The organism is Vibrio porteresiae DSM 19223, assembly GCF_024347055.1.
Lineage (GTDB): Bacteria > Pseudomonadota > Gammaproteobacteria > Enterobacterales > Vibrionaceae > Vibrio > Vibrio porteresiae.
The window spans coordinates 288,358-346,028 of record NZ_AP024896.1 but is presented as its reverse complement, the minus strand read 5'-3'; the positions used below and the strand labels follow the sequence as shown (position 1 = coordinate 346,028).

The 57,671-nt window shown below is 45.5% G+C and carries 53 protein-coding genes (2 of these 53 only partly in view); 37 read left to right on the top strand and 16 right to left on the bottom strand.

The genetic code is table 11. The features are described 5' to 3' along the window. The 4 genes from OCV11_RS18160 to OCV11_RS18145 form a co-directional block, all read left to right on the top strand. Positions 1-365: the 3' portion of an expansin EXLX1 family cellulose-binding protein gene (locus OCV11_RS18160; RefSeq protein WP_261897435.1), read on the top strand. Its footprint begins 319 nt before the window's first position; 365 of the gene's 684 nt are visible here — the last part of the coding sequence; the start codon falls outside the window, past its left edge; the stop codon is at positions 363-365. Between the two features lie 333 nt (positions 366-698). Beyond that, positions 699-1,256, top strand: a complete 558-nt coding sequence (locus OCV11_RS18155) for a histidine phosphatase family protein (RefSeq protein WP_261897434.1) — start codon at positions 699-701, stop codon at positions 1,254-1,256. A 16-nt stretch (positions 1,257-1,272) separates the two neighbouring features. After that, positions 1,273-1,896, top strand: a complete 624-nt coding sequence (locus OCV11_RS18150; RefSeq protein ID WP_261897433.1) for an FMN-binding negative transcriptional regulator — start codon at positions 1,273-1,275, stop codon at positions 1,894-1,896. Next, entirely contained in the window at positions 1,893-2,342 is a 450-nt protein-coding gene (locus OCV11_RS18145) for an NUDIX hydrolase (RefSeq protein WP_261897432.1), read from the top strand. Before OCV11_RS18150 ends, OCV11_RS18145 begins: the two co-directional genes overlap by 4 nt. A gap of 63 nt (positions 2,343-2,405) precedes the next feature. On the opposite strand, the gene tdh is transcribed toward OCV11_RS18145, so the two are convergent. From tdh to OCV11_RS18130, 3 genes are all read right to left on the bottom strand, one after another. Further along, positions 2,406-3,437, bottom strand: coding sequence for an L-threonine 3-dehydrogenase (gene tdh / locus OCV11_RS18140; RefSeq protein ID WP_261897431.1), 1,032 nt, complete (start codon positions 3,435-3,437; stop codon positions 2,406-2,408). Between the two features lie 11 nt (positions 3,438-3,448). Next, positions 3,449-4,642: a glycine C-acetyltransferase gene (locus tag OCV11_RS18135; protein ID WP_261897430.1), complete on the bottom strand. Its 1,194-nt coding sequence runs from the start codon at positions 4,640-4,642 to the stop codon at positions 3,449-3,451. Positions 4,643-4,889: 247 nt separating this feature from the next. Continuing rightward, positions 4,890-6,596: a tannase/feruloyl esterase family alpha/beta hydrolase gene (locus tag OCV11_RS18130; RefSeq protein WP_261897429.1), complete on the bottom strand. Its 1,707-nt coding sequence runs from the start codon at positions 6,594-6,596 to the stop codon at positions 4,890-4,892. 73 nt (positions 6,597-6,669) lie between these two features. Here OCV11_RS18130 and OCV11_RS18125 point away from each other — a divergent pair, with 73 nt between their 5' ends. Continuing rightward, on the top strand, positions 6,670-7,527 hold the full coding sequence (locus OCV11_RS18125; RefSeq protein WP_261897428.1) for a LysR family transcriptional regulator: 858 nt from the start codon (positions 6,670-6,672) through the stop codon (positions 7,525-7,527). A gap of 57 nt (positions 7,528-7,584) precedes the next feature. Here OCV11_RS18125 and exaC read toward each other — a convergent pair whose 3' ends face one another. Next, positions 7,585-9,105 carry an acetaldehyde dehydrogenase ExaC gene (gene exaC / locus OCV11_RS18120; RefSeq protein WP_261897427.1) on the bottom strand — a complete coding sequence of 507 codons (1,521 nt, stop codon included), beginning with the start codon at positions 9,103-9,105 and terminating at the stop codon, positions 7,585-7,587. A 247-nt stretch (positions 9,106-9,352) separates the two neighbouring features. Between exaC and OCV11_RS18115 the strand changes: the two genes are divergently transcribed. From OCV11_RS18115 to gloA2, 3 genes are all read left to right on the top strand, one after another. Beyond that, a complete protein-coding gene (locus OCV11_RS18115) occupies positions 9,353-11,107 on the top strand; it encodes a sigma-54-dependent Fis family transcriptional regulator (protein WP_261897426.1) in 1,755 nt (584 codons plus the stop codon). Between the two features lie 104 nt (positions 11,108-11,211). Then, positions 11,212-12,153 (top strand): LysR family transcriptional regulator, encoded by a 942-nt coding sequence (locus tag OCV11_RS18110; protein ID WP_261897425.1) that lies wholly within the window; start codon positions 11,212-11,214, stop codon positions 12,151-12,153. After that, complete coding sequence (gloA2, locus tag OCV11_RS18105) at positions 12,146-12,535, top strand: SMU1112c/YaeR family gloxylase I-like metalloprotein (RefSeq protein WP_261897424.1); 390 nt, start codon at positions 12,146-12,148, stop codon at positions 12,533-12,535. Before OCV11_RS18110 ends, gloA2 begins: the two co-directional genes overlap by 8 nt. Positions 12,536-12,665: 130 nt before the next feature. Here gloA2 and OCV11_RS18100 read toward each other — a convergent pair whose 3' ends face one another. Together OCV11_RS18100 and OCV11_RS18095 are read right to left on the bottom strand one after the other, a co-directional pair. Then, positions 12,666-13,022, bottom strand: coding sequence for a cytochrome b562 (locus OCV11_RS18100; RefSeq protein WP_261897423.1), 357 nt, complete (start codon positions 13,020-13,022; stop codon positions 12,666-12,668). 72 nt (positions 13,023-13,094) lie between these two features. Then, positions 13,095-13,841, bottom strand: a complete 747-nt coding sequence (locus OCV11_RS18095; RefSeq protein WP_261897422.1) for a phosphatase — start codon at positions 13,839-13,841, stop codon at positions 13,095-13,097. Positions 13,842-14,166: 325 nt separating this feature from the next. Here OCV11_RS18095 and OCV11_RS18090 point away from each other — a divergent pair, with 325 nt between their 5' ends. From OCV11_RS18090 to OCV11_RS18070, 5 genes are all read left to right on the top strand, one after another. Continuing rightward, a complete protein-coding gene (locus OCV11_RS18090; RefSeq protein ID WP_261897421.1) occupies positions 14,167-17,040 on the top strand; it encodes an HD domain-containing phosphohydrolase in 2,874 nt (957 codons plus the stop codon). Between the two features lie 335 nt (positions 17,041-17,375). Continuing rightward, positions 17,376-18,878, top strand: a complete 1,503-nt coding sequence (gene zwf / locus OCV11_RS18085; RefSeq protein ID WP_261897953.1) for a glucose-6-phosphate dehydrogenase — start codon at positions 17,376-17,378, stop codon at positions 18,876-18,878. After that, complete coding sequence (gene pgl, locus OCV11_RS18080; protein ID WP_261897420.1) at positions 18,875-19,591, top strand: 6-phosphogluconolactonase; 717 nt, start codon at positions 18,875-18,877, stop codon at positions 19,589-19,591. Before zwf ends, pgl begins: the two co-directional genes overlap by 4 nt. A 10-nt stretch (positions 19,592-19,601) precedes the next feature. Continuing rightward, positions 19,602-21,050, top strand: a complete 1,449-nt coding sequence (gnd, locus tag OCV11_RS18075; RefSeq protein ID WP_261897419.1) for a decarboxylating NADP(+)-dependent phosphogluconate dehydrogenase — start codon at positions 19,602-19,604, stop codon at positions 21,048-21,050. Between the two features lie 119 nt (positions 21,051-21,169). After that, entirely contained in the window at positions 21,170-21,322 is a 153-nt protein-coding gene (locus tag OCV11_RS18070) for a hypothetical protein (protein ID WP_261897418.1), read from the top strand. A gap of 133 nt (positions 21,323-21,455) precedes the next feature. On the opposite strand, the gene OCV11_RS18065 is transcribed toward OCV11_RS18070, so the two are convergent. Then, on the bottom strand, positions 21,456-23,195 hold the full coding sequence (locus tag OCV11_RS18065; protein ID WP_261897417.1) for a methyl-accepting chemotaxis protein: 1,740 nt from the start codon (positions 23,193-23,195) through the stop codon (positions 21,456-21,458). Positions 23,196-23,915: 720 nt separating this feature from the next. Between OCV11_RS18065 and OCV11_RS18060 the strand changes: the two genes are divergently transcribed. The 3 genes from OCV11_RS18060 to OCV11_RS18050 all read left to right on the top strand — a co-directional run bounded on the left by OCV11_RS18060 (position 23,916) and on the right by OCV11_RS18050 (position 27,628). Continuing rightward, a complete protein-coding gene (locus OCV11_RS18060; protein ID WP_261897416.1) occupies positions 23,916-24,842 on the top strand; it encodes a homocysteine S-methyltransferase family protein in 927 nt (308 codons plus the stop codon). Continuing rightward, positions 24,842-26,182 (top strand): basic amino acid/polyamine antiporter, encoded by a 1,341-nt coding sequence (locus OCV11_RS18055; protein WP_261897415.1) that lies wholly within the window; start codon positions 24,842-24,844, stop codon positions 26,180-26,182. Before OCV11_RS18060 ends, OCV11_RS18055 begins: the two co-directional genes overlap by 1 nt. 342 nt (positions 26,183-26,524) lie before the next feature. Continuing rightward, positions 26,525-27,628 carry a sugar diacid recognition domain-containing protein gene (locus OCV11_RS18050; RefSeq protein WP_261897414.1) on the top strand — a complete coding sequence of 368 codons (1,104 nt, stop codon included), beginning with the start codon at positions 26,525-26,527 and terminating at the stop codon, positions 27,626-27,628. 80 nt (positions 27,629-27,708) lie between these two features. Here the strand turns inward: OCV11_RS18050 and garD are convergent, their stop codons facing one another. Further along, positions 27,709-29,259: a galactarate dehydratase gene (garD, locus tag OCV11_RS18045; RefSeq protein ID WP_261897413.1), complete on the bottom strand. Its 1,551-nt coding sequence runs from the start codon at positions 29,257-29,259 to the stop codon at positions 27,709-27,711. Between the two features lie 556 nt (positions 29,260-29,815). On the opposite strand from garD, the gene OCV11_RS18040 reads away from it, so the two are divergent. Beyond that, complete coding sequence (locus tag OCV11_RS18040; RefSeq protein WP_261897412.1) at positions 29,816-31,852, top strand: methyl-accepting chemotaxis protein; 2,037 nt, start codon at positions 29,816-29,818, stop codon at positions 31,850-31,852. Between the two features lie 85 nt (positions 31,853-31,937). On the opposite strand, the gene OCV11_RS18035 is transcribed toward OCV11_RS18040, so the two are convergent. The 4 genes from OCV11_RS18035 to hutW form a co-directional block, all read right to left on the bottom strand. After that, positions 31,938-33,563 (bottom strand): methyl-accepting chemotaxis protein, encoded by a 1,626-nt coding sequence (locus tag OCV11_RS18035; protein WP_261897411.1) that lies wholly within the window; start codon positions 33,561-33,563, stop codon positions 31,938-31,940. Positions 33,564-33,845: 282 nt separating this feature from the next. Continuing rightward, a complete protein-coding gene (gene hutZ / locus OCV11_RS18030; protein ID WP_261897410.1) occupies positions 33,846-34,379 on the bottom strand; it encodes a heme utilization protein HutZ in 534 nt (177 codons plus the stop codon). A 3-nt stretch (positions 34,380-34,382) separates the two neighbouring features. After that, on the bottom strand, positions 34,383-34,898 hold the full coding sequence (hutX, locus tag OCV11_RS18025; protein ID WP_261897409.1) for a heme utilization cystosolic carrier protein HutX: 516 nt from the start codon (positions 34,896-34,898) through the stop codon (positions 34,383-34,385). Positions 34,899-34,916: 18 nt separating this feature from the next. Further along, entirely contained in the window at positions 34,917-36,278 is a 1,362-nt protein-coding gene (hutW, locus tag OCV11_RS18020; RefSeq protein WP_261897408.1) for a heme anaerobic degradation radical SAM methyltransferase ChuW/HutW, read from the bottom strand. Positions 36,279-36,480: 202 nt separating this feature from the next. Between hutW and OCV11_RS18015 the strand changes: the two genes are divergently transcribed. From OCV11_RS18015 to OCV11_RS18005, 3 genes are read left to right on the top strand one after another with little or no spacing between them, the layout of a single operon-like run. Next, complete coding sequence (locus OCV11_RS18015; protein WP_261897407.1) at positions 36,481-37,332, top strand: heme/hemin ABC transporter substrate-binding protein; 852 nt, start codon at positions 36,481-36,483, stop codon at positions 37,330-37,332. 32 nt (positions 37,333-37,364) lie between these two features. Beyond that, positions 37,365-38,366 carry a FecCD family ABC transporter permease gene (locus OCV11_RS18010; protein ID WP_261897952.1) on the top strand — a complete coding sequence of 334 codons (1,002 nt, stop codon included), beginning with the start codon at positions 37,365-37,367 and terminating at the stop codon, positions 38,364-38,366. Continuing rightward, positions 38,363-39,139 (top strand): heme ABC transporter ATP-binding protein, encoded by a 777-nt coding sequence (locus OCV11_RS18005; RefSeq protein WP_261897406.1) that lies wholly within the window; start codon positions 38,363-38,365, stop codon positions 39,137-39,139. Before OCV11_RS18010 ends, OCV11_RS18005 begins: the two co-directional genes overlap by 4 nt. Positions 39,140-39,232: 93 nt before the next feature. Here OCV11_RS18005 and OCV11_RS18000 read toward each other — a convergent pair whose 3' ends face one another. Further along, positions 39,233-39,697: a TetR family transcriptional regulator gene (locus OCV11_RS18000; protein WP_261897405.1), complete on the bottom strand. Its 465-nt coding sequence runs from the start codon at positions 39,695-39,697 to the stop codon at positions 39,233-39,235. Positions 39,698-40,179: 482 nt separating this feature from the next. Between OCV11_RS18000 and OCV11_RS17995 the strand changes: the two genes are divergently transcribed. Beyond that, the gene (locus tag OCV11_RS17995; protein WP_261897404.1) at positions 40,180-40,482 is read left to right on the top strand and encodes a YfcZ/YiiS family protein; all 303 of its coding nucleotides are present in this window, start codon (positions 40,180-40,182) and stop codon (positions 40,480-40,482) included. Between the two features lie 226 nt (positions 40,483-40,708). After that, positions 40,709-41,308, top strand: a complete 600-nt coding sequence (locus OCV11_RS17990; protein WP_261897403.1) for a leucine-rich repeat domain-containing protein — start codon at positions 40,709-40,711, stop codon at positions 41,306-41,308. 55 nt (positions 41,309-41,363) lie between these two features. Here OCV11_RS17990 and OCV11_RS17985 read toward each other — a convergent pair whose 3' ends face one another. Continuing rightward, positions 41,364-42,485, bottom strand: a complete 1,122-nt coding sequence (locus tag OCV11_RS17985; RefSeq protein ID WP_261897402.1) for a 1-acyl-sn-glycerol-3-phosphate acyltransferase — start codon at positions 42,483-42,485, stop codon at positions 41,364-41,366. Positions 42,486-42,652: 167 nt separating this feature from the next. On the opposite strand from OCV11_RS17985, the gene OCV11_RS17980 reads away from it, so the two are divergent. From OCV11_RS17980 to OCV11_RS17965, 4 genes are all read left to right on the top strand, one after another. Further along, positions 42,653-43,261, top strand: a complete 609-nt coding sequence (locus OCV11_RS17980) for an AraC family transcriptional regulator (RefSeq protein WP_261897401.1) — start codon at positions 42,653-42,655, stop codon at positions 43,259-43,261. Between the two features lie 450 nt (positions 43,262-43,711). Next, on the top strand, positions 43,712-44,440 hold the full coding sequence (locus tag OCV11_RS17975) for a gluconate 2-dehydrogenase subunit 3 family protein (protein ID WP_261897400.1): 729 nt from the start codon (positions 43,712-43,714) through the stop codon (positions 44,438-44,440). Positions 44,441-44,467: 27 nt separating this feature from the next. Next, positions 44,468-46,237, top strand: a complete 1,770-nt coding sequence (locus tag OCV11_RS17970; RefSeq protein ID WP_261897399.1) for a GMC family oxidoreductase — start codon at positions 44,468-44,470, stop codon at positions 46,235-46,237. A gap of 4 nt (positions 46,238-46,241) precedes the next feature. After that, a complete protein-coding gene (locus tag OCV11_RS17965) occupies positions 46,242-47,519 on the top strand; it encodes a c-type cytochrome (protein ID WP_261897398.1) in 1,278 nt (425 codons plus the stop codon). A gap of 76 nt (positions 47,520-47,595) precedes the next feature. On the opposite strand, the gene pdxR is transcribed toward OCV11_RS17965, so the two are convergent. Beyond that, on the bottom strand, positions 47,596-49,014 hold the full coding sequence (gene pdxR, locus OCV11_RS17960) for a MocR-like pyridoxine biosynthesis transcription factor PdxR (RefSeq protein ID WP_261897397.1): 1,419 nt from the start codon (positions 49,012-49,014) through the stop codon (positions 47,596-47,598). An 88-nt stretch (positions 49,015-49,102) separates the two neighbouring features. Between pdxR and OCV11_RS17955 the strand changes: the two genes are divergently transcribed. The 3 genes from OCV11_RS17955 (at position 49,103) to OCV11_RS17945 (ending at position 51,509) form a co-directional block, all read left to right on the top strand. Then, complete coding sequence (locus OCV11_RS17955) at positions 49,103-49,762, top strand: pyridoxamine 5'-phosphate oxidase family protein (RefSeq protein WP_261897396.1); 660 nt, start codon at positions 49,103-49,105, stop codon at positions 49,760-49,762. 155 nt (positions 49,763-49,917) lie between these two features. Further along, positions 49,918-50,949, top strand: coding sequence for a methyl-accepting chemotaxis protein (locus tag OCV11_RS17950; RefSeq protein ID WP_261897395.1), 1,032 nt, complete (start codon positions 49,918-49,920; stop codon positions 50,947-50,949). A gap of 185 nt (positions 50,950-51,134) precedes the next feature. Beyond that, positions 51,135-51,509 carry a hypothetical protein gene (locus OCV11_RS17945; protein ID WP_261897394.1) on the top strand — a complete coding sequence of 125 codons (375 nt, stop codon included), beginning with the start codon at positions 51,135-51,137 and terminating at the stop codon, positions 51,507-51,509. 238 nt (positions 51,510-51,747) lie between these two features. Here OCV11_RS17945 and OCV11_RS17940 read toward each other — a convergent pair whose 3' ends face one another. Next, positions 51,748-52,386, bottom strand: coding sequence for an alanyl-tRNA editing protein (locus OCV11_RS17940; protein ID WP_261897393.1), 639 nt, complete (start codon positions 52,384-52,386; stop codon positions 51,748-51,750). Positions 52,387-52,812: 426 nt separating this feature from the next. Here OCV11_RS17940 and OCV11_RS17935 point away from each other — a divergent pair, with 426 nt between their 5' ends. From OCV11_RS17935 to OCV11_RS17900, 8 genes are all read left to right on the top strand, one after another. Further along, a complete protein-coding gene (locus tag OCV11_RS17935) occupies positions 52,813-54,567 on the top strand; it encodes an ATP-dependent nuclease (protein WP_261897392.1) in 1,755 nt (584 codons plus the stop codon). Between the two features lie 9 nt (positions 54,568-54,576). Beyond that, complete coding sequence (locus OCV11_RS17930) at positions 54,577-54,870, top strand: HNH endonuclease (protein WP_261897391.1); 294 nt, start codon at positions 54,577-54,579, stop codon at positions 54,868-54,870. Positions 54,871-54,931: 61 nt separating this feature from the next. After that, positions 54,932-55,147, top strand: a complete 216-nt coding sequence (locus tag OCV11_RS17925) for a DUF6434 domain-containing protein (RefSeq protein ID WP_261897390.1) — start codon at positions 54,932-54,934, stop codon at positions 55,145-55,147. 51 nt (positions 55,148-55,198) lie between these two features. Beyond that, positions 55,199-55,669 carry a GNAT family N-acetyltransferase gene (locus OCV11_RS17920; protein ID WP_261897389.1) on the top strand — a complete coding sequence of 157 codons (471 nt, stop codon included), beginning with the start codon at positions 55,199-55,201 and terminating at the stop codon, positions 55,667-55,669. Between the two features lie 45 nt (positions 55,670-55,714). Continuing rightward, positions 55,715-56,269 carry a GrpB family protein gene (locus tag OCV11_RS17915; protein ID WP_261897388.1) on the top strand — a complete coding sequence of 185 codons (555 nt, stop codon included), beginning with the start codon at positions 55,715-55,717 and terminating at the stop codon, positions 56,267-56,269. Between the two features lie 41 nt (positions 56,270-56,310). Beyond that, positions 56,311-56,730, top strand: coding sequence for an NUDIX domain-containing protein (locus OCV11_RS17910; protein ID WP_261897387.1), 420 nt, complete (start codon positions 56,311-56,313; stop codon positions 56,728-56,730). A gap of 62 nt (positions 56,731-56,792) precedes the next feature. After that, positions 56,793-57,218 carry a GFA family protein gene (locus OCV11_RS17905; protein ID WP_315972760.1) on the top strand — a complete coding sequence of 142 codons (426 nt, stop codon included), beginning with the start codon at positions 56,793-56,795 and terminating at the stop codon, positions 57,216-57,218. A 146-nt stretch (positions 57,219-57,364) separates the two neighbouring features. Further along, positions 57,365-57,671: the start of a DMT family transporter gene (locus tag OCV11_RS17900; protein WP_261897386.1), read on the top strand. 587 nt of this gene lie beyond the right edge of the window; 307 of the gene's 894 nt are visible here — the first part of the coding sequence; the start codon lies at positions 57,365-57,367; the stop codon falls past the right edge of the window.

Genomic DNA, 57,671 nt, shown 5'->3' with positions numbered 1-57,671 from the left:
AAATCGCCGCGATTGAAACGGGTATCATCCCAATCTCATGGCACTATATCGCCGATCCCAATGATGAAAATATGAAGCTCTACTTCAAAGAGGGGTCAAGTCAGTGGTGGACAGGCATTCAAGTTCGTGACCACAAATACCCGATCACCAAGTTGGAATACCGGATTAGTGGCTCAGGCAGTAGCTTTACTGAAGTTACGCGCCAACCCTATAACTACTTCGTTAAGAATGATGGATTTGGGGTTGGCCCATACGATTTTCGAATTACCGACAGCAAAAACCAAACCCTAACTGTAAAATCCGTGGCATTGGTTCTCAACTCTGAAATCGATACCGCGATGCAATTCCCTGATGCTGATGAGTAATATAGGCGATGATTAATATAAGTGATGAGCACCAGATTATGGTGCTCATCACTTAACAGTAAGAACATCATAAACTTATTTTTTGCTCCTTCGTCTTCCCCTATTTTTCCCAACTTATTTCAAATCGAATTTGACAAATAAGTTAGTAAACCATTTTTTAGATGAAGTGATGATTAACCTTGTAATTTGTGTTAGAACAATACCTTACAGGTAGAATTACTGCATTAAGCATCCAGTTAATGATGCCGATAAGCTCATATTTCTTATGGCACAACACCACTGAATATTGAGGCTTCGGTTTAGCAAAGATCTCTCATATAAAGGATAAATAAATTGGATATTATTTTCGTCAGACATGGACTTCCTGATTATTCCTTAAGTGACCAGCGCAGAATGTCCCAGCTAGAAAAAGATTATGCGCCGTTAGATAGAGAGGGAATTAAAATGATTCATGCGACGGCCAGCGAGCTGGTAGAGCAAGGGGCAGAAATCATCATTTCATCGCCTTATACCCGTGCGCTACAGACAGCAGAAATAATAAATCGTCAACTTGGGTTAGAACTGTTTGTTGAACATGATTTAAGAGAGTGGCGTGCTGATTTGGCGGGAAATTATATCGACCTAACAGAGCGTGACCGACGCTGGCATGAACACCGAGAAACGCTCAAACAGTGCAAAATACCCAGCGATGTACCCTACGAAATGTGGCCAGATCTTAAAACGAGAGCACAAGCGGTACTCAATAAATATCAAGACTACGGCAAAGTCATTATTGTTTCCCACTTTAATGTTTTTGAAAGCTTAGTTGGTTTTCAACCACAAGGAATCGGCTGCGGACAATATAAATTGTTGGATTATGTCCCTGAAAATAATCCATGTGCGCAAGAATAATAAGGACATTTCTTTTATGTATATCCCCAATTACGCGCAAGTCGATGATCGACAAACCGCCACCGATATAATTAACGAATTTGGTTTTGGCTTAATTGTTTCACCCACCCTTGAAGCGACACATGTACCTTTGGTGTATCAACCTGTAAGTGAAGGTAATGGTGTTTTGTATGGCCATTTTGCAAAGGCAAACCCTCACTGGAAAGAACTGGCGGGAACCAGAGTGCTCATCGTGTTTGGCGGACCGCACGCCTATATTTCACCAACTTGGTATGAGAATAAGCCTGCCGTACCAACATGGAACTATGTCGCCGTGCATTGCTATGGCACCGTCGAACTACTGAACGACCAAGAAACAGCAAATGCGCTAAACCATTTAATCAGACAATACGAGCCTAGCTTACTGAGTAATTCAGAAGTGATGTCGGATGAACTGAATGCCAAACTGTCTCAAGCGATTGTCGGATTTAAAATTGTGATTGATGACATTCAAGCCAAAGAAAAACTAGGGCTACACCGAAGCCCAGAAGATCAAGCGGGGGTTTATCAAGCACTCAATGAGAGTGAGCACTTGCCTGCCAAGATGCTTGCCAACTACATGAACAAACGAACGATGAAAAGTGAAGGACAAGATCAATGATCAAAGTGAATACCACCGTTGTTTCCGGCGTGGCATTATCACAAATTGATGGTGAAATGAAACTGCTGCTGATGAAGCGAGTAAAAGGTGGCTTTTGGTGCCACATTGCTGGCTCAATTGAAGCAGGAGAAACCGGGGTTGATGCGATTGTGCGTGAGTTTGCTGAAGAGACTCAGATTCAAGTAACTCATTTATATAACGCGCAGTTTCTAGAACAGTTCTACGTTGATAGTGCCAACCTTATTGAACTGATTCCCGTCTTTGCCGTGCTGTGCCCAGCCAATCAAAATGTCACGCTAAACAACGAGCATACTGAATACAAATGGTGCAGTTTACAAGAAGCCTTAGAACTTGCTCCCTTCCCTAATCAACATGCGGTATACAAACATATCTGGCACTATTTCGTCGAAAAGCCCATCAACGAGCTTTATAGGGTGAACATCTAGTTGTTTGCCAAACAAAAAGCGCCCGTTGGGCGCTTTCGTGTTTTAAATATGGCACTTAACGGCTTATTGCCAATCAAGAATCACTTTACCCGATGCGCCGCTGCGCATAGTGTCAAAGCCTTGTTGGAAATCATCGATACTAAAGTGGTGCGTAATGATTGGGGTCAGATCCAAGCCAGATTGGATCAGGCTTGCCATCTTGTACCACGTTTCGAACATTTCGCGACCGTAAATACCTTTAATGATTAGGCCCTTGAAAATCACTTGAGTCCAGTCGATCGCCATATCTGATGGTGGAATACCCAATAGCGCAATACGGCCACCATGGTTCATGGTTTTTAGCATTGAACTGAATGCACTTGGTACGCCAGACATCTCAAGGCCAACATCAAAGCCTTCGGTCATACCCAGCTCTTTCATCACATCTTCCAATTTTTCATTGGCGACGTTCACCGCGCGAGTCACACCCATTTTGCGCGCCAGATCCAGACGGTATTCGTTGACGTCGGTAATCACCACATAACGGGCACCAACGTGTTTTGCCACAGCCGCAGCCATGATCCCAATTGGGCCAGCGCCAGTAATCAAGACATCTTCACCCACGAGATCAAACGACAATGCGGTGTGCACTGCGTTACCAAACGGGTCAAAAATCGAGGCAAGATCATCAGAAATCCCCGCTGGGATTTTGAATGCGTTAAACGCAGGAATCACTAGGTATTCGGAAAACGCGCCGGTACGGTTTACACCCACACCAACAGTGTTACGACAAAGGTGAGTACGACCACCACGACAGTTACGACAGTGACCACAGGTAATATGACCTTCGCCAGAAACGCGATCACCTACCGAGAAACCGCGCACATCAGAACCCACCGCAACCACTTCGCCCACGTATTCGTGACCTACCACCATTGGGACAGGGATGGTTTTTTGTGACCATTCATCCCAGTTGTAGATATGCACGTCTGTGCCACAAATCGCAGTTTTACGAATTTTGATTAACAAATCATTGTGACCTGGTTCTGGCTTGTCCACTTCGGTCATCCAGATACCCTGTTCACGTTTTAATTTGGCTAGTGCTTTAATTTTCATGTGATTACGCCTTAAATAATGCCCATCTCTTTACCCACTTCAATAAAGGCATCAATCGCCTTATCCAACTGCTCACGGCTGTGTGCCGCTGACATTTGGGTACGGATACGAGCCTGACCTTTTGGTACCACTGGGAATGAGAACCCGACAACGTAAATGCCTTTGGCTAAAGCGCGTTCAGCAAATTCGGCCGCCACTTTTGCATCACCCAACATGATTGGAATGATCGCGTGGTCAGCGCCCGCAAGCGTAAAGCCTGCGTCTGTCATACGAGTACGAAAATGCGCTGCGTTGTCCCATAGGTGGGCACGCAAATCATCACTTTCACTTAATAGATCGAGTACACGTAGCGATGCAGACACAATCGCTGGCGCTACCGAGTTAGAGAACAAATAAGGACGAGAGCGTTGACGTAACCAGTCAATCACCTCTTTTTTACCAGCAGTGTAACCGCCAGAAGCGCCGCCCATGGCTTTACCCAGCGTACCGGTAATAATATCGATGCGGTCAATCACATCGTGATACTCATGAGTACCACGACCATTTGCGCCCATAAAACCGACAGCGTGGGAGTCATCCACCATCACTAACGCATGGTATTTATCTGCAAGGTCACAAATAGCAGGCAGGTTAGCGACTACACCGTCCATTGAGAACACACCGTCTGTCACGATGAGTTTATGACGAACACCCGCGTTATCAGCTGCGATCAACTGCTCTTCCAACTGCGCCATATCGTTGTTGGCATAGCGATAACGCTGCGCTTTACATAGACGCACACCATCAATGATTGACGCGTGGTTCAATGCATCAGAAATGATCGCATCGTTTTGATCAAGCAGTGTTTCAAACAAACCAGTGTTAGCATCAAAACATGAGGTGTAAAGAATGGTGTCTTCTTTACCAAGGAAGGCTGAGAGTTTTTTCTCTAGTGCTTTATGCGCGTCTTGCGTACCACAGATAAAACGAACCGATGCCATACCAAAACCGTGCTCATCCATCCCCTCTTTCGCCGCTTCAATCAACGCAGGGTGGTTAGCTAAACCTAAGTAGTTATTGGCACAGAAGTTAAGTACTTCTTCACCCGTTGCGATGGTCACCGCAGCTTGTTGAGATGAGGTAATGATTCGTTCTGATTTGTACAGACCTTCAGCTTTGACTTCCTCAAGCTGATTGCGGATCTGTTGGTAAAAGGCAGAAGACATTGCATGTTCCTTTTTGGTATATCGAGTTTTATCGTCAACCACTGTGACAGTAGTGACCTTAATTCTCTTAAGTGTAATCCATGCCATCACAGGCGATTATCCTGTGCTGTGGAAAAGTATTTGTGAACTCAAGGAACAAATAGCAATTGAAGTGCGCTTTGAGGCAAAAAAAAACCGCTGACCAAATCGAGTCAGCGGTTGGATTATCAGCAGGCAGCGTAGATAATCTTAAAATACCGTTACAGAGTTAACGACATTCGAATGAGGCGGCTTGGTTAATATCACCCTTACCTTTGTAGTAAGCCACTTTAGGGTAAACGCACAGTGGTTGCTGTTTTCCCGGGAAGGCTTTGCCTTGAGCAATCATCTGTTCTGGGGCTTGATGTTTTTCAACCCAATTTTGCATTGCTGTCAGAGGATCAAAATCGTCAAGTGCAGGACCATCACCACAGTGAGTCATGCCCGGCACCATAAACAATCTTGCCCATTCTCGTTGAGCGACTTTATCGCCACCAGACGTGTTTTGTTCCACTTGGTTATACCAATCTTTGATGTCATCCGTTGAGAATACAGGATCTGAAACGCCTTGATAGATCAGGATCTTACCGCCATTTTTCTCAAAGGTATTGAGATAAGTACTGGTTGCGTCGTTGATTGCAGCAGTTTCTTGGATACGAGCAGGGTCTTTATCAAAATCAAACTTTGCCAAATCAAAATCGGGCATTGGCGGGGTCATGTAGTAATTGACCATCGAATCGCGACCTAACACGATGTTGAGAGCATTAGGCTTGGTCGCGTCATTGGAATCACCCAATTTCCAATTACGCCACCCTTTGGCAGAAATACCCGCATCATAAGGCCAGCTCGCATAAAGTGCATTACCATGGCTGTCTTTCGCGCCAGAAAAGACTTTCGCTAACGCATCCACTTTGGCTTTGCTTAAGCAATTGGCACTTTCACCTTGCTTACATTGCACAACAACCGGATTAAAGTGGCATGCTGGATAGTTGTTAATCAGGCCATCTTTGAGCCCATCTTTATCATCACACTCAGCCAAGATAGCATTGCTGACCAGTTTCAGCTCAGCATCACTAAAAGCCTGTGCCAAAATGGGACGCCCCTGCTTATCTTTCGGCGCAACAGCCGTCAACGCTTGTGTATCCCAAACTTCACCAATCGCCGCATGGCTTAAGCGAAAACCGGGGTCACCGACAATCACCCCATTAAATTCCGTTGGGTAACGTTCTGCTGCCAACATAGCCTCACGTCCACCATTTGAACAGCCCATAAAGTAAGATTGGCTGATCTGTTGGTGATAGTAGTGACGAATCATCGCTTTGGCCGTGGTGGTTACTTTACCGATCGCTTGATAGGCATAATCCAGACGTGCTTGTTGATCGTAAGCAAACTGAGCATTGCGGCCCTCATGACCACCATCCATGGACACCACGGCAAAACCACGCTGCAGAGCTGGTGCTGCGGTTGCTCCGTGGACAGGAATACTGCCGACGGCATTGGCAACAAAACCATCTAAGCCGCCGCCACCTTGAAAGAGAAAGTCGCCTTGCCAGTTACTTGGCAATCTTAACTCGAATTTAATCGCGTACGGTTTTTCATCAGCGCCAATACGTTCGTTAATTGCGCCATTAACACGACAATGCGCTGGGAGTTTATTACCGGACGCGCTAGCGCCAGTCAAAGCGGCCATTTTATCTTTGCTGGCATTGCCCGCTTTAACCCACTCCACCTGACTAATGTTCACGCCAGTCAGTGTCATCTTGGTTAGCGATTGGCACTCCTCTTCGGGAGTTGCTGCGTAGGAAAGGCAAGGGAAAATCAGCAGAGCGCCAAGCCCTACTAACCCTTTTGCAGAGAGTTCCATTTTCATTTGTCCAAGTGTTATTGAATTATGGGCAGGGAATTTATCATTGGATAATGAGATTAAAAATCGCATAATTCACCCCCTTCTTATCTAAAAATCCGATAGGTTAGAGTGTGTACAAGACAACGTTAGGTTAGACCAATGGTTGGTATTTACTACTGTCATTGACGAAGGTGGGTTTAATGCAGCAGCGCAGAAACTGCACCGCAGCCAATCCTCTGTTAGCTACGGTATCAGTAAGCTGCAAGAACAACTTGGCCTTAAGTTGTTCATCCAAGATGGACGCAAGATGGAACTCACCAAAGAGGGAGAACGGCTCAGAGAAGAGATAGCACCGGTGCTACGCGACTTTCAACGAATCGAAACCATTGCACAAATGATGGCTACCGGAGTGGAATCGCGCATTCGGCTGTTGGTCGATTCGATTTTCCCTCGTCATTTGTTGTTTCGCGCTATTCACCAGTTCAACCAAATCTACCCTGAAACACGAGTGGAACTGTATGATGTGATTCGTCTCAATCCAACCCAGCATACTCAATTTGATTTGGCGATTTGTACCACCGTTGATGGCACCATCACCGGAGATAAATTGCTGGATGTCGCGCTCTATCCTGTCGCTCACCCCAATCATCCATTGGGCCTCAAAAGCGCAGTAACCCAAAACGACTTGTGTAATTACGTGAGTGTTCGTTTTCAAAACTCCCATCAACCTTACGGCGGAGAACCACCGCGCAAAGGCGAGTATTGGCTGGTCAATACACTAGAAGGGGCGGCTTCAGCGGTGCGTAACCAAATTGCGTATGGCTGGTTACCCATGAGTGCGATAGAAGAAGACGTGCGCGAAGGCACAATGCAGATTTTAGCCCTGCAAGACCGCATGATCACGGTTGTGCCCCTTTACATCAACGACAACGACAAGGGCATCAATGGCCCTGCCACCTTAAGCCTGAAAAAGATGTTATTTGAAGTCGTTTCCGCAAGTGAAACAATGGATAGGCAATAAATCGAGAGAAAGAAAAGGCGGCATCGAGCCGCCTTTAGATCAACCTCATCAGCGAAGTTAGAAGAATCCCAGTGGATTCACATCGTAACTGATGAGTAGGTTTTTGGTGTTTTGATAGTGACCCAGCATCATCTTATGGGTTTCACGACCAATACCGGATTTCTTATAACCACCAAACGCCGCATGCGCGGGGTACATATGGTAACAGTTGATCCATACACGACCAGCTTCGATACCACGTCCCATGCGATAAGCAAGGTTAGCATCGCGTGTCCACACACCAGCGCCTAAGCCATACTCGGTGTCATTGGCGATAGCGAGGGCTTCGGCTTCGTCTTTAAAGGTGGTAATCGCAATCACTGGACCGAAGATCTCTTCTTGGAAGACACGCATTTTATTGTGTCCCGCCAGCATGGTCGGTTGCACATAATAGCCGTCACAAATATCGCCGCTCTGTTTGGCTTTATCTCCACCGAAAATCACTTTAGCCCCTTCATTACGGCCGATTTCAAGGTAGCTCAAAATCTTCTCATACTGCTCTTCAGAAGCTTGAGCCCCTACCTGAGTATCGGTATCTAGTGGGTTACCTTGACGGATCAATTTGGCGCGTTCTGCGAGTTTTGCGACAAATTTTTCGTAGACCGATTCTTGCACCAATACCCGTGATGGGCAGGTACAGACTTCGCCTTGGTTGAAGAAACCAAGCAAGGTCCCTTCAAGGCATTTTTCCAAATACGCATCTTCGTGTTCAAACACGTCGGCAAAATAGATGTTCGGCGATTTACCACCCAACTCAACGGTGGATGGAATGAGGCTGTCAGCAGCGCATTTAAGAATATGGTTACCAACAGAGGTTGAACCGGTAAAGGCGAGTTTGTTAATACGGCGGCTAGTTGCTAGAGCTTGACCGGCTTCTGTACCAAAACCATTAACGATATTGACGACACCAGCAGGCAAGAGGTCTTGAATGGTTTCCATCAAAATCAAAATAGAAACTGGAGTTTGCTCTGCCGGTTTCATCACCACGCAGCAGCCAGCCGCAAGTGCGGGTGCTAACTTCCATGCCGCCATCAACATCGGGAAGTTCCACGGAATAATTTGCCCGACCACACCAATTGGCTCATGGAAGTGATAGGCGGTCGTCTTGTCGTCAATCTCACCGATTGATCCTTCTTGCGCACGGATACAACCAGCAAAATAACGGAAGTGGTCGACGACTAAAGGCAAGTCGGCAGCAAGTGTTTCGCGAATCGGCTTACCGTTTTCCCACGTTTCAACATAGGCCAAGGTTTCTAAGTGTTGCTCGATACGATCAGCGATCTTGAGCAGCAAATTGGCACGATAGGTAACGCTGGTTTTCGACCAAGTGGTGCGTGCTTCATGTGCGGCGTCGAGTGCCAATTCAATATCGGCTTTATCTGAACGTGCTACCTGACAAAACGGTTTACCATTGACGGGCGAAATATTGTCAAAATATTCACCGCTTACCGGTTTAACCCATTGTCCTCCAATAAAATTATCGTAATGAGTTTTGAAGTTGAAGATCGCTTTTGCAGTTCCAGGTTGAGCATAAATCATGGTTCTATCCTTTCCACTTTCTCGTTCATGTTATGGGTACATACCGCGCCTTATTTGCAGCGCTCACGCAAGGTACAACGCAAATCACAAGCCAAGATTATTTACCTTGTTGTTAATAAATTGTAACGGTATGATTAACAAATAATTAAATCCATGCGCGAACAGATGAAACCAATTGAATGGGCTGCCTCCCATTGTTCATCTGTTCCAAAATGGAACAGTGTCACTGTGACAAGGTGGAACATTTATGCAAATACAACCACTTAACAAAGACTGGCTCAGTTCATCATGGGAACGGAGTCAAGAAGCAGGACTGATTCAACGCCGCCTACCTGAAGCGATTCGTCTGCCCACGTACGAATTAAAGGAGCGACAATGGCGTGCCACCACCATGATTGATGCTGTCGAGCGTTTTGTTCTCCCCTTGTTTAATCAAATGTGTGCGCACACGGATAGTCGGCTGATTTTGACCGATGCCGATGGGGTCATTCTCTCTTCGTGGGGTCAACCGCATTTTCGCGAACAGTTACTGCAAATCGCCCTCGATAGTGGCTGCTGTTGGCAAGAGAAACTGAAAGGGACGAATGCGATTGGTACGGCGCTAATTGAATCTCGTCCTATCTCCGTTATTGGAGAGCAACACTACATTCGCCAACACCAATTTATCAGTTGTTCTGCCAGCCCAATTCTCGACTACCAAGGGCACATTGTCGGTATTCTCGACATTACCAGTGAGCAACAAAAACACGACATCACTTTGCAAGTGTTAGTACAAAACATGGTGCAGTTGATAGAGAATCACCTTATCTCCTCTTTACCTAATGGTGCGACGCGCATCGATTTGGCACTCGATCCATCACTGATCAACAGCGGATGGCAAGGCATTGTGATTGCTGATCCCCAAGGTAAAGTGATGGCGCACAATCACATCGCGATGCACTTACTGGAACAAACCAGTTTGCTCGGGATGGATCTGCAACAAGTGATCGAGAGCGTTCCCCATCGGCTGATTTATGAAAGCCACACCATCAATCGTGAAGAACCGAAAGCACGCCACAAGACCACCGCCACGTCGACTCATTTACATTTTGGCGATCAACAGGTGGAAAAAGCGTGGCAACAAGCAGCCAAATTGGTCAATCATGATATTCCTATCTTATTAATGGGGGAAACTGGGGTCGGGAAAGGTGAGTTTGTTAAAGCACTGCATCAATATTGCGGCGCTAAACAGCCGCTGATCAGTGTCAACTGCGCAGCACTTGCCAGTGAGTTAATTGAGTCAGAACTGTTTGGCTACGCTCCCGGTGCATTTACCGGAGCCAATACCAAAGGCTATGCAGGGAAAATTCGTGCCGCACACAATGGTATGCTGTTTCTCGACGAAATTGGCGATATGCCACTAGAGGCGCAAAGCCGTTTGCTACAAGTGCTGCAAGATAAAGTCGTGGTTCCGGTGGGCTGCACCAAAGAATACCCAGTGAATTTACAGATCATCGCGGCAACTCATCAACCGTTGGAACAAGCGGTACAGGCGGGCACCTTTAGGGAAGACCTTTACTATCGTCTCAATGGATTAGTGCTGACCTTACCGTCCCTGCGTGAGCGCAATGACCGAGCTGAGCTCGTCACCGCGCTACACCATAAATATCGCAAACATCACCAAACACTTTGCCCGTTGCTGTTAGACAAGCTCAACCGTTATGCATGGCCGGGCAACTTACGTGAGCTGGATAATGTCATCAAAGTTGCCTGTCTACTGGCCAGTGAAGAGACCGAGCTCAAACTTGAGCATCTTCCCATGCACATTATTCGTTTGCTCACCCCGACTACGGCTCAATCGGGGGAACCGGCTCCCGTCGAAACCTTGCGTCATGCTCTTGACCATCGCTTGGTCGAAACCTTCCAAGCCAATCAAGGAAACGTCAGTCAAACGGCGCGTCTTTTAGGGATCAGTCGCAATACTTTGTACCGTAAATTGAGGGCGATCGGACTTTTGACATAACTTATTGACACTTAAAACAAGACAATTGCATTGGCCGGTTATATCTGCCAAAGTCCGCCCTATTAATTAAAAATAGACAAGTGTAAACCTTTACATCACTCAATATGGTACAGCCCAAATTAATTGCGCTCCTTCCTGATCTCGCCAGTTTTATTCTGGTGGTTAACGAAGGTAGTTTTACTGCCGCAGCTCAACAGTTAGGCGTGACGCCCTCCGCCTTGAGTAAACTGATTACGCGTTTAGAAAAAGCGCTATCAGTCAAACTGTTTGAACGTTCCACTCGACAACTGCATATTACCCAAGCGGGTCAAAAAATTTATGACCAATGCTTAGTGATGGTTAATGCAGCCCAACAAGCCATCGAGTTATCACACCATGATCATAGTGAGCCTTCAGGTGCGTTGACGGTCGCCGCACCTGAAGCCTTTCTTAATTCGGTGTTACAACCTTTCGTGTTGCCGTTTCTCCAGAAATACCCGCACATCGAACTTAAGCTTCGCGCGGCCGATGGACAGATAGATCTGTTTCGCAGCAACATCGATATCGCGTTTAAACTAACCGATAAACCGGATGAAAACTTAGTGCTTAAAGAGCTGTGTAAAACCAACTTGGTTTTGTGTGCTAGCCCAGAGTATTTGCAACGCCGTGGTCATCCGGCCCACCCTATCGAACTGAATCAGCACGACTGCTTGTATCTAGCCGAAAATGCCAAAGACCATGTGTGGGACTTTCTCAAAGATGATGAATTTCATACCGTTGCAGTATCGGGACGTTATGCCGTCAACCAGTCACAAATGCGCCTTAATGGTGTCAAACATGGGTTAGGAATTGGGATTTTTCACGATTTTGTGGTGCAGGATGCATTGAGCTCAGGTGAAGTCGTGCAAGTGTTGCCATCTTGGACCATCAAGAGTAACTATCATGGTGCGGTCGCGATGCAATACCCGCAAACCAAATACATGCCCGCACGCCTGCGAGTATTTATCGACTATGTGATAGCCAATGTTCAACCCAAATTGCTCGCTAAGGATCAGCTACATGCTTAAACGTTTTCATCACGTTGCAATCATCTGCTCTGATTATCAGCGCTCCAAAGCATTCTATACCCAAATACTGGGATTGAAGGTGGTGGCGGAACACTATCGGGAAGCGCGCCAATCCTACAAATTGGATCTGGCACTGCCGGATGGAAGCCAAATTGAGTTGTTCTCTTTCCCAAACCCACCAGAGCGACCTAATCGTCCTGAAGCACAAGGGTTACGCCATCTCGCTTTTGTTGTTGAAGATGTAGCAGCAGAAAAACAGCACTTGGAAAATTTAGGCATTGAAGTCGAACCGATTCGAATTGATCCTTACACCGAGCGCTGCTTTACCTTTTTTCAAGACCCAGATGGTTTGCCGCTTGAGCTGTACCAAGAGGCTGAGTGAGCGGCATAGTTAACTAACGTTGGATGAAAGAGCTTCTACGGCGATTTACCTGAGCACCAATAAGTAAGGCCAACATTCGTTGGCCTTACTGTTATTTCGCACTATCCTGCAAAGCACTAAAAATCTCTGATTAGCGGGTCTTCTTGTGGTATTCCTTACGCAGATCATCCACTTTACGCAAATCCGCTTTGGCTTGATCAAGTTGACCTTTATCGAGGTCACCTTTCACCGTATCTAACGCCTGACTCAACTCCTGTAAACCTTCATGATAAGCCGCAAGGTTTTTACCATCATACTCATCATGCTTAGCTTGAGCGACCAAAGTGGAGAGATCCATCACGGCCGCTTTCATGGTATCCACACTTTGGGCTTGGGCTGCGTCACGAAATGCTGATTTCATCTGTTTCATGGTCTGTTCTAGGTCATCAGCCCAGACACTGGCGGCCATGGTCATACCGATGAGAAACGCTGTCATTGCTCTAATCATTAAGACTTCCTTATATTCATTATCATCCTGTCTCTCAATTGCTAAAGAAGGCAGTCACTCTTTGACACTACCTCAAAAGTGTAGTTCAAATTCTTCAATCGGTTCATGGCCGCGCAAACGTAGAAAGTTCAAAAAATCTCGAGCTGAGCGAGTGATCACTTTGTCTTCATCCACTCCCACACTTTCAAGCAGCGGAATCGCAGATTCAAAGCCGCCAATGTAAGTACAAAAGTGGGCATCACTGCCAGTAGTGATGTAAGCGCCCGCCTGCTTTGCCACTTCGGCAATCGCATAACAGCGCTCTTTACTGCCCACACGACTCTGACCTTCCAAACTGCTGTTGTTGATCTCAATCGCCACATGGTGTTTGGCGGCACTCTCAATCACTGCTTCAAAGTCAAAATCAAAGCGCGGGTTACCCAAATGACCCAAGGCATCAATTCGTCCCTGTTCAATAGCATTAATCAGCATCTGCGTGTGTTCTTGTTTGGTACTGGGCACTAGCACAGGCTCATGCAGGCTACCGATCATCCAATCGAGGCGCAGTTCCACTTGCGGTGGAATATCAATGTCTCCCGCCAGATTGAGAATATTCGCTTCAACTCCTCGGATAAGCGCTACGCCTTCCAAAAAGCGAGGCAATACTTTTTGGTTGCCGAAAAACCACGGATGGGGTGCATCGGGCATCGATTGCGCGTGGTCGGTCGTACAAAACATCTCCAATCCACGTTCTTTGGCAAAGCGAGCATTCTCAATAATGGTGCTATAAGCATGCCCACTGGCATAGGTGTGAGTATGAGTATCAACGAGTATTTTCATTTTTAGAATCCTTCCAGTGTATGCACAAAGTTTAACAGCCATACCAACGAGATACCACGACTCAAATAGGAAGATAGCGTTGACAGATTCATTAGTGTGGAATGCTTAGCACGCATGTTGAACCAGTATCAATGTGAAGAGATAAAGGAGTGAAACCGCATGTGTAATAAAGAGATTACTCAATCAAGGTGTTTGTAACAGTTGCGAAATTTGTGTTGATGTCGCTTGCAGGGAAGCGTGGCGATGTTCACCTTTTAAGCGATTCGTATTGCAACATTTTAACCATGAACAATACTTAAATCGGCATAAAAATCAGGAACGTTTCATGAAAAAACACCGCTATTCGCTGAGTATTCACATCAGCAGCTTATTTTTGGCACTCACAACGCTGATTGGCATTGTGTTGATTATGGTGAGCTATCAACATTCGCAGCAGTTGTTGCTCGGCAGTGCCAAGGCGGTGAGCCAAGAAAACAGTCGAAAATTGCAATCCGAATTCCAACGCAGTACTGCACCGATTTTTTCCGCCCTCGACTTTATGGCGAACAGTTCCTTTGTCCATAACAACCAACCAATTTACGAAGAAGCGCGCTGGCTCTCTTCGCTGCGCATGACCTTTGAACGAAACCCGCATTTGGTCGCGCTCTACTTTGGTGCCAATAATGGCGACTTCACCATGATTCGCCCCCTGTTTACAGAAAGTGCCAGAAAACGATTTAAAGCGCCGGAAAATGCCAGTCTCTTTGTCAACCAAACCAAAACCGATGGTACCAATGATGTCTACTTTCTTGATGATGAATTTCACGAAGTCGGATTTCATAAATCCCTTGATAATCAGTTCGATCCACGCGTAAGGCCTTGGTATAAATCGGCAGAAATAGATGGACAAATTCGCATCACTGAACCGTACTTTTTCTTCTTTCTCAAAACCTATGGCATCACTTTATCGCGCACATCCATCGATGGTACCCATGTCATTGGCGCCGATTTTACCCTCGATTCGTTATCGCAACATCTCTCCACGCTAAACACCACTGACAACGCCAAATTGGTGATTTTCGACAGTCAATTTCATTTATTGGCTCAACACAACACCGATTTAGCGTTAACCGATGATGCGAAAACCGTGGAAGATAAGTTGGCTAAAAGCGTTTTTGCTTCCGTTGCAGGGCGCATCAGCAGCCAAACCCTGTATGAAACACCTAATTATGCGGATGAAGACTGGTCTGTCACCTTAACCCCCATTGAATTAAGTGAGCATGTCCAGCTGCGTCTTGCTGAAGCCAATCTACAAAAGGAATTACTCAAGGATCTGATTTCTATGCGCAATAAACAGATCAGCATTGCCATTGGTTTACTGCTGATCTCCTATGTTTTGGTGTGGTTCATTTCCCAACGTCTTGCTCGACCACTGGTGCATCTCGTCGAGTTGACTGACAACATCGCGCGCTTTGATTTTAAAAAGACTCGTTATCCTAAAACCATGATTCGCGAGTTAGGTGACCTTACTCAATCCATTCAGCTCATGGAACATACCCTAACCGACTTACTGCGTTTGCTGCGTGAAACCGCCTCTAATCATGAGTTTGATGTGTTGGCCAAAACCATTGCGCGTCAAAGCTATATGATCACGAAAGCAGAAACCATCCAGCTCTACACTTATGACCCACAGCAGCAGGCTTTTTCATTAATCACCAACCACGCCATCATCCCGTTCAAAGTGGAACTTAATCAGCTAATAGCCGACACCCCTTGGTTGATGTCCGAACTGCGCAGTGGTAACACCTTGCATCTTCATCGCGACGATAATTTACTGCGCAAATACCGTCAGCAAATCTATAACTCGGATCTCTATTTTTTCCCATTGCTAAATCGAGACAGACAGCTTGTTGGCTTGCTCAATCTCGGCTACGAACGTGCTATTTCTCAAAGCCAACTGGATAAACACGCGTTCTTGCGTGAGCTGCTCAGTTTTGCGGAAATCGCAAAAGACAACATCGACAAGATGCAGCAACAAAAAGACATGCTCAATGCGTTTGTTGAATTGATTGCCTCATCGATTGATACCAAGTCCCCTTATACAGGCGGTCACTGTCAACGCGTGCCTGAACTGGCAAAAATGCTGGCCAACGCGGCGGTGGAAGATAAGCAATACTTCGTCAATTTCTCGATGAACAAAGAACAGTGGGAAGAGCTTACGCTCGCTGCTTGGCTACATGACTGTGGCAAGATCACAACGCCGGAGTATGTGATTGATAAAGCGACGAAACTAGAAACCATCTACGACCGTATCCATGAAGTACGCATGCGCTTTGAGCTGCTAAAGAGCGAAGCGGAAGTGGAGTATTGGCGTGAAATGGCCAAAGGCGGCAATCAAGAAGCTCTGAAACAGACACTCACTGAGCGTCACCAGCAGCTCGATGACGATTTTGCTTTCATTGCCCAGTGTAACTTAGGCAGTGAAGCTATGTCGGAACAAGCCGTTGTGCGTTTAAAAGCGATCGCCAATCAACAGTGGAAGCGCACCATTGATGACCGACTGGGCATTTCGTGGATTGAAGCAGCCTCTTATGGCGAAGCGCAAAGCCTTCCCGTCATGGAACCGTTACTGGCAGATAAACCCTCCCATCAAGTGCATTGGGCCAAAGGTGAGCATCGATATCAATACGGCGATGAATTTACCCTTAAACCGGGCAAGGTTCGTTTTAATCGTGGCGAACTCTATAACTTAAGCGTACGTTACGGGACGTTAACCGAAGAGGAGCGCTTCATTATCAATGATCACATCATGCAAACCATTATGATGCTGAAAAAACTCCCTTATCCAAAACACCTTGAACATGTTCCAGAAATTGCGGGCAACCACCATGAGCGTTTAGATGGTACAGGCTATCCACGCGGCTTAAATGAGCAGCAACTCAGTTTACCAGCTCGTATGATGGCGATTGCCGATGTTTTCGAGGCGTTGACTTCATCAGACCGCCCATACAAAAAGGCCAAACGACTGAGTGAAGCCATGGACATCATGACTAAGATGGCCATCAGCGGTCATCTTGACCCTAAACTTTATCTGTTGTTCTTAGAGCAAGAGATTTACCTAGAGTACGCGAGTCGATTTTTGCGTCCCGACCAGTGTGATAACGTCGAAAAATTCGACCATGTCCATCAAATAAAAAGCTATCTCAAATCCCAATTCTGACCACATCTTCATCGCAACGCCCTAAAGTAGGGCGTTGTAACTCACCTCGACTCAAAGAAATATTGATCAAATAACAAGAAATGCCGTAATAAAGCACCATAAGTGATCATCAATAGTTGATGTATGTCAAAGAGTCGTAGACAATAGGACCTTAGCTCTGTTTCAGAGATCCGCGTGAAACAAATGAAACGAGCCATACCTCTGACGTCGTAAGGGTATAACGGTTCTATCTATTAGTTTTATCGATTACAGTAATAGACGTAGCCTACTTTTTATTTGTGTATTGCGCTGCTAGGGTGTGCGCATGCGAAATACCTCGTTTTAAGGGAAAGATGATGGTAATACCTGAAAACAGTAGCATCGTGATTTTCGGTGCTTCGGGAGACTTAACTTACCGTAAGTTAATTCCCGCTTTGTATCATTTGTACGCTAGTGATCAACTGCCAAAATCATTCGCCATTCTCGGTGTAAGCCGTACCGAGTACAGCGATGAGTCCTATCGTGAGAAGTTAAAAAAATCACTTCAGGAATTGGAAAAAACCGAACCTGCTATTTTAGACAAATTCTGTGAACACCTTCATTATCAACCCGTTAATACTTCTGATGTTGATGACTACGCGAAACTGAGTTCTCGTCTAGACCAATTAGCTAATCATTATCAATTTGAGCAGCGTAATACTCTGTTCTATCTCGCTACTCCTCCAAGCCTATACGGCGTGATTCCTGGTTGTCTTGCAGCCCATAACCTCAACGATGAAAGCAATGGCTGGAAACGCCTCATCATCGAAAAGCCTTTCGGTTATGATCTTCAATCTGCGCAAGACCTAGACATTGAAATTCACCGTCATTTCAAAGAACACCAAATCTACCGTATCGACCACTACCTAGGTAAAGAAACCGTGCAGAACATGCTGGTATTCCGCTTTGCTAACGGTATGTTCGAGCCACTGTGGAACCGTAACTTCGTTGATTACGTTGAAATCACTGGGGCTGAGTTCCTAGGCGTAGAAGAACGCGGCGGCTACTACGACGGTTCAGGCGCAGTACGCGACATGTTCCAAAACCACTTGCTGCAAGTTCTAGCGATGATGACGATGGAACCACCAGCAGCCATCAACGCCAATTCCATTCGTAACGAAGTGAATAAGGTTCTACAAAGCCTGCAACCTTTAACCGACGACGATTTACGTAACAACCTAGTACTAGGCCAATACACCGAATCGGAAGTACGTGGTAAATTCCTCAAAGGATACCGCGACGAGCACGGTGTTGCTGATGATTCTCGTACCGAAACCTACATGGCGTTGAAAATGTTCATCAACAACTGGCGCTGGAATGGTGTTCCTTTCTATGTACGTTCAGGCAAACGCCTACCTACTCGTGTTACCGAAGTCGTTATTCACTTCAAACCTACTCCGCACCCAGTGTTCGCCAAAACAGCTCCAGAAAACAAATTAATCCTTCGCATCCAACCGGATGAAGGTATTTTGATGAGCTTTGGTTTGAAAGAGCCAGGTGCTGGTTTCAATGCGAAAGAAGTGTCGATGGATTTCCATTACGCCTCTTTGCAAGAAACCCAAATGCTGACCGCTTACGAACGTCTACTTCTAGATGCTCTAAATGGTGATGCAACCCTGTTTGCCCGTACCGATGCGGTAGAGGCGTGCTGGAAATTCGTACAACCGATTCTCGACTTTAAACAGGACCCACAAGCGCTATATGGATATGCTTGTGGTACTTGGGGCCCTAAAGAGTCTGACGACTTACTCAAACGTGATGGTCGAGATTGGCGTTACCCATGTAAAAATTTAACTAATACGGATTATTGCGAATTATGATTAAGCCTAAGATTTTTCCTTCAGCAACCGAAGTTGTTGAAAGCATTGCTAATGACATGAAAGCCTACAGCGAGAAAGGTCAGCCAGTCCATATTTCTCTTTCTGGTGGTAGTACGCCTAAAATGCTGTTTAAGCTATTAGCAACCGACGCTTACGCGACATCTATTCAATGGAATAACCTTCACTTCTGGTGGGGCGATGAACGTTGTGTGGCTCCTGATGATGCCGAAAGCAACTTCGGTGAAGCAAACACACTTCTGTTTAGCAAAATCGACATCCCTGCGGCGAACATTCACCGTATTCTTGGTGAAAACGATCCAGAACAAGAAGCCGTACGTTTTGCTAAAGAGATGGCAGATGTTATTCCATGTGTTAACGGCACACCTGTGTTCGACTGGATTCTACTTGGCGTAGGCCCAGACGGTCACACTGCTTCACTTTTCCCAGGTAAAACAGATTACACCGACGAGCGTTTAGCGATTGTGGCTTCTCACCCAGAGTCAGGCCAACTACGTGTATCAAAAACGGCGAAAGTACTAGAAGCAGCAAAACGTATTAGTTACCTTGTGCTTGGCGCAGGTAAACAACAAATCGTTTATGAAATTCACACTACTCCTGCTGAGCAGCTCCCTTACCCAGCAGCAAAAGTTCAGTCAAAAACTGGCGATACAGAGTGGTATTTAGATATTGACGCAGCAGCAAAAATTGCGTGAGGAGAAAAAAATGAAAGGTGATATCGGCGTAATTGGCCTAGCGGTAATGGGTCAAAACCTGATCCTAAACATGAACGATCACGGCTTTAAAGTGGTAGCGCATAACCGTACCGCTGCGAAAGTGGATGAGTTCCTAGAAGGTCCAGCAAAAGGCACTAACATCATTGGTGCTCACACTCTGGAAGAGCTAGTTGAAAAACTAGAAAAACCACGCAAAGTGATGCTAATGGTTCGTGCAGGTGCTGTTGTAGATACCTTCATCGACAACCTAGTTCCACTATTGGACAAAGGCGACATCATCATTGATGGTGGTAACACTAACTACCCAGACACTAACCGTCGTGTTGCTGCTCTTCGTGAGAAAGGCATCCACTTCATCGGTACGGGTGTTTCTGGTGGTGAAGAAGGCGCACGTTTCGGACCGTCAATCATGCCTGGTGGCGCACCAGAAGCATGGGAAGCGGTAAAACCAATTTTCCAAGGCATCTCTGCAAAAACAGATGCTGGCGAACCTTGTTGTGACTGGGTTGGTAACGACGGTGCAGGTCACTTCGTGAAAATGGTTCACAACGGTATCGAATATGGCGACATGCAGCTGATCACTGAAGCTTACCAATTCATGAAAGATGGTCTTGGTTTGAGCGGTGACGAAATGCAAGCAGTGTTTGCAGATTGGAACAAAACTGAGCTAGACAGCTACCTAGTGGAAATCACTGCGGACATCCTTGGTTACAAAGATGAAGCAGGTCAACCACTTGTAGACAGCATCCTAGACACAGCTGGTCAAAAAGGTACTGGTAAATGGACGGGTATCAACGCGCTAGATATGGGTATTCCACTAACGCTGATCTCTGAATCTGTATTCTCTCGTTGCCTATCAGCACTGAAAGACCAACGTGTTGCTGCTGAAGCTCTATTCGGCAAAAAAGACACCAAAGTTGCAGGCGACAAACAAGAGTGGGTTGATGCCCTACGCCAAGCGCTACTTGCATCAAAAATCATCTCTTACGCACAAGGCTTTATGCTAATGCGTGAAGCATCAAACGAAAACAACTGGGATCTAAACTACGGTAACGTAGCCCTAATGTGGCGTGGTGGTTGTATCATCCGCTCTGCATTCCTAGGTAACATTCGTGATGCATTCGCGAAAAACCCTGAACTTGCGTTCCTAGGTTCTGATGCTTACTTCAAAGGCATCCTAGACAACTGTCTAGCTGCATGGCGTAAAGTGGCAGCGAAATCGCTAGAAGTGGGCATCCCAATGCCATGTACTACTTCTGCATTGAGCTTCCTAGACGGTTACACTACTGCTCGTCTACCAGCTAACCTGCTACAAGCTCAACGTGATTACTTCGGTGCTCACACTTATGAGCGTCTAGATCGTCCACGTGGTGAGTTCTTCCACACAAACTGGACTGGTACTGGCGGCGACACAGCGTCTACTACTTACGACGTATAATTAGCGTGTAAAGGTTTCCACCCTGACACTACGCCTTAAAAATACGCCTAAAGGAGGATGTTAACTTAGTTAACATCCTCTATTTTTTTACTCGGTATCGTAACGAGGAGATGTCCACGATGTTTAACCATTACTATGCTCTGACTGCAGAAATGACTTCCTTAAAACAGTTCGAACAAGAGCAAGAAAAGGACACGCCAAACGAAACGGAAATTCTTCGCCAATTATGGGTGAAGCAGGCGCAGGAAGATGGCGGTTTGAAAAAAAGCTAACCAAGTCTTTTTCTGGGATAAAAAAAGAGCACATCTGCATGTGCTCTTTTTTATTGCGGACTTTATTACAGACTGATCCTACGTCAACGAGCCAATTCACTCAGGTACTCACTGCGTAGCCACCGTTAACGCTTTATTGGACTTTAAAGCGTCCAACCACTTCCGATAGATCCGATGAAGTCACACCCAAATCATTACTGATAGCATCGGTTTTTGATGCGTTTTGGTTAAGACCTTCAATCAACTGCTGGATTTGTGCCATGTTACGGCTGATCTCAGAAGTCACATGACTTTGCTCTTCAGCAGAAGTCGCCATCAAGGTGTTCAAATCGTTAATTTCCACCACGGATGCCGTCATCGTATTGAGTGACTCCATCACTTTGTTGGTGTTGTCTGCCGTCGCTTCACAACTACGACGTGTTGATTCCATCTTAGTCACAACGCTGTCGGTGGTATGACGTAGCTTAGTCAGCATCTCGTTGATTTTGCCAGTGCTTTGTTGAGTACGGCTAGCAAGAGCACGCACCTCATCAGCGACTACCGCAAACCCCCGACCTTGTTCACCAGCACGTGCCGCTTCAATCGCCGCGTTAAGTGCCAACAGGTTAGTCTGTTCTGCAATCTCACCAATGACTTGCAACACGCTCTCGATTTGGCGCGTGTCTTCACTCATCGCAGCGATAGTACCTGCCATATCTGTCACGTCGGTTTCTAAAGCATTTACACTGCCAACAGCGTGATTGATCACCACTTTCGATTCGCTTGCATAGCTGCTGGCCGTTTCTGTCAGCTTAGCCGCATCAGTAGCGCTTTGCGCGATAGAACCAGCAGTCGCATTCATCTGCTCGATCGCCGTAATCACTTGCTCAGTCTCTACGGTGTGCGCATTCAACGACTTCACGTTCGAGCGCGATTGCTCACCAAGCAATACAATCGCAGAATCGATTTGCGATGACGATTGTGACACTTCAATAAACATCCCTTGCAGCTGTTCAATAAAGCGGTTGATTGAAGCACTGATCTGCCCAATTTCATCTTGTGATGCCACATCAAGACGTTGGGTTAGGTCGCCATCGCCTTGTGATAAGTCAGCCACCAGCGCTTTCAAACGCAGTAGCGGCTTGAAGGCAAAGTTTAAGGAAAGAATGCTTAAGGTAATTACCACTGCGGCACACACAAGTAGCGCCATGGTGATCTTCCAGTTCAAGCGGTCGGTATTGGCTTGAATGCGGTCGTTATCAATGTAACCATTCAACTGCCACTGATTTTCAGCCACATTGATGATTTTATTGATTTTCGTTAGGTTGTCGCCTTTCTTATTCGAGAAGATGGTGGTGCCATTACCCGAGATCAATTCAAGATAACTGCCGTCTAACGCGTATTGTTTTAGCACTTCTTTTAGGCCGGTTAAATCAATCACGAAGAAATCGACAGAATCGTCAGGGCGACGTTGAGAAATAGTGATGGTTGGTCGTTCACCTTCCATAGTCACGGAGCTGATGGATGGCTTCTCGGTCTGTTTTTCCGCGCTAGTAACATAGACTTGAGCTTTGTCATCTTCCATGTTGCCGCTTTCATCAAAAGCATAGCCGTTGACGACTTTAACAATGCGGTAAAAACCGGTGCTGTTTTTGGTATCAGCGATATCCATCATGCTGAAGTTGAGGCTTTTAGCGAGGTTAATTTTGGTTTTTAACTCACTCTCAAGCTTTTGGTTAACTAATTCAATGTTGTGTTCAATATTTTGTGTATCGGTTTGCGCAATATAGCTGCTGATAAAGTAGTTAACGCTCATATACGCCACCAAGATGGTCGCAGTAATAATAGCGACAATAACCAGTATTATCTTATTTTTAAACGAAAAGCTTCGCATGACACCTTATATCCTTAAAAGTGAATTGACTGTTTTGTCCACTAAATGCAGTGCTTCTAATGACTAATAAACGGCATATTATTTTTGGTCTTATGTTGCCAAACGTCGCAATGATCCTTTCACTATTACGCGTAAAAACACCGAGATAACCTAGTCAAAACATCCACTTAAAGAATTTATCTTAAGATACATGCATTTTCCGTGTTCGCTTGGCATTTCCCTGCGCAATATCTGAACATCAAATTACAATGTTGGGCTTACATCCTATTAGAGCTTCGGCTTCGTTGCAATTACTAAAGTTTAATATTCTAGCCATTTTGGGCTATTCATTAGCCAAGCTTAAGAAAAAACAGGCAAAAGGTATTTAAACAGTAGAAAATGCTGGTATTTTTATGCATCAAATTGCAATGTAATTATTTCTTATATTTGGGAATATTGGATATATCTACTGCTCCATCATCTTTGCTTGCGCAGTCACGCTAAAAAATGCAGAGTGTTTGCCACCTGCAGAATATCGCACTGAAATAAGTGTTTAAAATACGAGCGATTGGTGCAATTAATTGCTATCCGCCAGACAAGTTTGCATAGGATTTGTCCGAACAAACCGCTTTTTATGGCAAGCTGGTAATTCTTTATTGCAACCAGACGTATTTCAATTTAGGTTATTGGACGTCTAAACGTCTTTGCGTTTAAACATCTGTATTTTTAAGAGGGTCTACTATGTTGAATCAAGCTGTGAACATTCTCGATGGCGGTATGAGCCGTGAACTAGAAAAACGCGGTGCTCCATTTCGCCAACCAGAATGGTCTGCGCTCGCGTTAATTGAAACGCCAGAGATTGTGCGTGACGTGCACCAAGCCTTTATCCAAAACGGTGCTCAAGTGGTCACTACCAACAGCTACGCATTGGTACCTTTTCATATTGGTGAAGAGCGTTTCCACCAAGAAGCTCAATTACTTGCCTACCGCGCTGGTGACATGGCTCGCCAAGCGGTGCAACTTACCGGCAATAAAGCCCTTGTCGCAGGCTCGTTGCCACCACTCTTTGGCTCATACCGTGCTGACTTGTTCGAACCAGAACATGTTGAAGAGATTGCTACGCCACTGATTCAGGGGTTAGCACCGCATGTGGATTTTTGGCTCAACGAAACCCAAAGTTTGATTGCTGAACCTAAAGCAATCAAAGCGCTGCTCACCAAACTTGGTCAAGACGATAAACCTCTGTGGGTTTCCTTTACTCTTGAAGATGATCAAGTGACTGACGTACCTCGCCTTCGTTCCGGTGAAACCGTTGCAGAAGCTGCCGCGGAAATGGCAAAAATCGGCGTTGAAGCCATGCTGTTTAACTGCTGCCAACCTGAAGTCATTGAAAGCGCTATCCAAGTCGCCAAAGAAGTCTTTACTGCAGCCGGTAAGGCTAACATTAAACTTGGTGCTTACGCCAACGCGTTTGCTCCACAACGTAAAGATGCTGCCGCTAACGAAGATTTGGATGAAGTCCGTGCCGACTTAACGCCTCCTGCTTATGTGGTATGGGCAGAGAAATGGGCGCACGCTGGCGCATCCTTGATCGGTGGTTGTTGTGGTATCGGCACCGACCATATCGCTGAGTTAAGCCGTCACTTCACTCCATCGAGCGCAGAGTAATGGCAAGCCAAGAAAAAATTGGTTTAACGGCTCTAACAGCGTTGGTATTCAGTTCTATGGTTGGGGCAGGCATATTTAGCCTGCCCCAAAACATGGCGGAAGTTGCGGGTGCCGATGCGATTATCACTGGTTGGGTAATTACCGGTGTTGGCATTTTGTTTCTTGCCGGCTGCTTTTTGCACCTATCACGGCTTAAACCAGAGTTAGATGGCGGGATTTATACCTATGCGCGTCAAGGCTTTGGCGACACTGCAGGTTTTCTTTCTGCTTGGGGGTATTGGCTCTGTGCCACCATCGGCGTTGTCGGTTATTTGGTGGTCGCCTTTGCCGCTTTAGGCGCTTTTGTCGATACGCCTGACCACGTCGTGTTTGGCGATGGCAATACCGTAATGGCGTTTATTGGCGAATCCGTCGTACTTTGGGCGGTTCACTTTTTGATTCTGCGCGGCATTAAGCAGGCTGCACTGATCAATCTTCTGGCCACGTTAGCCAAAAGCCTTCCCCTGATCGTATTTATCGTTTTAGCCTACTGGTACTTCGATATGGATACGTTCAATATCGATCGCGCTGGTCACTCGTTACAAACACCTTTTATCGATCAAGTGCGTAATACCATGCTCATTACCCTGTGGGTGTTTACTGGCATTGAAGGGGCGATCGTATTATCTGAGCGAGCGAAACGCCGTGCTGATATCGGCACCGCAACCTATGTTGGAGTAATAGCAGCGCTGATTCTGTATGTTGCCATTACCTTACTGTCGCTTGGCATTATGCAGCGTGCCGAAATTGCCCAGATGTCTAACCCATCGATGGCGGGTTTAATGGCTCATCTTGGTGGTGAATGGGGACGTTGGTTGCTGAGTATCGGCTTGGTGATTTCCGTACTTGCCTCCTACTTGAGTTGGATTTTGTATTCAGCAGAAGTGCCATGTACAGCTGCTCAAGCAGGCGCCTTTCCCAAACGTTTTGCCCTGCAAAATCAGCATGGTACGTCAAAAGCATCGCTGACACTCACGAGTTTTACCGTGCAACTCTGTTTAATCATGGTGCTGTTTACCGGTAAAGGCTATAACGCCTTGGTGCTGATTTCGACATCGATGATTTTGGTGCCCTATTTTCTTGTCGGTGCCTATTTGGTTAAAGTCGCCCATCAGCAGTCGTGTCGTCTAAGCATTAAACTGACCGGATATGGTGCAAGTGTCTATGGTTTATGGCTTATTTATGCTGCGGGACTCAATAGCCTAGCGCTTTCATTGGTTCTCTATATTCCTGGTCTACTGATTTACCTATACAGTCGTCGTCGGCACAAATTGATCGAATCAAACCAACCTAGCGTTTGATCGTAAACCCCGATCACAACCGTTTTCTAGCCCTCTTTAATGAGGGCTTTTTTGTCTCTGCGCACCCAGTAACATCACCGTTTCACTCTCACATCCCCGCTTACATTCAGCCCATTTCTACAAGAATTTTCTAAATTGGCTATCTTGTGATTTCTTATTTTAATCAATGGGTTAAATGGATATCTCACACAGAGTTCAGGTTGAGAGTGTGATCGCATTCGCTGCGATTAAATTTCTATACTATGAAATGCTGTTCATTCTACAACCACCGACTAACACCCTACATAGGTTGCAGAATTTTAAAAACACCAAAAACCAATAACGACAGATAAAAGTGTGAATATGCAATTACGAGAGCAACTAGCTGAACGTATCGTGGAACGTGCACAAAAGATCATTAAATATCCGCTTAATGTCATGGATGAAACTGGCATCATCATCGCCTCCACTAACCCGGCGCGTAAGTATCAAAAGCACGGCGGTGCCGTGTTGGCATTAACCGAATTAAAACCGATTGAAATCTCTGACACTATGCTTCCCGAATTTCCCAACGTTCAACCCGGGGTTAACTTACCGATTATTTTCAACAACGAAGCGATTGGCGTGATCGGCATTTCTGGCCCACTCAAAGAGGTTCGCCCTTTTGGTGAGCTCGTTAAAATGTCGGCTGAGATGGTGGTGGAATACACTTCCATGGTTGAAATGACTCGCTGGAGTGAGCGCAAAAGGGAGGAGTTTCTCCTTGAGTGTATCGACACCCATGCGTCGCAAAACCATCTGATTGATATGGCCGCGCAGCTTAAGGTCGATATTTTTCAACGTCATGCCATTGGCATTATTGAAGTCACCGAGGCTGAGCACCAAAAAGAGGTTAATCGCGTACTTGGCACTTGGTCTCGCCAACGTCTTAAAGCAGAAAACTCGTATAAAACCACCATAGTGTTGTTTAATGCCAGCGATATTGATACTGAAAAACCAACGCGAGCCGTCAATGACTGGCAAAGTTTGCAGGCCCATTTAAAACAAGAATTACACGTGCCATTTCATTGTGCGCTAGGCCATGTCTATGAAGAGCCCTACCAGATTCCATTTGCATTTCAAAGTGCCTTAGCGGTATTGAAATCGGGCATGCGCTTAGCCCCTAATTGTCGTTTTTACTGCTATCAAGACTATGAGATTCCCTCACTGTTTGAAGGCACCTTACACGAGTGGCAAAAAAACAAATTGGCAGCGCAAAATTCCCAATTGGAATTGGCTGACCCAACCTTAATTCATACCTTGATGACTTGGTTTGACAACGATTGTGACGTGAAACAAACATCGGAGATGCTGTACATCCACCCCAATACGCTGCGTTATCGCTTAAAACGCGTGGAAGAGATCTGCAATATCGATTTGCATCACTACAAAGACGTTTGCCGGCTCTATTTCAGTTTGATTTTATAAAGATCCAAACCGATAACAGCCGACACACAAAGAGATGATTGGGCATCACTGAAAGGTGATGCCCAACCTTTTTATGACCATCATGTCACTGGTGCAGGGTTAAACACAGCTAAGGCATTATGTAAGCCCCACTGGTCTGAAAAAGTAGACTTGCGGCCACTGGCAACATCCAAGATGGTATTAAAAATTTCCCATCCTTTTTCTTCAATCGTATGTTCACCCGTTGCGACAGTCCCAGCATTGATGTCCATTAAGTCAAACCAACGTCGCGCTAAGGAGTTACGTGTTGCCACTTTAATGACAGGCACCACTTCTAGGCCATAAGGTGTACCACGCCCAGTAGTAAACACTTGCATGGTAATCCCAGACGAAAGCTGCTGAGTACCACAGACAAAGTCGCTGGCAGGCGTTGCCGCGAAAATCAGACCTTTGCGCGTTGGGCGTTCACCCGGAGAAAGCACTTCAACGATAGCGCTGCTGCCTGATTTAGCAATCGAGCCTAACGCTTTCTCGACCACATTCGCTAAGCCCCCTTTTTTGTTGCCTGGCGATGGGTTTTCACGTCGGTCAGTTTGCCCCAAACTGAGGTAATCATCATACCAGCGCATCTCTTCTTTCAAGCGGTCACCCACTTGCTGATCAATACAGCGCGGGCCAAGCAAATGCACGGCATCACGCACTTCCGTCACCTCGGAAAACATCACGGTAGCACCGCAGCGCACTAACAAGTCGGTCGCATAACCCACTGATGGGTTGGCGGTGACACCCGAAAAAGCATCACTACCACCACATTGCATGCCAACCACGAGGTCAGCCACTGGGCAAGGCTCACGACGACGTTGATTCAGCTTTTGTAGATGCTTTTCTGCGGTTTGCAGTATATCGGTTACCATCGATTGGAAGCCGACATGCTCTTCGCTTTGTAAAGAGATGATACTGGCATCTTCTAAGCTGATCGGTTGCTCACGTCCTGTGCCTTGCAGCAATTTCTCCGGTTGAAGTTTTTCGCAGCCTAAACCAATCACCATCACTTCCCCACCGAAATTAGGGTTAAGCGCTAAGTTATGAATAGTACGGATAGGGACAACGGAGGCGGGTGCATTAATGGCGACACCACAGCCGTAAAGGTGGTTGAGCCCGACCACGCCATCCACATTAGGGTAACGTGGCAGCAATTCACGCTTGATCATGTCAACCATATAGTCGACTACGCCAGCGACGCAATGGACACTGGTCGTAATGCCTAATAAGTTCTTAGTACCAGCGCTGCCATCAGGATTGCGATACCCCATAAAGGTGTAATCGGTCATGGCTGGTAAGGGTTCAGGAATGCGTGTCGCAATCGGAATGTCATCGAGCGCGGGCGCTTGAGGCATATCCACCACAAATTGGCTAATCCAGCCTCCTTGCGGTATCTCTTTATTCGCATAGCCGATCACCTCGCCATAGCGCACAATGGCTTCACCATTGGCAATCGGTTTGAGCGCGACTTTATGCCCTTCAGGAATCTCTTCGGCTAGAACTAACCCTTCATATAAGAGTGTCCCCGCCGGCAATCCGCCATCATTGACGATAATCGCCACATTATCATCCGGATGGACTTTGATGTATCTCGGTATCGTTGTTTTCATGGGAGTAGAGTTCTCGTTATTGGATAGATCCAAAATACTCCTCCCACTTGAGCACTCGCATCAGCGAAACGCTCAAAAAAACCGCTAATTTTGCCTCGCAATTTGTGCAGTTTCACAATCGCTCTGATGTTTATCACAATCAGCTCATGCAAAAGTGCCTCTTGGCGCGTTTTTTATCGTTCAAGCCACCACTAAAGGATTAGTTTAAATAATGCAAATTTTTCAAATTGCTTAACAAAATAACGACAAATATCTCACTTTCACTCAACCTATTCGCTGTACCCGATCATATGAAACAAGTGATGTAGACATATTATGAATGCACTATTCACATTTCTCATTGATTTATATGGGACATAGCTGATATCAACGTGATAGAAATCACTAATACAAAGTTAATAAAAGATAAAAAAGTTAGTTTGGACGTGAATATCTCATGAGTTACGTTAATTAACGTAAACAATATTAATCAAAATCAAAGTTGAGACGTTCGGTTTCATGTAGTTTCCATCGGCATACTAATAGTAATCCAATGAGCCAAACTTTAGGAACAAACATGATTCTTTTATACAAAAACAAAAGTGTCGGTTTTCAGCTCCGTCTCATCATGACGATTTGTCTATTCGTCGCCTTTGCTGCTATTGCGACCATGGTGTATCGCAATGCTTCATCGGTATTATTAGAGTCGACGCTAAATGAACAGCAGTCTCGCGTAGAAGCACTGGCCAAAAGTATCGCTAGCCAGTTTGATGCTTACCTGTCGACTAGCCGCACTCTCGAATCAACATTCCAAAATGGTTACTTGAATGGACTCTCTCGCACCCATGATAGCGTGGATTTCATGGGGCATTCGTTACGCGACATCACGGTGGATGGTCAAAGTGTAATCGGTGATTATGCCGTCGTTGATCGTTTTACTCATGATACTGGTGCAGTGGCGACCCTGTTTGCCCCTGTCGGTAATGACTGGCTGCGTGTGACCACATCACTCAAACGCAATGATGGACAGCGCGCCGTTGGTACCATGCTAGGAACAGATCATCCGGGCTATCAAAAATTGATGCAAGGTCAGCCATATTACGCTGCCGTTTCTCTATTTGGCATCCGTTATATTACCTACTACTCACCCGTAAAAGATGCCTCTGGCAATATCATCGCCATTTCATTTGTGGGCGTGCCGGTAGAAAAAGCAGCGCAAGATACCTTTAATGCGTTGCGCAATGTGACTTGGGGTAAAACGGGTTACTCCATTGTGGTAGATAACCGCGCAGAGAATTTGGGGCACTATCTATTGCACCCGCAATACACAGAGAAAGATCCCTCCATCATTGATGTACAAGATGCGAATGGCAATACGCCATTTAAACAGGTTTTTACCAAAGACAATGGCACGATTGTTTTCCCGTATGTTTACAACAATGTGCGTGGCGACAAATATTTAGTGTTCGCAACCGTACCAGGTTGGAACTGGAAGCTATTAGGCGGAACCTTCGTTCATGAAGTCACTGAAGAGACTCGTGCCTTGCTCACTCAGATCATCATCGCGTCAGTCGTCGTTGGTGGGATCACCTTAGTACTCATCTCACTGTTTATTGCTCGTACGTTAAAACCACTGACCGCAGCGGCAGGCTATATGGAACGCTTAGGTAATGGCGAAGTGAGCATGGAGATTGAACAAGGTGACGCAAATTCCGCTAACGAAATGGTGCGTTTAACCAATAACGTTGCTGGGATGGCAAGTCGTTTGCGCCACTTAGTCGCGGATATTCAAAAGACAAGCGACGAAGTACAAAATCGTTCGCAAAGCGTCATGAACGATGCCAATGGTAGTCTACGTCAATCCGATCAGCAGCAAACACAAATTGACCAAGTGGCGACAGCCATTGAAGAGATGGCAACATCTGCTCAAGCCGTCGCCCAGCAAGTTGAGCGTATTGCTGAGAACGTTCGTGAAGCAGACAGCAGCACTCAATCGGGCCTAAGCATGGTTGAAGAAGTGTGTGTGGATGTGGCAAAACTTAATGAACAGTTGGATCAATCTGCCTCGGCGATTGAGCAAGTGAGTAGTGATAGCGCAAGTATTCAAACCGTCACTAAGATGATCGATGAGATCGCCGAACAGACTAACTTACTGGCACTAAACGCAGCGATTGAAGCAGCGCGAGCCGGGGAACAAGGGCGCGGCTTTGCTGTGGTGGCCGATGAAGTACGTACTCTGGCGCATCGAACTCAGGTGTCGGTAAAAGATGTGGTGGCGATCATCGAAAAACTCAAAGGTTCAACCAAAAATGCCGTTGAGTTAATGCATCAAAGCCAAACCAATGCCAACCGAGTGCTTGAACGTGCGCACGAAGCGGGGAGCTCACTAGAAACGATTGCCGGGCAAGTACGTGACATCGCGTGTCAATCTGATGCCATTGCCGCAACCGCAGAAGAGCAAGCGCAAGTGACTCAAGAAGTGGCATCAAGCGCTGCCCAGATCAGTGAATTGAACGCTGAAACGCGTGAACTCAGCGCCCAAACTAACGACAGTGCATTAGCGTTAACCCAGCAAGCGACCACGTTGAAGTCACAGATCGATTTCTTCCATTAATTCAGTTAAATGGAAAATCTTTACCCGCTCCTAGGGTAATAAAAAAGCTCACCATTTAGGTGAGCTTTTTTGTCGGCTAAACTCGTTAAACTTTGAACTGGTTCATACGCGACAGCATGTTACGCGCAATCGAGGTCACAAGGTTACCAGATTCAGATACATTACTTGACGCTTGTCTCGACTCTTCCACCAGCCCTTGCAAATCGGACACACTCGCGTGCACATCGCCAACCACCAAACTCTGTTGTTCGGTTGCGGTCGCCACTTGGAGGTTCATATCCTGCACGGTAGCAACAAGGTCTTGAATGTGCCTAAAGGCGTCATTGACTTTATCCGTCATCGCAACCGATTGATTCATTAAATCACTCCCGCTGGACATCGCTTGTTGCGTCTCTTTTACGCCATCAATCAAACCACCCACCATGCTTTGAATGTCCTCAGTAGACGCTTGTGTGCGTTGCGCCAAGGTGCGCACTTCATCAGCCACCACCGCAAACCCACGCCCTTGTTCACCTGCACGCGCCGCTTCAATCGCCGCGTTAAGTGCCAACAAGTTGGTTTGATCGGCAATGCCACGAATGATATCCAATACCGACGTGATTTTATCCGTATCTGCAGCCAACGAAGCGATGCGCTCTGCTGCAGAGGTAACACTGCTTGCCAACTGACTGTTGAGTTGGCGGTTGGAATCAATCAGTTTTTGCCCTTCATAAGCGGCTCGTTTGGCATCTTCACTCCTACCCGATGTGTTTTGAGCGTTAGAGGAAATTTCCTGCACTGCATGGTTAATTTGTTCAAAAGACGAAAACACTTTCGACAGATGATTTTGCTGACGCTCACTGATCTTCTGAGTCTGCTCCGACACCGTTTGCAAAGATTGGCTATCACGATTGAGCGTTTGCACATCACTAAGTACACCGCTAATCAGCTTTTGCAATTGATCAAGTAGCTGATTCATACTTTGGCTGAGCTGTCCCAATTCGTTATTAGAGGCTACCGGTAGACGGCTCACTAAGTCCCCTTTGCCTTTTGCTATGTTATCCACCACTTGGCGAATGGTCGCAATAGATTTCACAATCGAATTAGGAATCACAAACAACAACACAAAACCAATCACGATGGAAAGGACGGAAATGATCATCGTCCAGCGTTCACGCGCTAGAGCTAACTTGGCGGCTTGAGCATGGATATCAGCCGCCTTCGCTTCGAGTAACTCACCCGCTTTGTTATATTCTTCGCGCAGCGATCCAAAGTGCTTTTCTGAAATAGAAAACGCACTGTTCAGCTTACTTTCATCACCGCTTTGCACTAGCGTAAAAATCTGCTTTGCTTCATTTTTCCACTCATTAAACGTGTTATCGAAACCTTGGAACTGGCCAGTAATCTCTGGGTATTGATCCAACAGCTTTAAGAACTTATGCATCCGGTCATAAGCTTGCTGCTCGTTTTCATCAAAAGAAGCTTGCGCCTTACTCAACACCTCTTGCTTATAGATAATGGCATCTTGTTGACCTTTAAGCGCTTGGTATAAATCGCGGTCTGCGTTAATAACGGCGCTTTGTGCGATCATCAAGCGGTTAGCAAACAGACCAATGGTGCTATCTAAGCTCTTAACCGCCATGTAGTTGAGTACGCTCACACACAGTAAGAAGAGAGTAAGCAACAAAATGGCAAAACCAATTTGTGCTCGAATAGTCAGCATTTTTAGCATGTTATCGTCCTTTAAATACATGAAAAATGTCTTCTTCAACCGAGAAGAAAACGAATAGATGTACAACCAAGCCAAATGCAAAGTGTTATTCGTTGTTTGTGTTTTGCACATCTGCAACATCAGCCGTTAGCAACATAGGTGCACAGTGCTAATGACTAAACTATTGAGAGTTACTTTTAGCGTAGACAGGATGGTGGGTTTTACCACTAAAGGAAGGCAAGTATTTACAAAATGATAAGTCTCCCATTTTCAGGCAATGAGAGACTTAAGTTATTTAGGCAATTAAGAAGCGTTGGAGAGAGGTTGGTGACCTTGGTCAAGATGAACCATGTCGACCATATCGTCGCCAGAGACTTGATACGCTTGGCCAAATCCCTTCACGTACAAACCTTGGGTTACGGTCAACTGATATAAGGTAAAATCTTGCAGCTGAGAAAGATTGTCGATGATATCGCCAAAGCGTGCTTGCATCTGTCCAATCACTTGTGTCCAAAGCTCGGTTTCACGTTCAACTGCCTTGGCAGTTGCATCGAAGGTCAGACGTTTACGCGCGTAAATCTGCGCCGCTTCCGCTTCATCTTCAATCATCATCAGTGACACATTCGGATTCACATCCAAGTTACGTGCATGTTTAGCAATATGAGAAATCAGGACAAAGTAGCCATGTTGATTTTGCACAAACGGCGCGTAGCTGACGTTAGGTCGCCCTTGTTCATCCACTGTGGCTAATTGCAGGGTGCGTCGCTCTTGGCGAAAGGCTTGAATCTCCGGCTCTAAGCGGCTTTGTAAGCGCTCCTGCTTTACTTTTGGATCCATACACTATTCCTCATCTAATGACTGATATTGTTGTTTTAATTGAATAAATTTTTCTACTTGCTCTGGAAACAGACGACGCTGCTCATCACGACCAAGATAGATTTTAAAAATGGAATCGCCATGTTCGGAGAAGAACCCAAAATAGTGGCTCTCTTTTCCCATAAATGGGCGACTTAACAAAGCGATATAAGCAATTGCATCCAATTTCAAATGGCCGTGAAGTTGACCTTCCTCGCCCATCAAATTGTAGTAACCACGGGCAAACTTCCCGAGTGGTAAAGGCGCTTTTACTTCAAAAATCGAGCCACCGGAGTGGACAATCACCGTTACCGGCCCCCACTGAGCAATCGCTTCCAGTAAGGATTGAGCTTCCTTACCCGGCATAACCGATGCCATTTCATGTGGGAAAGCACACACGATATCAAATTCACTGACCCCAAGGCGATTAGCCATGTCTCCAGGCAGCAGGTTGGGCTCATCAGCCATCAGTTGGGTGATTTTTTGCCTTAATACTTGCATGGTTATCCCCTTTTAGGATTATGCGATTTTCAACTTTGCTGTCTGGTGAGACAGCACTTCAATACACGCCTGTGCTAATGTCACAGACCAAAAACGTCCGGCTAATGTCGCCACAATATAGTTGGGTTCAATGGTGACTAACCCGAGATCTTGCCAACGATGAAAGAGCGGAGCCAAATAATCAAACGCATCTTCTAAATCGAGCGACTGGTAATCGGCGCGACGCAGCACCCCGGCATCAAACCCAGATTTGAGCGTGGCAAACATAGGCTCAAGTGGATGCTGACTGAACATCATGGCAATCGGTGTCTGCCCAGCTTCCATCGCTTCCATGTATTTATCCAGTTGGCGATGTTGCATCAAGGTATAACCACCTAAGTTGCCGCCCGCACCACAACCAATTGGTAGCACTTCCGCATACGTTTTGGCTAAGCTGTTGTACTGGCTACGTTCTCGGTTATCGGTGGCCCAGTGATTCACACTCAAGGTTTTTAGATGGTGCTTATCAAAAAACTCCACACCTAAAGCAAACATACTGGCTTTGTCTGGCGTGGTTGCGGGGGCCGGTAAACGCCCTTTTTCCACCAAATTCAGCATAGGCGCATCACCACCCACCATCAGCTGATACAAATCGATACCATGTGCGCCAGTGGTCATAAAATCTTGGAGATCTTGTTCAAAAATTGCCAAGGTTTGATGAGGTAACCCGTACAGCAGATCAATCACGATTGGGGCAAGTTGGGTTGAGCTCAATTCCGTAAGACGCTGCAGTACCGTTTCACGTTCATCAAGGCGTTTTGCCGCTCGTCTCACTTGCGTATTAAAGCTTTGCACACCAAAGGAGAAACGGTTAAAACCACCCGCTAACGCCTTATAGAAGGTCTCATCACTAAAGCGGTTAATGCGCCCTTCCAAGGTAATTTCGCAGTCGCCAGTCAAAGGGAAATGGGAACGAATCAGCTCACCTAACTGCTGAATTTGATCGGCACTTAAGTCGGTTGGTGTACCGCCGCCGACATACACGGCGTGGAATTCACTTGCCTGAGTCCAAGGCAGCGCCGCTTTTAGCTTTATCTCTTGCACTAAAGCCGCAAAGTAACGATCCACGAGCTGACGACTTGCTGCGTTTTGGAAAAAGTTGCAGAAGGTACAACGTACCCGACAAAACGGAATATGGATATAAAGACACCGACGACGTGGTGGCGTTAATGCTCCACTCTCTTGGGTAATATGTTGCCATACCGTGCCTTGCTGAGGTGGTGCTACAGGTCTAACACCACCAGCTGCGTGCGCTCCGCGCTTAGCAGTAAAAGCAAAACGTAACGGATCTTCCGTGTCCTGACCAATCACATGTTGGTCAAAAAGGCTTAAGTCGAGCATAACGATATCTCAGGCAAGGGCAGAAAACTGCCATGAAAAGCAGATGACTGGATCATAATTAGATGCAAATGAGAATGCAATTGATAATTGATCTTATTTGGATAATGCTAGATACTCAGCATCTAACTAATCGCGTCCGGTTTTCGCCTTGCGTATGTCGTCGAGACCGGCGCCTCAAGTCATGTGATTAAAGAGAAAAATTATGAAAGTCACCTTCCAACCCGCGCTCATCGCTTCATTATGCGCCACCCTTTTTGCTCCTAACCTTATGGCTCAAGAACGGATTGTCAGTGCGGGTAGTGCCGTTACTGAACTGATCCTCGATTTAGGTGACAAGCAAGACCTCGTGGGTGTGGATGTGACCAGTATCGGCCGCGATACCGCTCAGTTGCCACAAGTTGGCTATCATCGTCAACTTGCTGCCGAAGGGATTCTCGCCTTAAAACCGACCCAACTAATCGGTTCAACCGAGATGGGGCCGGATACCACCCTCAATCAGCTGCGCCAAGCCGGGGTTAAAGTCACCGTATTAGAGACAGATAACACCGCCCAAGGTCTCATTGACCGCATTGATCAACTAGGCAAAGTGCTTGATAAACCTCAGCAAGCCGACCAATTAAAACAGCAAGTGACTCAAACGTTGAATAAGCTCCGCGCTAATACCCCCAAGCAGCAAAAGAGAGTGTTGTTTGTTCTAATCCATGAAGGTCGTGCGGCCAATGTTGCAGGAAGTGACACTGTACCGGATGCCATCATCTCGTTAGCGGGAGGGACTAACCCTGCGGCCCATTCGGTTCAATCCTATAAACCGCTATCGAAAGAAGCTTTGATCGACATGCAACCTGATGTGGTGTTAGTCAGTGGACGCAGTTTCGCACAAATGGGGGGAGTGGATGCCATTTTACAAGCTCTGCCAACCTTAGCGGTCACCCCTGCCGGCATCAATAAACAGATCTATACCATTGATGGTCACGCGCTGGTCGGCGGTCTGGGCCTAAACAGCCTGAAACAAGCGGTCGCACTGCAAAAACAACTTTACCCAGAGGCAAATTAGTCGTGCTGCGTTCTGCTCCTTTACCACTGATTATGCTAAGCATGGTGGCGTTACTGGTGGTGCTAATGGTCTCATCGATTACCGTTGGCCCCATGGATATCACCTTTACCACCAGCTTAAATGCGCTGCTGTTTCCATCGGCCAACACCAATCAGCCGGTCGATTTAGTGATTCATACCATCCGACTACCCCGCACTCTTTTGTGTGTGCTGGTCGGAGCCATTTTGGCGCTGTGTGGTACGGTGATGCAGGGGCTATTTCGTAACCCACTGGCTGAACCGGGAATTATTGGTGTGTCGTCAGGCGCTTCATTGGGAGCCGCTTGTGCCATCGTTCTGTTTGGCAGTAGTGCTTTTATTCCAACATGGCTTATGTCGACTTTACTGCCGTTGTGCGCATTTGTCGGCGGCGCATTAACGACGGTTATTGTCTATCGTCTTGGTACAGCGCGACACGGTACGTCGGTCACCATTATGTTGCTTGCCGGGATTGCGGTCAGTGCACTCAGTGGCGCGGCAATTGGGTATCTCAATTATGCCGCCGATGATCAAATGCTACGCGACCTTACGTTATGGTCGATGGGATCTCTTGCTGGTGCAACTTGGCATAACATCGCACTCTGCGCCGTCGTTTTGGTCGTGCTGCTGGGCTTTTTTATCTGGCGAGCTCGCGCGCTTAATGCACTGCTGCTTGGGGAAACCGAAGCAAAATACCTAGGAATTGCAGTACAACCACTCAAAAGAGAGCTGATTTTACTCAGCGCGATCGGTGTGGGTGTGACAGTGAGTGCAGCAGGGCTTATTGGCTTTGTAGGATTAGTCGTACCGCACTTAGGTCGGATGTTGGTTGGCCCAGATCATCGCAACCTCATTCCGGTATCTACCTGCCTTGGAGCGCTATTACTCACGGTTGCCGATATGGTTGCTCGGGTCGCTGTTGCTCCCGCAGAGTTGCCGATTGGCATTATCACGGCGTTGGTCGGCGCGCCCTTCTTTCTCTATCTTTTGATCCAACAAAAAGGAAGTACCTTTTGAACGCGGTTAATGCTCTTTCCGTTCGCAATCTCAGCTATTCATTAGCAGGCAGGTCATTACTTAATAACATTTCGTTTGAGCTGTTTGGTGGTGAACTCACCGTTTTATTAGGTCCTAATGGTGCGGGGAAAAGTACGCTCCTAAAATGCCTCGCGGGAGAGCAACATGCGACTGGGGAGATAGGCTATTTGGGCAAAAAAGAGTGGTCTGCTCATGAGCTTGCCCAGCATATGGCGTTGTTACCGCAGCACAGCACACTCAATTTTCCGTTTACCGCGCAAGAGGTGATTGAACTGGGCTCAACACCACTAACGATGACTCGGCGTGAATGTCGCTATCATGCGCAACATTACAGTGAATTGACGCACACCCAGCATCTACGTTCGCGTCTTTATCCGACACTATCCGGTGGGGAAAAGCAGCGCATTCATATGGCTCGCGTGCTACTGCAACTGCATCAAGCTGAGCAGCAGGCAATCTTACTCCTCGATGAACCAACCTCAGCTCTCGACCCTGAACATCAACACCAAACTTTACGTTTAGCACGCCGTTTGGCACACGAACAAAATTATTGTGTTGTTGTGGTACTGCACGATCTGAATTTGGCCGCCCAATACGGTGATCGCTTATTAACACTCGCACACGGAGAGATCTTTCAACATGGCAGCCCTTGGGATGTATTAACCCCTGAACATATCGAAACACTCTACGGCTACCATACCCAAATCATCTCACACCCCACGATGGGATATCCGGTGGTGCTTCCTCGTTAAGCATCATTAAAAAGGGCTTACGCTATCAAACGTAAGCCCTTGTCTTGCCTCTCCTATCGCGTCTATGCGAGTGCGCCGCACGATAATCGACAATTATGCATTACTCATCACAACCAGCGATTTACCAATGAGCTGTTCAATTTGCTTATCGCATCCTTCGCCGAAATTCTGCTTAGTTAATTTATACAAACGCTCTAAAGCATGATGAGAAAACTCCGTGGCGCGTTCTGCTGTCACAATGTGATGAAAAAGTAAGCGCAAAATCGCCACAAACTCTGAGTTTTTCAGTGCCAAACGCCAGCTTTCTGTAAACGCATCAATGCCATTATCAAACTCTAAGTGAGTGACCAGCATCTTAAAGATACGGTTATCCAATGCTGACGCAAAATCCGTTTTTTTCGGGAAATGGTGGCTAATACCTGTGCGTGAAACCCCGGTTTGCTGACTCAAAGTGGTATACGACATCTTGTCATAACCTAGCCGAATTAATTGATCCACTACGGCATCCATGATCTTCTGGATCGTGACTTCAGTATCTTCTTTACTACGCTTTGGCATCTTATGGGCTCTACTTAACTATCTCTAAAAATTACCGAAAAAACATAACGACAATTACTTAACTCTCATGAATATTTCTCGTCAACAAGGATAGGTGAAATATGCGCTCAGTTACACATAAAAATCGAATTTAGAAGAATTCCGTTACAAATATGTCAATAAATGTATTTGAATAAAATGTTCTTTAGCCGAACTTATGGTCAACGTTTTCAGCGCCTATGCAAAATTCATCCATTAGATTGATTTATGAGTACGTTGGAGTTACGCAAGCAGTATGTTACACAAATAATACGTGCCAATATATCGGTCGTCTCGTTACTGATACATTGATAGAAATCACATTATAAGAAACCAGACGCGTATTGGAAGCTTTTATTTACCCGATGAATGACGGTAAAACTTAATAAATAGCTTCGGGTTTAATTTGGCATCTTTTCCTAGGAGCGGTAAAATACCCCTGTTTTTTATAAGAGGATAACGAGATGAGTAACGAAAGCTGCGTAGAAAATGAAGTATGTGAAGCCTGCGGTTGCGCTGGACAAATGGGCTACGTCATCGGTGAAGGTGATGAAGTTGCAGAAGTGTCAATCTTTGGTGAAAGCAAAGCCTTACTCCTCAGCGAATTTGATAAATATGTCGCTCTAGCTCAACAAGTGAATAAAAACGTTGAACATGAAATTTCTCCACTCGCTGATGATGCGAAAGAGCTTCACGCTCGTTTCAAATTCGAAGTTAGCGCAGAAAAAATCATTTTCGAACTTCGTTCTCGTTCACTCGCAAAATAAGTTTGCTTACGCTTTTGCGTCATATCAAATCCGCTTCGAATGGAGAATATGAGTTGCTCAACAACCATTCGAAACGAGAACTTATCGTAGGCGAGCTTAGGCTCGCTTTTTTAACGCCTATTTTTATCATCCACGTCATTGAACTGCTCTTCTAAGTACTCTTCTGCCTTTCACTTATTTTCTGTTACTATCAATAACAGACCTAACTGAGTTAAGACTGGCACATATGTTACGTAACCTATTGATGATATTCATGATGTGTGGAGCAATATCCGCCTATGCTGTCCCGCTCGACCAGTATCACATTCTTAATTACCTCGATAACTACGGCAATTTGGATTTGCGTAATAAGCCTTATACTGCCCTGCCATCTGGGTTAGAAGTGAAAGGCAATTTGAATATCGCTAATACGCCGATCAAAGCACTTGCCGACGGGATTCATGTGTTAGGTAGCTTAGACGCCTCAAACAGCGCACTCGCCAAAATCCCTAAAACCGTCACGATTCGCGGTTACGCCAATTTACTTGGTAGCAAAATTACCAATTGGCCAAGAGGCATTAAAGTGGGCGGCTATCTTAATTTTACCGATACTCCCTTAGCCAAGTTGCCACCAAGGCTGCGCGTCAAAGGGGATTTGAGCGTCATTCGCACTCCACTGACTGAGTTACCGGACGGTTTAATGGTGGAGGGGAACCTCTATATTGGCGGATCTAAAATCACCACCTTTCCAGCCAACCTAACAGTGAAAGGCAATATCTATCTGGGTGGGAATCGCATTAGCCAGTGGCCAACTAACCTACAATTGGGTGGGGCTGTTGCGCCATAGAAACGAAAAAAGGAGAAACCAAGTCTCTCCTTTTTCGTGATTCACTGACCGCGGATTAACGCTGATTGCGAACTGGGTTAGCGTAGCTATCGAGTAAGAATTTATGTGCATCCTTCGGCAGCTTAGCCAATTTGTTCGCTAATGTGGCTTTCACTTCAGGCGTAATGTCATCGTGAGTTTCACCAGCAGCCAACAAGTTAATTGGGTAAAGCTTGTAATGCTCATGAATCTGGCGATCAATTTCTTGTGCCAACGCTTCTGGAGTTTCAAAGCCTTGCTCAATCACTTCGCCAAACGCCACATGCACACGACCTTTATCACCAATAATGCCTTGGATAATGCTTTCGATATCTTCAAACTCACCTTTTTCATAAGCGCCTTTCGTTGCTTTTTCATAAAGTTCGCGAGCTTTTGCGATATCACATGGGTCGTTCTCGTAAGAGATAGAAACTGGCACAATTTTCAGCAAACGCATGTAATCGGCAAATTCCACTTTCTGCTTACGACCTTCGACATGAAACATCTTCAAAATCGCTGGATCAGTAAAGTCATTACCATCTTTTGCACGCCCTTCTTTCTGTGCAATCCAAATGGAATTACCCGTTTCCAGTGAGTGTTTGATGTATCCAGAAAGTGTACCCAAGGCTTTCATCATTTCACGCGGACCTTTCGCCGAACGTTTCACAATGAAGCTTTTGTTCAATTTCATTAACTCGGTCGCACAAGGCTTACGCAGCAAGTTATCACCAATGGCAATACGCACAGTACGGTGACCATGAGTGTATAGACCATAGTTAACTAAAGCGGGATCCATCGCGATATCGCGGTGGTTTGAGATAAATAGATAAGCAGTGTTTTTGTCTAGTTTATCCAGCCCAGAATAGGTCACACCCTTGGTTGTGTGCTCTAAACTCAGATCCATGTACTTTTTCACTTCCATTTGGATTGCATCCACAGAAGTCAGTTTTGCCCATTTAAACTTCAAATACGCTTTAACGAATGGGCTCATTAAAGATTTTATCCAACTAGGTTGGCGCTCAAAACGATGATGTAATATTGCAGAGATAAACTCTTCATCGTTAATTAGCCTGCTAATCGCAGCAGGAATTTCATCGTCATGGTACGGACGAATCTCAGCATAAGGATCGTTTGTTGTCGTTGTCATTGTTTTGTACATCAAATAAAAAGCTGGCTTATTCTACGCGTACTCATCATTACTCGCAGCTATCATAAGCCCATAAATTCACAGGTCTGACCAGAATAGAAAATCAACTCTAACAGTTCAAGTTGGCTTTTGACATTAGAAACGGTAATCTTAGCGCCCTTAATTCCATGAGGTACCCTATGAACTACGCGATTTCGTCTGACTTTTGCCATTTCTCTTCACTAGAAACGACATCTCGTAAACGAGCGACCAAGCACAGTCTAATCCATGTAGAACAAGGACTTATGCTTTGTCGTTTGGGTAAAGTTGAATATGCGGTCGAGGCAGGTCAATCTTTTTGGATTCCGCTCGAATGCCTAAACGCTCTAACCTTTTTCCCAAATACGACGCTAACTCGCGTCGATTTTTCCGTTCGACTCCAAGAAGCGTTTCCTCATCAGGCAGGTTACATTCAACCTAATGATCTTAGCTTAGCGATCATCAAACGTTTAAAAAATACGTCTCGTGACATGCCCGCTTTCACGCATCTTACACAATTGTTAAAAATAGAGGCTATTGAACTTCGCCCACAATTAGCAATCAGTGAGTTAAGTCACCAAATTTCCGATTGGCAGCCACAAAAGTCTCATCGTCTTGCAAAAGAGATGCATATGGTGCTGACCGTGAGAGAAGCGATCAAGCGTCATCAATCTGGAGCTAAACGCACTGACATCATCGCGGATCTCTTTAACGGTGACGAAATACAGTTTACGCAATGGATGACCTTAATTTCCGAAACCACGCTATAAGTGAGATTGCTCCCCAATACGCAAAAAAGGCCACGATGTTATCGTGGCCTTTTTCATTCCCTACATACCTTCTGCCACAATTAAACCAATTGCATATTGCTGTGTTAATTATTTATAACCCAATGATAAAACTTGGTTTTATATATAGTTCCTTTTGAAACAATATTTTACATCCGTTATAAAATAGCGTTATATTGTTAAGAACGTTAACTTATAAATCCCTTTTCAAACATTCCAATAACATTGGCAAATCTTCGACGCGCTAACTATTCTTTCTAGCAATAGCATTGATCTCTGTTCAACAGTGGGAATGCGCTTGCAACCGGTTCCTCACGCGGTCGTTGACTCATCATGCCAATATTGACAAAGGGAAGTCTGTTTTTCCCAAACAAAAAAAGCCCACAACGCTTTTTATTATTCAAATAACACTGGACAGCAATGGATTAAATCATGGCGTTTCAACGAAATATCACTAGGCGTAAATTTCTGATGGCCTCAGTGGTCGCTTTGCCAATGAGTCAATGGATACTCAATGGCTTATCGGCTGCCGAAGCAACAGAGCTTGCCGCCCCAAATCTTGACGATTACAAACCTTCTTTTTTTAATGCCAAAGAGTGGCTTTTCATACTCGCAGCGACGGATCAGTTGATCCCTGCTGGCGGTCAAGGAAAGGCGCCTGGCGCATTAGAGACCAATGTTCCGGTTTTCATTGATCAGCAGTTAGTCGACAGTGAATTTGGTAAAGAGATTTATATGCAAGGCCCATTTCACGTCGATTTACCGGCGACCAAGGGCTACCAAATTCCGTTCTACCCGCAGCAGATCTATCAAACAGGCATTGCCTTAACCGACAAATGGTGTGTTCAGCAGATGGGTAAGCCGTTTGCCGAGCTCAGTGCTGAACAAAAACAAGCGGTGTTGACCCAGTTGCAAAAAAATGAAATCGACTTTGCCGCTTTTGATGAGAAAGCCCTCAAAGCCTCGCAGTTTTTCAGTCAACTTCTTGATGACACACAACATGGTTACTTAGCCGACCCTATGTACGGCGGCAATAAAGGCATGAAAGCTTGGATTGCCTTAGGTTTCCCTGGTGCTCGAGCCAGCTTTACCGAATGGGTAAAACAACACAACATCCCTTACCCACTAGGGCCAGTCAGTATTCTGGGCGAACGCGCTTAACCGCGTTGCGACAAAAAGGTTTTTACTATGTCAGTAATTGAGAAAAAAGAAGTTGATGTCGTTGTCTGCGGCCTAGGTTGGGCTGGCTCTTTGATGAGCATTGAACTGGCGATGGCGGGATTAACGGTACGTGCTTTGGAAAAAGGTCCAGATCGTTCTTATAAAGAGATGGCTTATCCAAAACCTGCGGATCAATATGCTTATGCGATTCGTAATAAGGTCATGACGACTCCTGCGGATTCAGCGGTGACGTTTCGTTACAACATGAAAGAAGTGGCTGTGCCCACTCGTAAATGGGGCTTCTTTGTCCCTGGCGGCGGCGTCGGCGGTTCTGGTTTGCACTGGACTGCAGTATTGCTTCGCCCGACCCCAACCGATATCAAACTCAAAACCTACGCGGATGAAGCATATGCTCCGGGGATTTTGGCCGAGAATATGCGCATTATGGACTTCCCATTTACGTGGGATGAAATTGAGCCTTACTTTACCAAATTCGAAAAAATCTGTGGTTTATCTGGTAATACCGGGAACCTGCGTGGCGAAATTCTTGAAGGCGGTGACCCATTTGAAGGTCCGCGTTCAGAACCTTATCCGCTTCCTGCGTTAGAAGATACACTCAACTGCTCCATGTTCGCAGAAACGGCCAAGAAAATGGGCTATCACCCATTCCCTAACCCTGCAGCGATCGCCTCAAAGAGCTGGACTAACCCTTACGGCAACCAAATTGCACCATGTAACTATTGCGGTTACTGCAGTAAGTATCCATGTTTGAACTACTCCAAAGCATCACCACAAAGTGCGGTGATGGATGCATTAAACCGCATGGAAAACTTCTCTTATGAAGTGAATGCGGAAGTTATCAAAGTGGTATTGCATGATGACAAGAAAACCGCCAAAGGCGTGCTCTATGTCGACGAAAATGGCAACCAATGCTTCCAACCAGCCAAAATCGTGGTGTTGAGTGGTTTCCAATTGTACAACGTGCGCCTGATGCTGCTCTCTGGTATCGGTAAACCTTACAACCCGATCACCGAAGAGGGTGTGGTGGGACGCAACTATGCGTTCCTAAGTAACGGCGGCACAACCATGTTCTTCAAAGATAAGAACTTCAATCCATTTGCTACGGCTGGTGCAACTGGCCAGATGTTCAACGATATCTCTCCAGGCAACTTTGATGGCCCTAAGCTTGGTTTTATCGGTGGCGCCAAAATACACAGCTCTCAAGCAACTGGTACTCCTATCGGTACTGCCCTACCTCCAGGCACGCCAAAATGGGGCATGGCATGGAAAGAAGGGATGGAAGAGTGGTACGGCCACTCAATGAAGTTGAGTATCACAACAACGTGTATGTCGTATCGTGATATGTATCTTGACTTGGATCCAAACTACACCGACAAGTATGGCTTGCCATTACTGCGCATGACCTTTAACTGGCAGCCAAACGAGCTAAAACTTCAGCAGTATCTGAAGAAACTCGTCGGTGGTATTGCCGATGAGATGAAACCGGATCATCGTTCAGATAGCTACTTGCCAATGGACGCAAATTTCGATGTGACTAAGTACGTTTCAACCCATAACGTGGGTGGTGCCGTAATGGGTGATAACCCAAAAACCTCTGCACTCAATAAATATCTGCAAAGTTGGGATGTACATAATGTCTTTGTACCTGGTGGTAACGCATTCCCGCAGAACTTCCAGGCCAACCCAACCAATACGATTGGGGCGATCACCTTGATGGCTGCGCAGGCAATTAAAGATCATTACATTCATAATCCCGGTCCACTGGTACAGGCTTAACATCATGAAACAACGTACATTAAAACGCCTCTTATGGGCAAATATGCTGCTGTTTCCTGTGGCAGGAAGTGCACTGGCGGCAACCGCATCAGACAATGAAGCACAGCTGATAAAACAAGGGGAATATCTCTCCCGCATGGGCGACTGTATGGCATGCCATTCTGTTGCAGGAAAACCTGAATATACTGGCGGCTTAGCCATCAATTCAGGCTTGGGAACGATTTACTCCACCAATATCACTCCCGATAAGCAAGTGGGTATCGGCAACTACACTGAACAGCAATTTGCTGATGCAGTCCGTAAAGGTATTCGTGCCGATGGCAGTCACCTTTACCCAGCAATGCCTTACCCTGATTATGCAAAAGTGACGGATGAAGATATCCACGCTCTGTACACCTATTTTATGAAAGGCGTACCCGCGAGTTCAGAGCAACCACCAGCAACGGATTTGAGTTTTCCGTTTAACCAACGCTGGGGCATGATGTTCTGGAACTGGGTGTTTGGCAATGACACCGGCTTTACTCCGATCAAAGGGGCTTCAGCTCAAGTCAACCGTGGTGCGTACTTAGTAGAAGGTTTAGGTCACTGTGGCAGCTGTCATACCCCGCGCGGTATTGGTATGCAGGAAAAAGCCTATGACCACACCGATAAACTGTTCCTCTCCGGCAGTGAACTGAACGAATGGGCAGTGCCGCCGCTACGTGGCATTGACCACTGGAGTGAACAAGAGATCATCGACTACTTGCAAACTGGTCGTAATGACAAAGCAGGCGTTGCAGGTGAGATGACTTCGGTCGTGTACAACAGTACTTCGCACCTCACTGATGATGACGTGGCGGCGATTGCGGTGTACCTCAAGTTCTTGGGTGGTGATAAGAAAGAAGCAGCGAAAGCATCTGATGCCAAAGCGTCTTCCACCACAGAGAAATTGACTGCAGCTAAAGATCTCACACTGGGTGAACGTCTCTATGTTGATAACTGTGGTGCTTGCCACTTTGTTGATGGTAAAGGCGCACCTAAAGCCTTCCCTCAACTGGATGGCGCTACCATCATCAATGCACAAAATCCAGCAGCGCTCATTCATGTGATTTTGCAAGGTGCCCAGTTGCCTTCAACAGCCAAAGCGCCTTCAGAATTGCTGATGCCAGGTTTTGCGGCTCGTCTGAATGATAAAGAAGTAGCAGAACTCGCTACCTTCCTTCGCTCAGCATGGGGTAACAAAGCGCCGAAAGTGTCTGCTTCTGACGTAACGGAAGTACGTAGTACCCTAACTCAAGAGTAAAACGCAACACCCACCAAGCGTCATAATGATGAAAAGCGAATCGCAAGATTCGCTTTTTCTTTGTCGAAAAGCTCTGTTAGCCCACAAACGCTTTGGCTAACCGTCTTATATCCTCATCGATTTTCTCAAGCGGCGCATTGCCAAACCCGAGTACCACGCCATGCCAGCCGCGCGTTGCAAAATTGGCTTCATCGTAATAACTCATCGCTCTTATCATCAACTGCTCTTTTTGTGCCGCCTCAACCCATTGCTGCTCTGTGATTCCCGTTTGCCAACGCAACGTAATATGCAGTCCGGCGGCTTGGCTGATGATATCGACCTTATCACCAAGATAACGGTGTAACGCCTCGACCATCAATTCCCGCTTGGTTTGATAATGGCGGCGCATCTTACGAATGTGGCGTAAGAGATGACCTTCCATCATAAAATCGGCGAGTGCCGCTTGGCTATGGGCTGGAGTATCGCCGGTCAGGACATTTTTCAACATCACACATTTGTCCACCAGCTTGCTTGGCACAACGAGATAGCCAAGTCGCAACCCATTAAACAGAATTTTGCTAAATGAACCGACGTAGAGTAAATGTTGATCGAGTCCGATCTTCGCTGCCAATCCTTGCATACTGGTGTAGGGACGATGAGCAAATTGAAACTCACTGTCATAATCGTCTTCGATGATCCAGCTCTTATTGGTCTGTGCCCATTGAATCAACGCCAAACGCTGTTCGGTGTTCAACGTGGTTCCCATCGGATACTGATTGCTCGGCGTTAGGTAAAGTGCTCGCGCCTGCTGCTTTAGCACATGATCAAGATCCAGCCCCGAGATCGGACGAACAGGAACAGGCTTAATACGATAACCGAGCGTATTAATGATGGCGCGCATCTGCGTATAACCCGGCTGTTCCATCATAATGTCATCGCCTGAACTTAGCGTAGCGAGTAATGCCAGCGCTAAAGCTTGCTGCGCACCTGAAGTAATGATGATGCGCGATGGGTCGCAGCTCACCGAACGGCTACTTGCCAAGTAATCACTTAATGCATGTCTAAGCTCTGGCAATCCTTGTGGGTCGTGTGATCCCATCAAGATGCGCCGCGAACTGTGGCGTTGCAACATGCTCTGCCACAAACGATAGGGAAAAGCCTCAAAATCCCCCACACCTGGACGAAATGCGCGTTGTAAGTGCGGTTCTTTCATCGCTTTGGTTTGAACATCTTTGATCACGACATCTGGAACAAACTGCTCCGGCAGTGCCACGGCGACATAGAATCCCGATCCTTGCCGACTCTCGATATACCCTTCAGCAACAAGCTGTTCATACGCCGCAATCACCGTATTGCGGCTCATGTTGAGTTCTTGAGCCAGTTGCCTAGTTGAAGGGAGCTTACCGTTAAGAGGCCATAGCTGAGAGACAATTTTATGGCGAATGGCGTGAAACAACTGCTCAGTACGAGAGCCTGACGCCGTTAGCTGTAAATCACCCGCCTCCATGAGCAACATAACTGGATCTTTCCTTATCTAAAAAGTGGACCTATTTACAATACCAGTTTGCCGCTATCTTGCAATTTCAAACCATAAGGAGAATCCCATGCTATCAAATACCCCAAGGACTGAAATTCATAAAGCGCCACAACGCGCGAGCCAAGACTTACAGCAGTTGCATTTGATTATCGATGAATGCTTGATTGGTCATGTGGGCATTGTGCAGGAGCATGGTCCTGTTGTTATTCCCATGCTGGTGTGGCGCGTGGATGATCATATTTACCTGCATGGTGCCAATAACAGCCGCTTAATGCGCAGCCTCGCCAAAGGTGCTGCCACCTGTATCACTTTCACCCTATTTGATGGTTGGCTGTTGGCCCGCTCTGCTTTTCACCACAGTGCTCGTTACCGCAGTGCCGTGGTTTATGGGCAGTTTTCGGCTATCGAAGAGCTCAGTGAAAAAGATCGCTTACTCAATCATTTTATCGATCACATTGCGCCCGAACGTAGTAAGCAGGTTCGCCCTGGCAGCACGAAAGAACTTGCCGCCACTATGCTGCTCGCCATGCCGTTAACGGAAGCATCAGTCAAAATCAATCAAGGCGATGTGGCTGAATATGCAGAAGATAACGACTATCCGGTGTGGTCAGGATTTCTCCCTTATCGCACGCAAGTTGGCCCATTAGAACCAAGCGATCACACACCTGCGAGTTGTTCTGTACCCGATTATTCTCAAGCCTATGGAACACGCTGGGTAAACAAGTGAATTATCAATTAACTCAGGTGTACATTTCTGCAACATTTAGCTGAACTATCTTATTGACTAACCAAATAATTTTGTGTTCTTTTAGCAAATTATTTGGTTTAATCGAGCGGATAAAATACGTCGTTCGGACATGAGTCGTATCATAAGGATGTATCATGCTATTTGATTTACCCATCTTTCGTAAAATGTTGACCTTGGATGCTGTTGTTCTGGTCCTTTTAATTGCCCATTTTGCTATTGCCAGCACACCGTTTAGCCTTGCAACTTACGCTGCTATCCTTTTCGCTCTAGCATTTATCTCTACTTTACTTACCGCGCAAACTCTTGCTCAGTCTCTACAACGTGTACAACGTAAATTGACCGCGCAATTAACAACGGGTCACCGTGGTCAACTCAATGACACCACTAACCCAGATAAAATTGAGGCTGACTTACAAGCTTTGATGGAACAGTGCGACTCGCAATCTCAACGTATCGCGGTTTTAGAACAAGAGAAAACTCGCCACGCAGCTGAACTAAATAAAGCTCAAAGCACCGATAACGAACAAAGCCGTTTAACCAAAACGCGCCTTGATCAAGCAGCTCGTTACTTACAAGATTTGCAACAAACTGCCGCTGAATTGGCCGATATTGCGCACACCTCAGTGAGCCAATCACAAGTGGTTCACAGTGATATTCAAGGTGCTTGCCGCAATTTGGAAGCGTCTGCTGCGGCAACAAAAGACGATGCTGACTACATCACTCAGTTTAAAGGCCAGCTATCGAAACTCGGTCAAAGCGTTGCAACCATTAATGACTTGGCGTTAGAAATCAACCAGATTTCAGACCAAACCAACCTGCTGGCGCTAAATGCTGCAATTGAAGCGGCTCGTGCAGGCGAACAAGGCCGTGGTTTTGCTGTGGTGGCTGATGAAGTGCGTAATCTTGCGACTCGCGCACGCACATCAAGTTCGAAGATTGAGCAAAGCATCGAATTGGTGATTAAAGAAGCTGACACATCAACAGCTGCGATGGAACGCATTAGCTCTCATGTTGACCAAGCGGTGATCTACACCAATGCAGAAAAAGAGTCGATGAACGCGGTTTGCCAACGGATCGCCAATGTGTGTGACCAACTTTCACACCTAAGTTCGGTTATCGATCAGCAGCAATCACAACTGCACAATGTAGAGCGCCAATTCGCCTAAATTGCTGCATTCTGTTTGAATATTCAGCCCACGCCATGTCGTGGGCTTTTTTATTTCATTTATCAATACAACAATCAAAATGACATAGAAAATTCAAGTAGTTGAGTAATTTGTGAGTAGCCTTTTGCCCTATTAGCAACTAAACTCTTTGATTAGCAACCACTGGAATATGTAAAGACGCTCTCATGATGAAAAAAATCTCTTCGTTAATCACCGCCGCACTGTGCTTCTCTTTTCTTGCACTCGCGCCAGCGGCGAATGCTAATAACTGGTATTCACAGCGTGACGATATTCAACACACTGGCGCTTCCTTTATTATCGGGGCAGGTTCAGAAATCTACTTCGATAATCTGTTACTCAGTAATGCAACCTGTATGACCGTCGGTTTAGCGAAAGAAGTCCGTGATGAAATCGCCTATAACGGCTTTAGTGAAAGTGACTTAGGCTACGACCTCGTCGGCTGCGTTACCGGTACGGTATTGTCTCGTTTCGTGATGCACGGACTCTCCTTCTCAGCCAGCGGCAACGCCTTTTCTCTTAACTATTCTGCTCGTTTTTAGGCGCTGAGAAGCTTGTTGAGTCACTAGTGCTTTCAGACTACCCCATATTCAACATAGGGTAAGTTAATTGAAATGGAGATTTAACGAACTGTTCCTAAATGGAAGTCATTTAGGCAAATACTGAACGCAGACTCGCATAAACCCATTCATGGGACTCTGCTTTGCCATCCATGGCAAAAAAGTCTACTTACCAGCATCCACCTAATGGGCAGATTGGCACATAACTAGGAACAGATATTTAGTCTGCGACGAAAATTTCCACGCGCTCTTTGCCTTTACCTAGGTTTTTGCGCTTGAGCGTGATGCGGCCAAGTTCTGAGGTTCGTTTTAAATGGGTTCCACCACAAGGCACTTTGGCAAAGTTCTCTACCTGCCAATAGCGACGTTGCGCGGCTTCATCCGAAAAGGCGCTGATGATAGGCAAGTCTGCATCAATTATCTGCTGCGCTTTAACCTCAATATCAGGGAGCAAAGGCGCGATGCTCTCTGGCCAGATAAAGTCGATGCGGCTTTTGTCTGCAGAGATATGCGCGCCGATTTTTTCAATCGAAAAATTCTGAGTAAATAACTCCAGCACCACTTCGGCAGCAAAATGCAGTTTCATTAGCGCATAACGACGAGGCCAATCAATGCGCGTTTCAATCGCACTGCCAACAGCAAACGAAGGAGCTTGTCCAAGGGTATAAACAATATCGAGCCCTTGCTTTTCAGCTTTTAAAACCTCGATACCACCCATTGTCCCATGATCACTTTCCTGCCCACCCGATTCTGCATAAAAAATCGTATGCGATAAGGTGATTTGATTATCCGCAACGGAGGTTACGGTTGAAACGAGCTCTGTTTGATAAGAGTCGTTCCAGAATTCCTTTTCTGTCACTGTCATTCCTTAGGTTGCACTCAATACGCTATGCAACACATTTGCTTAAACAAACACCATCATCAACGTTTTTTTACAATTTATCTACCTTTTCTGTTTTGTTACAGCAACAGTCCCCTCGCTTAACTACCTCAAATCAATGCCCTTATTGTTCCCCCGACGGATGCAAACCCTAGCTTTATGACAACAGTCTGATGTCGGTTCTTGACCTCACTCCTTCGATATAAGATTATGCACTCAGTTTAATTTGCAATAATACAGATATGCTCTAGCTTTGGTTGGTTTAAAAAAATTAAGACCGAAATTTCAGCCTGTTACAAACTTAGTGTCTGTATTGTCTATTATTTTTATAAAGACTATGTCTGTTGAAAAGGCGCTGTTAAATGTCTTTCGGCTAATGTATACCTATACCAATCAGGAGGAGCAATGGCTCTGCAAATAACTGATGTAACAATCAAAAATTACAAATCATGTATCAATACTCGTTTACAGCTTTCAGCGCTAACTCCTTTAGTCGGTTATAACAACGCTGGTAAATCAAATTGTTTATCGGCTCTACAATGGTTACTTCGAAAGTCGAGTTTATCTGAACAAGATTTCAATGATCCTACCAGTCCCATTGAAGTTGAGGCAGATATTCATGGAGTATCTCAGACTTTGTTAGATAACATGCCTGACAAGCAGAAGAAATCGATAGAGAAGTATGTTGATAATGGTGTACTCAGTATTAGGCGAATCCAGTTAGTACCGGCGGATAAAGCAGCTGATATAAAACTATCTATAAAAGATCCCGCAACTTCCCAGTGGGTAGTTAACCCCACGGGTATAGACAATGCTATAAATGCATTGCTTCCTGAACCTATTCGTATTGGGGCAATGGAAAACGCTGCGGAAGATGCATCAAAATCGAAAAACACTACAACGATTGGTAAGTTATTAGCACAATTTATTGAACCTGTTAGACAGGCCCATGAGAAAGATCTTAACACTCATTTATCTGAAGTTAGCAGAAGAATCTCAAGTGATGGTGACATGAGGTTTGGGGAGTTTTCTAATATTGACACGAACGTAAATGCTAAGGTTACGGAGCTGTTTCCTGGAATGAGTGTAAAGTTACACTTCGAAACTCCTACGATTGATGAATTAATTAAAGCGGGTACATTAAAGGTATTTGAGGGGCAAGGTGACGGTCGAGATTTTACGTCTTATGGGCACGGTGCGCAACGCTCTATACAAATGGCATTAGTCCAGTACCTTGCGGAAGTAAAACGTAATGTTCCCGATTTAACTACTCTGTTATTAATCGATGAACCAGAGCTATATTTGCATCCTTTTGCTATTGAGCAAGTTAGAGAGGCTCTAACTTCATTGTCAAACTCAGGTTATCAGGTAGTTATTACGACTCACTCAGCCCAGATGGTCACGCCTGAATTGGCTGAAACAACATTACTTATGCGTAAAAATGACCAGCAAGGCACATATACTAGGCTGCGCCTAGCAGATGCGATACAAAAGGTTGTGCCGAACTCAGTTCATCAAATGGAACAGTTGTTCAGTCTTTCTCATTCAACCCAAGTACTCTTTGCTGAAAATGTTGTTCTTACTGAGGGTAAGACTGAACTTAGACTTCTTCCCTTTTTGTTTAAGAAAGCCAGTTCGAAAACGATGGGGCAAGAGAAACGTGCGTTGGTCGCTCAAAGTGGTGTGAATGACACTAAAAAGTCATTAGAAATTTTGGCAGCAATGGATTTGCCCGCAAAAGCAATCTGCGATTTAGACTACGGATTAACAGGTGCTATCCGAGATGGTTTTGTGGGTGCTACATCACCAGAAGTACTTGCAATTAAATCGCGTTTAGCTCAGATCGCACCTGCAAATAACATTACTTTAAATGGTATTGGTCTTCCCAAAAATAGTAATCATTGTACAGCTGCACAGGCGTTTGAAATTTTAGCAAATGATGCAGTTGCAAAACCTGAAATACAATCGTTACATAACGTACTAAAAGCACAAGGTATTTGGCTTTGGACTTTAGGTGCAATTGAGGCTCATATCGGTACTCAATCAAAGGATGAAAGTGCATGGGCGCAATTTAAAAATGATGTAAATCAAAATGGTTTAGCTGCGACATGCCCGGATCACCAGTCTATCTTAGATCTAGTTGAGTGGATACGAAACTAGACATTTAACATGTATGAGAGAAATCAAAAAGCTAAGGTTGCTTGTTTCGAGAAGTATGGAACAACTTGCGTAATCTGCAGATTCAATGCGGAAGATACATATGGAAAAGAAGCAAGAAACATAATTCATATTCATCATCTTACTCCTATATCTGAAGTTGGTAGCGAATATAAAGTTGACCCAGTCGCAGATCTACGGCCTGTTTGTCCCAACTGCCACGCTGTTATCCATAGAAATAATGGCTGTGATGAAATTGAAAATGTAAAGCTGATGCTAAGCCGGCAGCGCGCGTATAACGAATAAGGATAAGTATCGTACAGTCGACAATTGAACTGCACGTTATACAAAATGGAGAACTTAGACTTTGGCAAAGGTTGATTGGCATAAAAACGATATCGTTGACAATACTGTCATCACGGATAGTTACAAGACAACTCATAACGTCCGTCGCTATTTTAAATCCAAATTTGGCGAGGAATTTAAATTCGACCGAGATTTCATGCAATGGATGAAAAATTCAGTGGGTTTAACAATGGGTGACGCTTCCCAAGAGTGGATGAGGCGTCAGAATTCAAAGTAAGTCACGTAAAATTTTGTATAACAAACAAATACCAAAAGGATGATTTGGAATATGGAAATCAAAATAGACGACTTGTCGGATGTTGAAGTGATCAAATTACTCGATGAACATTTATCCGATATGTACGCAACTTCACCTCCTGAAAGTGCTCACGCTCTAGATGTTAATGCGCTTAAATCACCAGATATTACCTTCTTTAGCGGTTGGCTTGATGGTGATCTACAAGGTTGTTTGGCTATCAAACAGTTAACTCCTCATCATGTCGAACTTAAGTCAATGAGAACTTCAAACTCCTCACGCAAATCAGGTGTAGCAACTAAATTGCTGACTCATGCTCTTAACGTCGCAATTGACAAAGGATATCAAAAAGTTAGTTTAGAAACAGGAACTCACGAGTACTTCAGACCAGCAAGAAATCTGTATGAAAAGTTTGGATTCACTTATTGCGATCCCTTTTCTGACTACAAATCTGATCCACATAGCTACTTTATGACGCGGGATTTGTTAGAAAAATTCGTATAAAAGGTGCAAGCATCAGACTAGTTAATCACTTGGGATATTGGTTAATTGCTGCAGCAAACATTAGGTATATCTGAAGTTATGAATCACAGAATTATTGAAGTCATCGATTATCAGCCTCAGTGGCTATTCGATTTTGCCAAAGAAAAAGAGCGAATAATTTCTGTTTTAACATCAACTAATATTCATGCAATACATCATATAGGCAGCACATCAGTTAAAGGATTATGTGCTAAACCAATTATCGATATTCTTTTAGAAGTGAACAGTCTTGAGGCTTTAGATTCTGAATCAGAAAAGATGGCTTCACTGGGGTATTTGGTGAAGGGTGAATGTGGAATAAAAGGCCGTCGTTATTTCCAAAAAGGAGGAATACAGCGAACCCATCAGGTTCACGCATTCCTAGCTGACTCGCCAGAAGCTAAAAGACATCTCGCGTTTCGTGATTATCTCAGAGCATTCCCTGATGTAGCGTGTAAATATGGAGAAATAAAAAGACGTGGTGCAGCCATTTGTAACAATGATGTAGATGTTTACATCGATTACAAAAATAGCTTTATAGAAGAATATGAAGCAAAGGCTCTACAGTGGCAATTAACCTAATCCGATGCAATTGACTAAAGCGCTATATCCTCGGAGAAAAAATGCAAAAACAGAGAGTGAGTGCTCTATTAGTAAATAGCGACAATGCTGAAATCCTTCTCATCAAACGCTTCAAAGATGGTCGAACTTATTGGGTTTTCCCAGGAGGCGGCGTCGAACCAAATGAAGCACTTCAGCAAGCAATAGTTCGAGAAATCTTTGAAGAAACGATGTTGAACATAGATAACCCAGAAGCCATTTTCTCAGTTGTAAATCGTGGACGAAAGGAACACTTTTTTCTGGTTAGAGTACCGTATTTTGAACCAAAGTTATCGCCAGAAAGCCCGGAGTTTAAGGCGCAGCATAGTCATAATCTATATGAACATACTTGGGTTAAGCTTAGTGATTTAAGTCAAATAAACCTTGTGCCTGTCGAAGCCAAAATGATCGTCAGTTCAATACTATCTGAAGCACAGCTATAACAAATTTTATTGGGCGCTCACAACTGAATGAGCCCCTGTCTTGATTTAAGGGAAAACCAAATTTGAAAGGAAATTGTTTGTGTGGCGAGGTTTCGTTTGAGTTATCGGGCGACTTACCCCCTATCTACCAATGCCATTGTTCATTGTGTCGCAAGGTATCTGGTTCTTCATCAAATTCAGCATTGATAATTGAAGCGTCCAATTTTAAATGGTGCTCCGGTGAGCATCAAATTAAGTCATTCTCTACCAGCTCAGGGTTTAAATCTGATTTTTGTTGCCAATGTGGCAGTCCAGTACCCAATATTAGCGCAACGGGTGAATCATATTGGGTACCTGCCGGTTTATTATCGGAACCAGTGGATACAAAGGTTTCCGCTCATGTCTATGTCGGTTCGCACGCAAGTTGGGACGTGGGGTTTATAAACGACGGCATCCCGAAATTTGATAAGATGCCAACTGAAAAAGATTGGCTAGAAATATCCAAATAGTGCACGTCGAATAAAATTTCAATTACCATTAGCCTCCTATCGACTCATAAGTTGTGCTTTGGCATGCACTAAGAAGCTATGGTATTTTAGATAAGCTCAAAAATACCAGCCGAATTTCCAAGTTCACTAACTAAAAGGCTTCAATAATGAAAAACAAATATTTTCTACTCGCAATAATTGGATTGATTTGGGGCTCGCAGTTTATCTTTCAAAAAATAGCACTCTCATCTTTAACACCTCAACATGTAGGAGTTGGCCGTGCGGTGGTGGGTTTCGTAACACTATTTATTATCTGTAAGGCACTGAAAGTGACGTCCCAAGGGAATACTCCTTGGCTACTCTACATGCTAATAGGGTTACTAGAAGCATCGATACCTTTTACACTCGTTCCATGGGGGCAGCAGTATGTATCTTCATCCATTGCTGCGGTGCTCATAGGTACCGTTCCATTTT

Excerpts from the sequence above, each read along its gene's own strand:
- OCV11_RS18150 (WP_261897433.1), top strand. The coding sequence starts at position 1,273 with ATGTATATCCCCAATTACGCGCAAGTCGATGATCGACAAACCGCCACC.
- OCV11_RS18145 (WP_261897432.1), top strand. The coding sequence starts at position 1,893 with ATGATCAAAGTGAATACCACCGTTGTTTCCGGCGTGGCATTATCACAA.
- tdh (WP_261897431.1), bottom strand. The coding sequence starts at position 3,437 with ATGAAAATTAAAGCACTAGCCAAATTAAAACGTGAACAGGGTATCTGG.
- OCV11_RS18135 (WP_261897430.1), bottom strand. The coding sequence starts at position 4,642 with ATGTCTTCTGCCTTTTACCAACAGATCCGCAATCAGCTTGAGGAAGTC.
- OCV11_RS18130 (WP_261897429.1), bottom strand. The coding sequence starts at position 6,596 with ATGCGATTTTTAATCTCATTATCCAATGATAAATTCCCTGCCCATAAT.
- exaC (WP_261897427.1), bottom strand. The coding sequence starts at position 9,105 with ATGATTTATGCTCAACCTGGAACTGCAAAAGCGATCTTCAACTTCAAA.
- OCV11_RS18115 (WP_261897426.1), top strand. The coding sequence starts at position 9,353 with ATGCAAATACAACCACTTAACAAAGACTGGCTCAGTTCATCATGGGAA.
- OCV11_RS18110 (WP_261897425.1), top strand. The coding sequence starts at position 11,212 with ATGGTACAGCCCAAATTAATTGCGCTCCTTCCTGATCTCGCCAGTTTT.
- gloA2 (WP_261897424.1), top strand. The coding sequence starts at position 12,146 with ATGCTTAAACGTTTTCATCACGTTGCAATCATCTGCTCTGATTATCAG.
- OCV11_RS18100 (WP_261897423.1), bottom strand. The coding sequence starts at position 13,022 with ATGATTAGAGCAATGACAGCGTTTCTCATCGGTATGACCATGGCCGCC.
- OCV11_RS18095 (WP_261897422.1), bottom strand. The coding sequence starts at position 13,841 with ATGAAAATACTCGTTGATACTCATACTCACACCTATGCCAGTGGGCAT.
- OCV11_RS18090 (WP_261897421.1), top strand. The coding sequence starts at position 14,167 with ATGAAAAAACACCGCTATTCGCTGAGTATTCACATCAGCAGCTTATTT.
- zwf (WP_261897953.1), top strand. The coding sequence starts at position 17,376 with ATGGTAATACCTGAAAACAGTAGCATCGTGATTTTCGGTGCTTCGGGA.
- pgl (WP_261897420.1), top strand. The coding sequence starts at position 18,875 with ATGATTAAGCCTAAGATTTTTCCTTCAGCAACCGAAGTTGTTGAAAGC.
- gnd (WP_261897419.1), top strand. The coding sequence starts at position 19,602 with ATGAAAGGTGATATCGGCGTAATTGGCCTAGCGGTAATGGGTCAAAAC.
- OCV11_RS18070 (WP_261897418.1), top strand. The coding sequence starts at position 21,170 with ATGTTTAACCATTACTATGCTCTGACTGCAGAAATGACTTCCTTAAAA.
- OCV11_RS18065 (WP_261897417.1), bottom strand. The coding sequence starts at position 23,195 with ATGCGAAGCTTTTCGTTTAAAAATAAGATAATACTGGTTATTGTCGCT.
- OCV11_RS18060 (WP_261897416.1), top strand. The coding sequence starts at position 23,916 with ATGTTGAATCAAGCTGTGAACATTCTCGATGGCGGTATGAGCCGTGAA.
- OCV11_RS18055 (WP_261897415.1), top strand. The coding sequence starts at position 24,842 with ATGGCAAGCCAAGAAAAAATTGGTTTAACGGCTCTAACAGCGTTGGTA.
- OCV11_RS18050 (WP_261897414.1), top strand. The coding sequence starts at position 26,525 with ATGCAATTACGAGAGCAACTAGCTGAACGTATCGTGGAACGTGCACAA.
- garD (WP_261897413.1), bottom strand. The coding sequence starts at position 29,259 with ATGAAAACAACGATACCGAGATACATCAAAGTCCATCCGGATGATAAT.
- OCV11_RS18040 (WP_261897412.1), top strand. The coding sequence starts at position 29,816 with ATGATTCTTTTATACAAAAACAAAAGTGTCGGTTTTCAGCTCCGTCTC.
- OCV11_RS18035 (WP_261897411.1), bottom strand. The coding sequence starts at position 33,563 with ATGCTAAAAATGCTGACTATTCGAGCACAAATTGGTTTTGCCATTTTG.
- hutZ (WP_261897410.1), bottom strand. The coding sequence starts at position 34,379 with ATGGATCCAAAAGTAAAGCAGGAGCGCTTACAAAGCCGCTTAGAGCCG.
- hutX (WP_261897409.1), bottom strand. The coding sequence starts at position 34,898 with ATGCAAGTATTAAGGCAAAAAATCACCCAACTGATGGCTGATGAGCCC.
- hutW (WP_261897408.1), bottom strand. The coding sequence starts at position 36,278 with ATGCTCGACTTAAGCCTTTTTGACCAACATGTGATTGGTCAGGACACG.
- OCV11_RS18015 (WP_261897407.1), top strand. The coding sequence starts at position 36,481 with ATGAAAGTCACCTTCCAACCCGCGCTCATCGCTTCATTATGCGCCACC.
- OCV11_RS18010 (WP_261897952.1), top strand. The coding sequence starts at position 37,365 with ATGCTAAGCATGGTGGCGTTACTGGTGGTGCTAATGGTCTCATCGATT.
- OCV11_RS18000 (WP_261897405.1), bottom strand. The coding sequence starts at position 39,697 with ATGCCAAAGCGTAGTAAAGAAGATACTGAAGTCACGATCCAGAAGATC.
- OCV11_RS17995 (WP_261897404.1), top strand. The coding sequence starts at position 40,180 with ATGAGTAACGAAAGCTGCGTAGAAAATGAAGTATGTGAAGCCTGCGGT.
- OCV11_RS17990 (WP_261897403.1), top strand. The coding sequence starts at position 40,709 with ATGTTACGTAACCTATTGATGATATTCATGATGTGTGGAGCAATATCC.
- OCV11_RS17985 (WP_261897402.1), bottom strand. The coding sequence starts at position 42,485 with ATGTACAAAACAATGACAACGACAACAAACGATCCTTATGCTGAGATT.
- OCV11_RS17980 (WP_261897401.1), top strand. The coding sequence starts at position 42,653 with ATGAACTACGCGATTTCGTCTGACTTTTGCCATTTCTCTTCACTAGAA.
- OCV11_RS17975 (WP_261897400.1), top strand. The coding sequence starts at position 43,712 with ATGGCGTTTCAACGAAATATCACTAGGCGTAAATTTCTGATGGCCTCA.
- OCV11_RS17970 (WP_261897399.1), top strand. The coding sequence starts at position 44,468 with ATGTCAGTAATTGAGAAAAAAGAAGTTGATGTCGTTGTCTGCGGCCTA.
- OCV11_RS17965 (WP_261897398.1), top strand. The coding sequence starts at position 46,242 with ATGAAACAACGTACATTAAAACGCCTCTTATGGGCAAATATGCTGCTG.
- pdxR (WP_261897397.1), bottom strand. The coding sequence starts at position 49,014 with ATGTTGCTCATGGAGGCGGGTGATTTACAGCTAACGGCGTCAGGCTCT.
- OCV11_RS17955 (WP_261897396.1), top strand. The coding sequence starts at position 49,103 with ATGCTATCAAATACCCCAAGGACTGAAATTCATAAAGCGCCACAACGC.
- OCV11_RS17950 (WP_261897395.1), top strand. The coding sequence starts at position 49,918 with ATGCTATTTGATTTACCCATCTTTCGTAAAATGTTGACCTTGGATGCT.
- OCV11_RS17945 (WP_261897394.1), top strand. The coding sequence starts at position 51,135 with ATGATGAAAAAAATCTCTTCGTTAATCACCGCCGCACTGTGCTTCTCT.
- OCV11_RS17935 (WP_261897392.1), top strand. The coding sequence starts at position 52,813 with ATGGCTCTGCAAATAACTGATGTAACAATCAAAAATTACAAATCATGT.
- OCV11_RS17930 (WP_261897391.1), top strand. The coding sequence starts at position 54,577 with ATGTATGAGAGAAATCAAAAAGCTAAGGTTGCTTGTTTCGAGAAGTAT.
- OCV11_RS17920 (WP_261897389.1), top strand. The coding sequence starts at position 55,199 with ATGGAAATCAAAATAGACGACTTGTCGGATGTTGAAGTGATCAAATTA.
- OCV11_RS17910 (WP_261897387.1), top strand. The coding sequence starts at position 56,311 with ATGCAAAAACAGAGAGTGAGTGCTCTATTAGTAAATAGCGACAATGCT.